The 54,753-nt window shown below is 69.1% G+C and carries 57 protein-coding genes and 3 tRNA genes (1 of these 60 only partly in view); 32 read left to right on the plus strand and 28 right to left on the minus strand.

The window, feature by feature from the left end; translation table 11 throughout:
• The first annotated feature begins 120 nt into the window (after positions 1-120).
• The gene (locus tag MR1_RS06115) at positions 121-561 is read left to right on the plus strand and encodes an SRPBCC family protein (protein WP_067244009.1); all 441 of its coding nucleotides are present in this window, start codon (positions 121-123) and stop codon (positions 559-561) included.
• 97 nt (positions 562-658) lie between these two features.
• Here MR1_RS06115 and MR1_RS06120 read toward each other — a convergent pair whose 3' ends face one another.
• The 3 genes from MR1_RS06120 to MR1_RS06130 are packed head-to-tail and all read right to left on the minus strand — an operon-like array spanning position 659 to position 3,653.
• On the minus strand, positions 659-1,546 hold the full coding sequence (locus tag MR1_RS06120; protein ID WP_067244012.1) for a BadF/BadG/BcrA/BcrD ATPase family protein: 888 nt from the start codon (positions 1,544-1,546) through the stop codon (positions 659-661).
• The gene (locus tag MR1_RS06125) at positions 1,543-2,526 is read right to left on the minus strand and encodes a Gfo/Idh/MocA family protein (protein WP_067244015.1); all 984 of its coding nucleotides are present in this window, start codon (positions 2,524-2,526) and stop codon (positions 1,543-1,545) included. Before MR1_RS06125 ends, MR1_RS06120 begins: the two co-directional genes overlap by 4 nt.
• On the minus strand, positions 2,523-3,653 hold the full coding sequence (locus MR1_RS06130; RefSeq protein WP_067244017.1) for a Gfo/Idh/MocA family protein: 1,131 nt from the start codon (positions 3,651-3,653) through the stop codon (positions 2,523-2,525). The genes MR1_RS06125 and MR1_RS06130 overlap by 4 nt, the downstream gene beginning before the upstream one ends.
• Before the next feature lie 177 nt (positions 3,654-3,830).
• Between MR1_RS06130 and MR1_RS06135 the strand changes: the two genes are divergently transcribed.
• From MR1_RS06135 to MR1_RS06175, 9 genes are all read left to right on the plus strand, one after another.
• The gene (locus MR1_RS06135; RefSeq protein WP_067244020.1) at positions 3,831-5,042 is read left to right on the plus strand and encodes an ROK family transcriptional regulator; all 1,212 of its coding nucleotides are present in this window, start codon (positions 3,831-3,833) and stop codon (positions 5,040-5,042) included.
• 84 nt (positions 5,043-5,126) lie between these two features.
• Positions 5,127-6,464: an extracellular solute-binding protein gene (locus MR1_RS06140; protein ID WP_084344407.1), complete on the plus strand. Its 1,338-nt coding sequence runs from the start codon at positions 5,127-5,129 to the stop codon at positions 6,462-6,464.
• A 4-nt stretch (positions 6,465-6,468) separates the two neighbouring features.
• On the plus strand, positions 6,469-7,461 hold the full coding sequence (locus MR1_RS06145; protein ID WP_067244022.1) for a carbohydrate ABC transporter permease: 993 nt from the start codon (positions 6,469-6,471) through the stop codon (positions 7,459-7,461).
• Positions 7,461-8,285, plus strand: a complete 825-nt coding sequence (locus MR1_RS06150; protein ID WP_067244024.1) for a carbohydrate ABC transporter permease — start codon at positions 7,461-7,463, stop codon at positions 8,283-8,285. Before MR1_RS06145 ends, MR1_RS06150 begins: the two co-directional genes overlap by 1 nt.
• A gap of 32 nt (positions 8,286-8,317) precedes the next feature.
• Positions 8,318-9,604, plus strand: coding sequence for a Gfo/Idh/MocA family protein (locus tag MR1_RS06155; protein WP_067244027.1), 1,287 nt, complete (start codon positions 8,318-8,320; stop codon positions 9,602-9,604).
• The gene (locus tag MR1_RS06160) at positions 9,601-10,596 is read left to right on the plus strand and encodes an SIS domain-containing protein (protein WP_169797655.1); all 996 of its coding nucleotides are present in this window, start codon (positions 9,601-9,603) and stop codon (positions 10,594-10,596) included. The genes MR1_RS06155 and MR1_RS06160 overlap by 4 nt, the downstream gene beginning before the upstream one ends.
• Positions 10,597-10,682: 86 nt before the next feature.
• A complete protein-coding gene (locus MR1_RS06165; protein ID WP_067244031.1) occupies positions 10,683-11,876 on the plus strand; it encodes a sensor histidine kinase in 1,194 nt (397 codons plus the stop codon).
• A gap of 10 nt (positions 11,877-11,886) precedes the next feature.
• Complete coding sequence (locus MR1_RS06170; RefSeq protein WP_067244032.1) at positions 11,887-12,549, plus strand: response regulator transcription factor; 663 nt, start codon at positions 11,887-11,889, stop codon at positions 12,547-12,549.
• Between the two features lie 126 nt (positions 12,550-12,675).
• Positions 12,676-12,993, plus strand: a complete 318-nt coding sequence (locus MR1_RS06175; RefSeq protein ID WP_217996190.1) for an SHOCT domain-containing protein — start codon at positions 12,676-12,678, stop codon at positions 12,991-12,993.
• A gap of 43 nt (positions 12,994-13,036) precedes the next feature.
• Here the strand turns inward: MR1_RS06175 and MR1_RS06180 are convergent, their stop codons facing one another.
• Positions 13,037-13,483, minus strand: a complete 447-nt coding sequence (locus tag MR1_RS06180) for a MarR family winged helix-turn-helix transcriptional regulator (protein ID WP_067244036.1) — start codon at positions 13,481-13,483, stop codon at positions 13,037-13,039.
• A 161-nt stretch (positions 13,484-13,644) separates the two neighbouring features.
• Here MR1_RS06180 and MR1_RS06185 point away from each other — a divergent pair, with 161 nt between their 5' ends.
• From MR1_RS06185 to MR1_RS06220, 8 genes are all read left to right on the plus strand, one after another.
• The gene (locus MR1_RS06185; RefSeq protein WP_067244038.1) at positions 13,645-14,835 is read left to right on the plus strand and encodes an MFS transporter; all 1,191 of its coding nucleotides are present in this window, start codon (positions 13,645-13,647) and stop codon (positions 14,833-14,835) included.
• A gap of 37 nt (positions 14,836-14,872) precedes the next feature.
• A complete protein-coding gene (locus MR1_RS06190) occupies positions 14,873-15,706 on the plus strand; it encodes an aldo/keto reductase (RefSeq protein ID WP_067244040.1) in 834 nt (277 codons plus the stop codon).
• 142 nt (positions 15,707-15,848) lie between these two features.
• A complete protein-coding gene (locus MR1_RS06195; RefSeq protein WP_067244043.1) occupies positions 15,849-16,832 on the plus strand; it encodes a diacylglycerol/lipid kinase family protein in 984 nt (327 codons plus the stop codon).
• Positions 16,833-16,993: 161 nt separating this feature from the next.
• Positions 16,994-18,415 (plus strand): serine hydrolase domain-containing protein, encoded by a 1,422-nt coding sequence (locus tag MR1_RS06200; RefSeq protein ID WP_067244046.1) that lies wholly within the window; start codon positions 16,994-16,996, stop codon positions 18,413-18,415.
• 277 nt (positions 18,416-18,692) lie between these two features.
• Positions 18,693-20,030: an ABC transporter substrate-binding protein gene (locus MR1_RS06205; RefSeq protein ID WP_255218107.1), complete on the plus strand. Its 1,338-nt coding sequence runs from the start codon at positions 18,693-18,695 to the stop codon at positions 20,028-20,030.
• Positions 20,027-20,944 (plus strand): carbohydrate ABC transporter permease, encoded by a 918-nt coding sequence (locus tag MR1_RS06210; protein WP_067244050.1) that lies wholly within the window; start codon positions 20,027-20,029, stop codon positions 20,942-20,944. The genes MR1_RS06205 and MR1_RS06210 overlap by 4 nt, the downstream gene beginning before the upstream one ends.
• Positions 20,941-21,837, plus strand: coding sequence for a carbohydrate ABC transporter permease (locus tag MR1_RS06215; protein WP_084344408.1), 897 nt, complete (start codon positions 20,941-20,943; stop codon positions 21,835-21,837). Before MR1_RS06210 ends, MR1_RS06215 begins: the two co-directional genes overlap by 4 nt.
• Positions 21,834-22,799 (plus strand): carbohydrate kinase family protein, encoded by a 966-nt coding sequence (locus MR1_RS06220; RefSeq protein ID WP_067244053.1) that lies wholly within the window; start codon positions 21,834-21,836, stop codon positions 22,797-22,799. The genes MR1_RS06215 and MR1_RS06220 overlap by 4 nt, the downstream gene beginning before the upstream one ends.
• A gap of 24 nt (positions 22,800-22,823) precedes the next feature.
• Here the strand turns inward: MR1_RS06220 and MR1_RS06225 are convergent, their stop codons facing one another.
• Positions 22,824-23,648 (minus strand): DeoR/GlpR family DNA-binding transcription regulator, encoded by an 825-nt coding sequence (locus MR1_RS06225; protein WP_067244056.1) that lies wholly within the window; start codon positions 23,646-23,648, stop codon positions 22,824-22,826.
• 123 nt (positions 23,649-23,771) lie between these two features.
• On the opposite strand from MR1_RS06225, the gene melA reads away from it, so the two are divergent.
• From melA to MR1_RS06245, 4 genes are all read left to right on the plus strand, one after another.
• Positions 23,772-25,094: an alpha-glucosidase/alpha-galactosidase gene (gene melA, locus MR1_RS06230; RefSeq protein WP_067244058.1), complete on the plus strand. Its 1,323-nt coding sequence runs from the start codon at positions 23,772-23,774 to the stop codon at positions 25,092-25,094.
• Between the two features lie 82 nt (positions 25,095-25,176).
• Positions 25,177-26,046: an endo alpha-1,4 polygalactosaminidase gene (locus tag MR1_RS06235; RefSeq protein WP_233460091.1), complete on the plus strand. Its 870-nt coding sequence runs from the start codon at positions 25,177-25,179 to the stop codon at positions 26,044-26,046.
• A 4-nt stretch (positions 26,047-26,050) separates the two neighbouring features.
• Positions 26,051-27,133 carry an amidohydrolase family protein gene (locus MR1_RS06240; RefSeq protein ID WP_067244060.1) on the plus strand — a complete coding sequence of 361 codons (1,083 nt, stop codon included), beginning with the start codon at positions 26,051-26,053 and terminating at the stop codon, positions 27,131-27,133.
• 26 nt (positions 27,134-27,159) lie between these two features.
• Entirely contained in the window at positions 27,160-27,861 is a 702-nt protein-coding gene (locus MR1_RS06245) for a FadR/GntR family transcriptional regulator (RefSeq protein ID WP_067244062.1), read from the plus strand.
• 21 nt (positions 27,862-27,882) lie between these two features.
• Here the strand turns inward: MR1_RS06245 and MR1_RS06250 are convergent, their stop codons facing one another.
• Positions 27,883-28,902 (minus strand): asparaginase domain-containing protein, encoded by a 1,020-nt coding sequence (locus MR1_RS06250; protein ID WP_067244065.1) that lies wholly within the window; start codon positions 28,900-28,902, stop codon positions 27,883-27,885.
• A gap of 186 nt (positions 28,903-29,088) precedes the next feature.
• Between MR1_RS06250 and MR1_RS06255 the strand changes: the two genes are divergently transcribed.
• Entirely contained in the window at positions 29,089-30,501 is a 1,413-nt protein-coding gene (locus tag MR1_RS06255) for a purine-cytosine permease family protein (RefSeq protein ID WP_169797656.1), read from the plus strand.
• 62 nt (positions 30,502-30,563) lie between these two features.
• Here the strand turns inward: MR1_RS06255 and MR1_RS06260 are convergent, their stop codons facing one another.
• The 18 genes from MR1_RS06260 to MR1_RS06340 form a co-directional block, all read right to left on the minus strand.
• The gene (locus MR1_RS06260; RefSeq protein ID WP_067244070.1) at positions 30,564-31,544 is read right to left on the minus strand and encodes a polysaccharide deacetylase family protein; all 981 of its coding nucleotides are present in this window, start codon (positions 31,542-31,544) and stop codon (positions 30,564-30,566) included.
• Between the two features lie 164 nt (positions 31,545-31,708).
• On the minus strand, positions 31,709-32,416 hold the full coding sequence (locus MR1_RS06265) for a GntR family transcriptional regulator (protein WP_067244072.1): 708 nt from the start codon (positions 32,414-32,416) through the stop codon (positions 31,709-31,711).
• Between the two features lie 41 nt (positions 32,417-32,457).
• Positions 32,458-33,315: a fumarylacetoacetate hydrolase family protein gene (locus tag MR1_RS06270; RefSeq protein ID WP_067244074.1), complete on the minus strand. Its 858-nt coding sequence runs from the start codon at positions 33,313-33,315 to the stop codon at positions 32,458-32,460.
• On the minus strand, positions 33,315-33,722 hold the full coding sequence (locus tag MR1_RS06275; RefSeq protein ID WP_067244076.1) for a RidA family protein: 408 nt from the start codon (positions 33,720-33,722) through the stop codon (positions 33,315-33,317). The genes MR1_RS06270 and MR1_RS06275 overlap by 1 nt, the downstream gene beginning before the upstream one ends.
• Positions 33,723-33,746: 24 nt before the next feature.
• Positions 33,747-34,292, minus strand: a complete 546-nt coding sequence (locus tag MR1_RS06280; protein WP_084344411.1) for a cupin domain-containing protein — start codon at positions 34,290-34,292, stop codon at positions 33,747-33,749.
• Positions 34,279-34,653, minus strand: a complete 375-nt coding sequence (locus MR1_RS06285) for a hypothetical protein (RefSeq protein WP_217996191.1) — start codon at positions 34,651-34,653, stop codon at positions 34,279-34,281. The genes MR1_RS06280 and MR1_RS06285 overlap by 14 nt, the downstream gene beginning before the upstream one ends.
• A 5-nt stretch (positions 34,654-34,658) precedes the next feature.
• Positions 34,659-36,266, minus strand: coding sequence for an FAD-dependent monooxygenase (locus MR1_RS06290; protein ID WP_067244078.1), 1,608 nt, complete (start codon positions 36,264-36,266; stop codon positions 34,659-34,661).
• Positions 36,259-36,987, minus strand: coding sequence for an SDR family NAD(P)-dependent oxidoreductase (locus MR1_RS06295; protein WP_067244080.1), 729 nt, complete (start codon positions 36,985-36,987; stop codon positions 36,259-36,261). The genes MR1_RS06290 and MR1_RS06295 overlap by 8 nt, the downstream gene beginning before the upstream one ends.
• Positions 36,984-38,069: an Ldh family oxidoreductase gene (locus tag MR1_RS06300; protein WP_067244083.1), complete on the minus strand. Its 1,086-nt coding sequence runs from the start codon at positions 38,067-38,069 to the stop codon at positions 36,984-36,986. The genes MR1_RS06295 and MR1_RS06300 overlap by 4 nt, the downstream gene beginning before the upstream one ends.
• Positions 38,039-38,875 carry an ABC transporter permease gene (locus MR1_RS06305; RefSeq protein ID WP_084344412.1) on the minus strand — a complete coding sequence of 279 codons (837 nt, stop codon included), beginning with the start codon at positions 38,873-38,875 and terminating at the stop codon, positions 38,039-38,041. Before MR1_RS06305 ends, MR1_RS06300 begins: the two co-directional genes overlap by 31 nt.
• Complete coding sequence (locus MR1_RS06310; RefSeq protein WP_067244085.1) at positions 38,872-39,642, minus strand: ABC transporter ATP-binding protein; 771 nt, start codon at positions 39,640-39,642, stop codon at positions 38,872-38,874. The genes MR1_RS06305 and MR1_RS06310 overlap by 4 nt, the downstream gene beginning before the upstream one ends.
• Positions 39,643-39,660: 18 nt before the next feature.
• Entirely contained in the window at positions 39,661-40,674 is a 1,014-nt protein-coding gene (locus MR1_RS06315; RefSeq protein WP_084344413.1) for an ABC transporter substrate-binding protein, read from the minus strand.
• Positions 40,675-40,723: 49 nt separating this feature from the next.
• A complete protein-coding gene (locus tag MR1_RS06320; RefSeq protein WP_067244088.1) occupies positions 40,724-41,719 on the minus strand; it encodes an amidohydrolase family protein in 996 nt (331 codons plus the stop codon).
• A gap of 237 nt (positions 41,720-41,956) precedes the next feature.
• Positions 41,957-42,772, minus strand: coding sequence for a hypothetical protein (locus MR1_RS06325; protein ID WP_067244090.1), 816 nt, complete (start codon positions 42,770-42,772; stop codon positions 41,957-41,959).
• 159 nt (positions 42,773-42,931) lie between these two features.
• Complete coding sequence (locus MR1_RS06330) at positions 42,932-43,282, minus strand: hypothetical protein (protein WP_067244093.1); 351 nt, start codon at positions 43,280-43,282, stop codon at positions 42,932-42,934.
• 351 nt (positions 43,283-43,633) lie between these two features.
• Positions 43,634-45,547 (minus strand): DUF3732 domain-containing protein, encoded by a 1,914-nt coding sequence (locus tag MR1_RS19305; protein WP_169797657.1) that lies wholly within the window; start codon positions 45,545-45,547, stop codon positions 43,634-43,636.
• Positions 45,548-45,602: 55 nt separating this feature from the next.
• A complete protein-coding gene (locus MR1_RS06335) occupies positions 45,603-46,124 on the minus strand; it encodes a three component ABC system middle component (protein ID WP_157517917.1) in 522 nt (173 codons plus the stop codon).
• On the minus strand, positions 46,121-47,311 hold the full coding sequence (locus MR1_RS06340) for an ABC-three component system protein (RefSeq protein WP_157517918.1): 1,191 nt from the start codon (positions 47,309-47,311) through the stop codon (positions 46,121-46,123). The genes MR1_RS06335 and MR1_RS06340 overlap by 4 nt, the downstream gene beginning before the upstream one ends.
• Positions 47,312-47,579: 268 nt before the next feature.
• On the opposite strand from MR1_RS06340, the gene MR1_RS06345 reads away from it, so the two are divergent.
• The 7 genes from MR1_RS06345 (at position 47,580) to MR1_RS06375 (ending at position 51,886) form a co-directional block, all read left to right on the plus strand.
• Entirely contained in the window at positions 47,580-48,491 is a 912-nt protein-coding gene (locus MR1_RS06345) for an FtsK/SpoIIIE domain-containing protein (RefSeq protein WP_067244100.1), read from the plus strand.
• 124 nt (positions 48,492-48,615) lie between these two features.
• Positions 48,616-49,020: a hypothetical protein gene (locus tag MR1_RS06350; RefSeq protein WP_067244102.1), complete on the plus strand. Its 405-nt coding sequence runs from the start codon at positions 48,616-48,618 to the stop codon at positions 49,018-49,020.
• Positions 49,007-50,119: a replication initiator gene (locus MR1_RS06355; RefSeq protein ID WP_067244104.1), complete on the plus strand. Its 1,113-nt coding sequence runs from the start codon at positions 49,007-49,009 to the stop codon at positions 50,117-50,119. The genes MR1_RS06350 and MR1_RS06355 overlap by 14 nt, the downstream gene beginning before the upstream one ends.
• A complete protein-coding gene (locus MR1_RS20695; protein WP_409366240.1) occupies positions 50,059-50,358 on the plus strand; it encodes a replication initiator in 300 nt (99 codons plus the stop codon). The genes MR1_RS06355 and MR1_RS20695 overlap by 61 nt, the downstream gene beginning before the upstream one ends.
• A complete protein-coding gene (locus tag MR1_RS19700) occupies positions 50,351-50,584 on the plus strand; it encodes a helix-turn-helix transcriptional regulator (protein WP_067244109.1) in 234 nt (77 codons plus the stop codon). Before MR1_RS20695 ends, MR1_RS19700 begins: the two co-directional genes overlap by 8 nt.
• Entirely contained in the window at positions 50,571-51,689 is a 1,119-nt protein-coding gene (locus MR1_RS06370) for a tyrosine-type recombinase/integrase (RefSeq protein WP_067244111.1), read from the plus strand. Before MR1_RS19700 ends, MR1_RS06370 begins: the two co-directional genes overlap by 14 nt.
• Positions 51,686-51,886, plus strand: a complete 201-nt coding sequence (locus tag MR1_RS06375; RefSeq protein ID WP_067244114.1) for a hypothetical protein — start codon at positions 51,686-51,688, stop codon at positions 51,884-51,886. The genes MR1_RS06370 and MR1_RS06375 overlap by 4 nt, the downstream gene beginning before the upstream one ends.
• Before the next feature lie 444 nt (positions 51,887-52,330).
• Here the strand turns inward: MR1_RS06375 and MR1_RS06380 are convergent, their stop codons facing one another.
• The gene (locus MR1_RS06380; protein ID WP_067244116.1) at positions 52,331-52,969 is read right to left on the minus strand and encodes a type IV toxin-antitoxin system AbiEi family antitoxin domain-containing protein; all 639 of its coding nucleotides are present in this window, start codon (positions 52,967-52,969) and stop codon (positions 52,331-52,333) included.
• Between the two features lie 90 nt (positions 52,970-53,059).
• Here MR1_RS06380 and MR1_RS06385 point away from each other — a divergent pair, with 90 nt between their 5' ends.
• On the plus strand, positions 53,060-53,596 hold the full coding sequence (locus MR1_RS06385) for a DUF3800 domain-containing protein (protein WP_067244118.1): 537 nt from the start codon (positions 53,060-53,062) through the stop codon (positions 53,594-53,596).
• A 300-nt stretch (positions 53,597-53,896) separates the two neighbouring features.
• Here the strand turns inward: MR1_RS06385 and MR1_RS06390 are convergent.
• From MR1_RS06390 to MR1_RS06400, 3 genes are all read right to left on the minus strand, one after another.
• Positions 53,897-53,969, minus strand: a tRNA-Phe gene (locus MR1_RS06390).
• A gap of 67 nt (positions 53,970-54,036) precedes the next feature.
• Positions 54,037-54,110: transfer RNA gene (locus MR1_RS06395), tRNA-Asp, on the minus strand.
• Positions 54,111-54,136: 26 nt separating this feature from the next.
• Positions 54,137-54,209: transfer RNA gene (locus MR1_RS06400), tRNA-Glu, on the minus strand.
• Positions 54,210-54,463: 254 nt separating this feature from the next.
• On the opposite strand from MR1_RS06400, the gene MR1_RS06405 reads away from it, so the two are divergent.
• Positions 54,464-54,753: the 5' end (the start) of a M23 family metallopeptidase gene (locus MR1_RS06405; RefSeq protein ID WP_067244120.1), read on the plus strand. The gene runs 1,153 nt beyond the window's last position; the window shows 290 of its 1,443 coding nt (coding positions 1-290); its start codon is at positions 54,464-54,466; its stop codon lies off the right edge, out of view.

Genomic DNA, 54,753 nt, shown 5'->3' on the forward strand with positions numbered 1-54,753 from the left:
GCTGGCCGGCGACGCCGCGCCGCGCCCGCGGCGCAGGGGCCGTCGTCGGCGGATCCTCTCCCGTCCTGCCTGACATCCGGGGCGCTTGCGGTCGGCCGGGCCGGGGGAGAGGGTGGAGGCATGTCCTCCTTCGTCGTCTCCCGGGTCGTCGCGATGGACCGTGACGCCGCGTTCGCGGACTGGATCGTCCCGGCACGGATGCGCACGTGGTGGTGGCCCCAGTGGCCGGACACCGTCTACCGCCTGGACGCACGCCCGGATCGCGCGTGGGAGATCCGATCCCCGTCCGCGGGTGCCGGGGTCTCCGGCCGCTACACCGAAGTGGTTCCGGGCGCTTCGCTCGGGTTCACCTGGGAATGGGACGGCGCCGAGCGTCCGGACCGCGTCCTGGTGCTCTTCAGCGACGACCGCGCCCATGCGGAGGACGACCCGGAGCACGTCGTCGAGCCGAGTCGCACGGAGGTGACCGTGGTCCACGTCGCCCCGGGTCGCCCGGTCGTCGACGACCACGTCCGCGGCTGGAACGACGTGCTCGACCGCCTGCCAGGACGCATCGCCTGAGGCGGGGCGGCGTCACGTGAGTCACCGGGCGGTCCTCGCCTGAGTCAGCCGCCGGCTCGCGCGGACCGCCACGACCGGCGGAACTTCTCCGGTCTGATCAGCGCATGCCGGCGCTGTCTGCGGCGAGCCGCACAGCCCCAAGCACCGGCGGACGATCCAGGAGCATCGTCCGGACCCCGAGCTGTTCTTCGGTGGCCCGACGCAGCCGACCGGCGTACTCCGGCTGGTTGCCGACCACGCCGCCGCCGAAGACGACGGTCGCCCCGGCGTCGCCGTCCAGCGCGTGCGCGACGAGACCGATCGTGTGAGCGATGCCGCGTTCCACGGCGCTCGCCGCCGCGGATTCGCCGCGGTTCTGGGCGGAGAAGACCTCGTCCGCCCACCGCGCCCAGGCCGAGGCCGGCTCGCGGTGCATGACGTCCACCAGTTCACGGAGGTTCGCCGCGCCGGAACGGGCGAGGAGCGCCGAGCGGAGCGGATCGGACGCGCGGTCGTCGGCGTCCTCGGCGTCGGTCAGCGCGGTGACGGCGTTGCGCACGATCCCCCACGCCGATCCGTCATCTCCGACGAGCCACCCCCAACCACCGAGATAGCGCGCCCCCGAACGACTGCGACGGACGACGATCGAACCGGTTCCGAGGACGACGTTGATCGCGTCGGGGTGCCCGACGGCGCGGCCGAACAGCTCCGCGTCGTTGACGACCGTGACCGCCGCCGGGACCAGCGCACGGATCCGAGCGGCGAGGTCTTCGCACTCGGCGTCGGAGTCGCAGCCGTGCGCGCCGACGCCGATCGCATCCGGCATCGGCAGCTGAGGATGGTCCGCGATCGCCGCGATCATCCGCGCGCGATCATCGAATCCGGCACCGCTCCAGTCCCACCCCTCGATCGCACGGTCCTCGAGCACCTCTCCGGCCATCTGCTCGCGACGAAGGTGCACCTTCGTCCCCCCGGCATCGACTCCGAGCACGGTCCGCGCGGTCACACACGGACCGCGTTCTCGTAGAACCGGAGGGCGAGCTCGAGGGTCTCGCGGGCGGCGTGTACATCGGCCGGCGCGGGGACGCCGTCGACGACGGCGGCCAGCAGGACGTCCAGCGTGTCGAAGCCATCGTCCGGCATCGTCTCCGTGTCCCAGGTCCGGTCGCCGCGGGAGACCGAGATCGTCCCGGTGCGGCTGTCGACATGGACCGAACCGCGGGTCCCGACGAGATGCATCGTCGTCTGCGAATCGCCGGAGGAGGCGATCCACGTGTCCTCGACGGTCACCACGGCCCCGGACTCCAGCGTGTAGACGGCATGGCCGTAGTCCTCGACGTCGAGGTCGGGGTGACGCAGGTTCCCGATCGTGCCGGAGACCGCGCGCACCGGGCTGTCGAACAACCACCGCATCCGATCGATCTGGTACACGGCGTGGTCGATCCAGCCGCCGCCCGGTGCGCGATCCGGATCGGTCCACCAGCTCGGGCCGACCTGCCCCGGCCACGGCGCGGGGACGGCGCTGTGCATCGAGAACGTGCCGGCGCGCAGGTCGCCCACCGGTCCGTCGCCGAGCAGCGAACGCAGGCGGAGGGCGAGGGCGGACGTCCGGCGCGCCTCGCTCGGCACGAAGACCACGCCGGCCTCCTCGACGGCGGCCACGACCGTGTCGGCGGTCGTGAGGTCCATCGCGAGCGGCTTCACCGCGACGATGTGCTTGCCCGCTCCGGCCGCGGCGATGCACAGCGCTGGGCTGCGGTCGACGCTGCTGAAGCAGGCGACCGCGTCGACGTCGGGTCGGATCGCCGCAGCCGCCGGATCCGTCGAGGCCTCGACAGCGAGCTCGGCGGCGATCTCCGACGACCGCACCTGGTCCGGATCGGCGATGACGACGAGCTCCGCTTCCGGATGGGCCTGCACCGCTCGGGCGAAGGGGAGGGCGGCGTACCAGTGGTCGAGGCCGAGGACGGCGATGCGCACGGTCATGCCCGGGCCTCCGTTCCGAAGGTGGTCGTCAGGTCGACGACACGGCCCTCGCGCGCGGAGACCTCGACCGCGATCATGATCTCGAGGGCGTGCCGGGCGTGCTCCGCGCTCAGGACGGGGTGCGCGCCGTCGCGCACGCAGTCCGCGAGATGGCCGATCATGAGCGCGCGACCGTAGGTGTCCCGGCGGGTGCTCCGCGCGAGCGGCTCGTCCCCGCGGATCCAGTCGTCGACGCCGGGGGACAGGTCGGTGCGATAGACCTCGAGGTCGTCGTGCCCGGGCTGGAGGATGTTCACCACGCCGCGCCGGCCGAAGATCTCGATCTTGGGCCCGGTGGAGACGTGGACGTTGTAGGTGCCGTCGATCACGGCGAACGTCGACCCGCCGAAGTCGAGCATGAAGAGGTTGTTGTCGGCGATCTCGACCTCGATCTCCAGTCCGGCGAACGGACCGTCGCCGCGCACCGTCCGCGTCGGATCGGTGATGCCGGAGAAGGCTGAGACGCGCAGGGCGGGCCCCAGGATCCCGGTGATCTCGTGGATTCCGTACACGCCCATGTCCAGGAGCGGACCGGAACCCTTCCGGTAGAACCAGCTGGGGTCGCTCTCCCAGCCGCGCGGGCCGCCTCCGGGGCCGGCGTGGCTGGAGTGCACGCGCGCGAAAGCCACCCGTCCGATCTCACCGGCTCGGACCATCTCCGCCGCGCGCTCATAGGGCTCGTAGAGCATGTCGGGCGGGGCGCACACGATGAGCAGTCCTTTCTCCTCCGCGATCCGGATCAGCTCGTCCGCCTCTGCGACGGTCGACGCGATCGGCTTCTCGGTCGCCAGGTGCAGGCCCGCGTTCAGAATGGCGCGGGAGGTCTCGAAATGGAACGGGATCGGCGTGAGGTTGGCGACGGCGTCGATGCCGCCGGCCGCGATCATCTCGTCGAGACCGCCGAAGGCGTGGGGGATCCCGAAGCGCGCGGCGACCTCCTCGGCACGGGCGCGGTCGACGTCGGCCACGGCCTCGACTGCGACCTGCCCGGCGTACTGGTGCATGTTGGGCAGCACGCCGTAGGACGCGACCGCGATGCCGCCGGTGCCAAGGACGCCGAGGCGCAGCGGACGGGGGGATTCGGACATGTCGACCTCACCTTCGATGGTTACAGTCAGGAATCCTGCCAGATGCCTGGAGGGAGATCAATGCGCCGATTTCGTTCAATTCTCTGGGCAGTTGGCGCCATCTGGAAGTGAGGGTTGCAAACTGTCAAGAAACGTTGCAATACTGCTTGCGAGCCGATCCCGAGAGTCGAGGCAGACATGGCAGTCAAGCGCACACCGTCCTGGCTGGGCGATGAGAACGCCGCGCACGCGCTGGCCAGCATGATCGACGGCGGTCCGCTCAGCCGGAACGGGATCGCTGCCCGAATCAACCTGTCCAAGCAGACCGCGGCGCAGATCGTGGCCCGTCTGGAGGAGCGCGGACTCATCATCGCGGCTGGTGAGGAGGCTGCGAGCCGGGGTCCTGCCGCGACCGTCTACGGGGTTCGGAAGGACGTCGTCTTCGGCGTCGGCGTGAACGTGGACCAGCACGGCGTGCAGTCGAGCGTGGTGGACGTGACGGGGCGCGCTCACGTCGTGGCCCGTCAATCGGCCGAGGGCATCGGAACGGACCGCAGTGCGGCGAAGGACGTGGCGCACGCCGTGCTGAGCGCCTGCCGAAGCGCAGGCGTCGACCTGGCTCGCGTCGGCCACGTCTGCATCGGGGTCCCCAGCAGCGTGGACACCCGCACCGATGAGCTCAGCTCCGTGGAGGGCCTGCCCGGTTGGTCCCGGCAGCACGTGCGCCGACAGATCGAGGAGGCGCTGGGATGCAGCGTGCGCATCGACAACGACGTGAACCTGGCGGCGGTGGCGGAACGCAGCTCCGGGGCGTATGACGACGGCGACATCACTGCCCTGATCTGGATCGGCCACGGCATCGGACTGGCGTTGGACATCGCCGGAAAGGTCGTTCACGGCAGCTCCGGGGGCGCGGGGGAGATCGGGCATCTACCGGTCTCCCGCACCGTCGTACCCGGTGTGACCGAGAATCTCGACATCGAGGACACCGTCGGCGCCGGAGCGCTGGAGGCACTGGCGCGGAGCGTGGGAGAGGACCGCGTGACCTTCGAGGGGATCCTTGCCGGGGAGGATCTTCCCCCGCGCGTGTCCGAGGCGCTCGCCCCGAGGCTCGCGCACGCGGTCATCCCCGTCCTCGGCGTGATCGACCCCGACCACGTGGTGTTCGGGGGGCCGGTCGGACGCGCGGGAGGAGCGGCCCTCGCTGAGCTCACCCGGGTCGCGATCCGCGATCACACCCGGTGGGATCCGCCGATCGAGGTCGCCCGGGTGGGTGCGGACCCGGTCCTGAGCGGAGCCCTGGAACTGCTGCGTCGGGACCTGCGCGAAGACGTGCTCGCGCGGGCGCGCAGATCCGAAGCCGAAGACGAGGAGGTGCGGATCGAGCGGAGTCTCCGCGCGATCCGCTGATCCTCCGGAGTCGTATCCGGAAAGACCGCGCCGGTGCTTGGGGCACCGGCGCGGCAACAGCAATGCACTCGCGAAAGGAATGCAATGAAGCAGTTCACACGATACATCGCCGCGTTCGCCGCGGCGTCGGCGACCGTGGCCGTGCTGGCCGGTTGCGCCGGTGGCGGATCCGCCGCCGTCGCCGACAAGGCTCCGTCCGCGGACGAGCTGACGGGGGAGATCTCGCTCTGGCACCATTACTCGGCGCGCGAGGCGGAGGTCATCCAGTCGCTCGTGGATGACTTCCAGGCGGAGCATCCTGGCGTGAAGGTCACCGTCAGCGACCAGCAGGAGGACACGAAGATCGCCCAGGTGGCCGCCACCAGTTCCAAGGTCGACGTGATGATCACGAACGTCAACAACACCCTCGGAACGCTGTGCAAGTCGATGGTCGACCTGCAGCCGTACATGGATCGCGACGGCGTCTCCGCCGACGACTTCCAGGACGTGTTCGCGGGACTCACCGAGTATGAGGGCACGCGCTGCAGCCTCCCGACCACCTCGGATGTCTTCGGGCTGTACTACAACACCGAGATGCTCGCCGCCGCCGGATTCAGCGAACCTCCTCGGACCCTCCAGGAGCTCGAGGAGATGGCGCTCGCGCTCACGGAGTACAACGCCGACGGGTCGATCAAGACCCTGGGATTCAATCCCCTCATCGGGTTCGGCCAGCTCCGCCCGACCACGCTCGGCCAGGCGGCGGGCGGCGCATGGATGGAGGACGGCAAGTCCGCGCTGCACACGGACCCGGCCTGGACCGACCTCATCAACTGGCAGAAGGCGTTCGTCGACGAGATCGGCTACGACAAGCTGAAGACCTTCAGCGCGGCCACCGGCGACCAGTTCTCCGCCGACAACCCGTTCCAGACGGGGAAGATCGCGATGGCCGTCGACGGCGAATGGCGCGTCGCGTTCATCGAGGATCAGGCGAAGGACCTGCCGTATGCCACGGCCCCGATGCCGGTGCTTGACGGCAGCGGTCAGGAGTACGGCGGCGGCTACGCATCGGGCGCGAACATCGGCATCAGCAGCAAGTCGAAGAACCAGGAGGCGGCCTGGGCGCTGGTCAAGTACCTCTCCAGCGACACGGACGCCGCGGTGAAGTATGCCAACGGGTTCAAGAACATCCCGACGTTGAAGGCCGCCGCCGACTCCGCCGACCTCGAGGTGCCCGAGACCTACCGCACCTTCGTCGAGGCGTCCGCGCACCCCGCGACGGCGAGCTCGCCGGTGACCGCGATCGGCGCGACCCTGACGCAGGGGGTCGACAGCTTCTGGACCGGATATCAGTCCGGCGCGGCGTCCGAGAAGGGGCTCGCAGAGGGCCTGAGCCAGGTCGATCGCGACATCGACAACGCTCTGAGCCTGCGCGGGGCGAAGTAGCGCGATGACGGCGACACTCGTTTCCTCCCCGGCGGCCCGGCCCTCGGGTCGGGCCGCCGGGGAGGCCTCTCGCAGCCGGCGCCGCCCGCGCTGGGCGATGTGGACGATGCTCGGGCTCGGGCTGATCGGCTTGCTGGTCTTCTTCGTGTACCCGCTGGCCGCGAACGTCTTCTACTCCTTCACCAGCTACGACCTCGTCAGCGAGCCGATCTGGATCGGCCTGCGCAACTACGAGTACATGTTCAGCCAGGACAGCCGGGTGGGCACCGCGGCGCTCAACACTCTGTGGTTCGTCGTGTTCCTCGTCCCGGTGCGGATCCTCTGCGCACTCGGCATCGCGCTGCTGCTGACCCGCCGCAAGCGCGCGAGCGGCGTGTGGCGCACGCTGTTCTACGTCCCGGCGCTCGTGCCGCCGGTGGCGAGTGTCGTCGCCTTCGTCTTCCTCTTTAATCCGGGGTCGGGACCGGTCAACACGATCTTGCGCGCCCTGGGGATCCAGGGACCGCTCTGGTTCAACGACCCGGCCTTGTCCAAGCCCTCGCTGCTGCTGCTGGGCATCTGGATGATGGGCGACATCATGGTGATCCTGCTCGCCGCCCTGCTGGACGTGCCACGCGATCAGTACGAGGCCGCGTCGCTCGACGGGGCGAACGGCTGGCAGCGGTTCCGCTTCGTGACGCTGCCGAACATCTCGCCGGTTCTGCTCTTCGCCCTCGTGACAGGCATCATCGGCTCGCTGCAGTACTTCACCGAGGCGGCGGTCGCGTCGAGCGTCGCCAACGGCTCCACGGGGATCGGGTCCGGTACGGAGGCCCTGATCGGCTACCCGAACGACTCTCTGCTGACCTTTACGCAGTGGATGTACCTGCAGGGCTTCTCCAGTTTCCAGCTGGGTTACTCCGCGGCTCTGGCCGTGATCCTGTTCATCGTCGCCGCCGCCGTCATGGCGCTGCTGCTGCGTCGCCTCGGCGCATTCGCGGGGAAGGGGCCGCGCTGATGGCCCGTCGGATCCTGTTCTGGATCGCCGAGCACGCCCTGCTCGTCGCGCTCGCCGTGATGTTCCTGCTGCCGATCGGCTTCGTCCTGCTCACGTCGTTCATGGGCTCCCACCAGACCCTGACCGGCGCGGTGTGGCCGGACCCGTGGGCGTGGGAGAACTACGCGGGCGCGTTCACGGCCGCGCCGCTGCTCGTGTGGTTCGGGAACTCGCTGCTGTATGCGACCCTGGCGACGCTGTTCATGCTCGTCTCGTCGGTGCCCATGGCGTTCGTCCTGGCGAAGTACCGGTTCCGCGGCGACAACATCGTGTTCTTCCTCGTCATCGTGGCGATGCTGCTGCCGCCGCAGGTCACGCAGGTTCCGCTCTACGTGATGTGGTCCTCACTCGGACTGACCGGGACCCTGTGGCCGCTGATCCTCCCGCACCTGTTCGGCAGCGCCTTCTCGATCTTCCTGCTGCGGCAGTTCTTCCTGGCGATGCCCACGGAGTACGTCGACGCCGCCCGCATGGACGGCAACGGAGACTGGGGGATCCTGCTCCGCGTCATCGTGCCGATGGCCAAGCCCGGGATCGCCGCCGCATCGATCTTCACGTTCTTCGCCTGCTGGAACGACTACTACGGACCGCTGCTGTACGCCTCGGAGTACTCCGAGAACTGGACGGTGTCGTTCGGTCTAGCGAGCTTCCACGGGTCCCATTCCACGGACTGGGGCATCACCATGGCCGTCACGATGCTGGCGACGATCCCTGTCGTCATCGTCTTCTTCTTCGCTCAGCGGACGTTCGTCGAGGGCATCACCCTCACCGGCGTCAAGGGCTGATCCTCCGTCCCCTCCCTCTGAAAAGGAGCCTCATGACCGACACCTCCCGCACCCCGACCCTTGGCATCGGCATCGTCGGCGCCGGGTTCATCGCCCGCTTCCACGTCCGCTCGTGGCAGGCGGTTCGCGGGGCCGACATCGTCGCCGTCTCCTCGCGCACGAAGAGCAAGGCCGAGGACCTCGCGCGCTTCGCCGAGTCCCTCGGCGTCGGCGAGGGCGTTCGCGCCTACGACGACGTGGCCGCCCTCGTCCAGGATCCTCGCGTCGACGCCATCTGGGTGCTCACGCCGAACGAGACCCGGGTCGAGGTGGTCGAAGCCATCTGCGCCGAGGTCGTCAGCGGCCGGGGGAGTCTGAAGGGCATCGCCGTCGAGAAGCCGCTCGGACGCAACCTCCAGGAGGCGAAGGCGGTGCTGGCCGCGGTCGAGCGGGCCGGGATCCTGCACGGCTATCTGGAGAACCAGGTGTACGCGCCGCGGCTCACCCGGACCCGGGACCTCGTCTGGGCCCGCGGTGCGGGGCCGGCCGGGTCGCCCTACCTCGCCCGGTGCCTCGAGGAGCACTCCGGTCCGCACTCCCAGTGGTTCTGGGACAGCGAGCTGCAGGGCGGCGGCGTGCTGAACGACCTGATGTGCCACTCTGTCGAGGCCGGGCGTTTCCTGCTCACTCCGCCAGGGGTCGATCCCGATGAGTGGCTCGAGCCCGTGTCGGTCACCGCCACGATCGCGTCCCTGCGCTGGGGGCGCGACCACTACGCGCATCAGCTCGAGGAGCGCTTCCCCGGTGTGCAGGACTATCGGGACACCCCGTCGGAGGACTACGCGAACGCGACCTTCGTCTTTCGCAACGGAGACGGTGAACCGGTGATCGTCGAGGCGACGACCTCCTGGGGTTACGTCGGCGCAGGGATGCGGCTGTCCTTCGAGCTGCTCGGCCCCGAGTACTCGATGTCGGCGAACTCGCTGACCGGCGACGGTCAGGTGTTCCTGTCCCGGGACATCACGCAGGAGGCGGGCGAGGACATGATCGAGAAGCAGAACGCCGAGCAGGGTCTCATGCCGGTGATCGCCGATGAGCCGGCGTCGTACGGCTACGTCGCGGAGAACACGCATCTCGTGCGCGCGTTCGCGCGCGGCGAGCAGACGCTGGAGTCTCTGCGCAGCGGCGTCGCCGTCACGGAGCTGCTGATGGCCGCCTATTACGCGGCGGAAACGAGCACCGTCGTACGCTTCCCCGTGGAGCTCGACGATTACGTACCCGCCGTTGCCCGTCGGGAATGGCGTCCGCGTGCCGCGAAGCACGAGGGCGGGCCGCGATGATCGGTTTCGAGGAAGGACGCACGCGTCAGTTCGACGGACTCGATCTCGTGATCGCCCGCTCGGCCGCGGCCGAGGTGCCGTCGGTGGGTGCGGGATCCGCGGTGCTGCTCGCGGGAATCGGCGCGAGCCATGCAGCCCTCGCGACCCCGCTGCAGGTGCTGCGCTCGTCTGGGCTGATGGCGATGCGCAGCGACTGCTCCGACCTTGGGTGTGTGCCCGAGCGCGGTCCGGATGTGGTGGTGGCGGTGTCGCAGAGCGGGCGGAGCGTCGAGACCGCAGATCTCGCCACTCGGTTCGCGGCCGCGGGCGTTCCGGTCCTCGCGGTCACGAACGCCGAGGAGAGCCCGCTGACCCACATCGCTCCGCATCGGCTGACCCTCGGCGGTGGGGAGGACAGCCGAGTCTCCACCGTGGGGTTCGTGACGACGTTCGTGGCCCTGTCCCTGCTCGCGGAGAAGTGGGCGGGGGTCGTGCCGGAGATCTCCTGGCGCCGTATACCGGAGATCGCGGCGGCGGCGTCCGCGCAGGCGCGTCCGATCCTGCAGGCCTTCGCGGCGGGGCACCTGGCCGCAGGGTCCGCGGATGTCACGGCGTCTGCGGAGGACATGACCGCGGCCGAGGCGTTCGCGCTGCTGCTGCGTGAAGGCCCGCTGGTGTCGAGCACAGCGTTCGGTACGAGGGCGTACCTCCACGGACCGATGGACATCGCCGGCGGAGCGGTGTCGCATGTCCTGCTGGGCGACGCGCGGGAGGCTCAGCTCGCCGTTCAGTTGCGCGAGCGGACCGAGGCCACGCTGCTGTTGACCACGCGGACGTCTGCGGATGCGGAGGCCGGTCCCGTCGTCCGGGTCCCCGGCGGCCTCACGCCATGCCAGCGCGCGCTCGTGGAGGTGTGCGTCCTCCAGGAGCTGTTGTCCCTGACGGCGTCGGCGCGCGGAACGTCGGTCGACGCGCCCGTCTTCGTTCGGCAGGACACCAAGCTCATCGCCTGAGGCGGGGCGGCGTACTCCGCGGGGAGTACGGTCCCGGGCTCCCGCGGAGGGATCCGGTGCGAGGAGGGCGGGAATAGCATCGGAGGATGTCGGATCCGCAGCGTCACCGCGTCGACGCGGGGGAGCCGTGGGGACCGCCGTGGAACCGGTCGCCCCGGTTCCGCCTGATCGCGCCGGTGGCGCTGAGCCTGTTCGTGCAGCTGCCCGCCGCGATCTGGACGACGGTGCGCCTGGGCGTGACGGATCCCCTGTGGCCGTCCGTCCTGCACGTCGTGCTGGCGGTCGCCGGACCGCTGACGCTGCTCGCCGCGCGGCGGCTGCCCGGGCCGGTCGTGGCCGTCGTCGCCGGGCTCGCCCTCGCGGACGTCCTGACGACCCCGGTCCCCGGCCCGCCGTACCTCGCGCTCGGGTTCGCGGTGGTGGGGGCGGTCGCCCGCGGGGCCGTCGTCTGGGCGGCCGTGTCCGTGGGCGTCGGGTGGGCGTCCGCGATCCTCGCCGGGCTCGCCATCGGGCGCACCTGGTTCCCGGGCGTCATCGTCGCGGCGACCGTGGCGCTCGGGCTGTGCTTCGGGGTCGGTGCCTTCCTGCGCACGCGCGGCGAACGCCGGGCCGCGATGAGGGCCGAGGCCGTGCGGCGGCAGCAGAGCGCCGAGGAGCGGGAACGCGTCCGGATCGCGCGGGAGCTCCACGACGTCCTCGGCCATGCGCTGTCGCAGATGAACGTACAGGCGGGAGTGGGCCTGCACCTGTTCGACACCGATCCGGAGCAGGCGCGCAGCGCCCTGGCGAACGTCAAGGAGACGTCGAAGCTCGCGCTCGAAGAGGTGCGCGGCGTGCTGGGCGTCCTCCGCGACGGTGACGCTCCGCTGGTCCCGCAGGCCGAGCTCGCGGAGATCGCGCGTCTCGTCACCGGGCTGAAGGCCCCGGAGGTCGACATCGTGCTGGACGACCGGTTGGCCGGCCGAGCGCCGAGCCGGGCGACCCAGTTCGCGGGCTTCCGGATCGCGCAGGAGGCACTGACGAACGCCGTCCGGCACGCCGACGCGTCCCGCATCCGGGTGACACTGGAGCGGCGCGAGGACCCGGATCCGGTCCTGGTCGTGACCGTCGCGGACGACGGGCGCGGATTCGGCGGGGCCGAGCCGCGGGTCGCCGGGCACGGGGGCGTGCTCGGGATGCGGGAGCGGGCGGCGCTGCTGGGCGGGCGCATCGCGTTCGCCGATGCACCCGGCGGCGGGGCCGTCGTGACGGCGACGCTGCCGTGGGGGAGGGCGACGTGAGGAGGGGATCGTGATCCGGGTGGCGCTCGCCGACGATCAGCTGCTGGTCCGCGCGGGGTTCCGGGCGCTGCTCGACGCGGAGGACGGCATCGAGGTCGTCGCGGAGGCGGCCGGCGGGCGCGAGCTGTTGGCCGCGATCCGCGACGTCCCTGTCGACGTGGTGCTCATGGACATCCGGATGCCGGAGGGGGACGGACTCTGGGCCACCGAGGAGATCGCCGCGGACCCGCGTCTGTCCGGGGTCCACGTCGTGATCGTGACGACCTTCGAGCTCGACGAATACGTGGCGCGAGCCGTCCGTGCCGGGGCGGCGGGGTTCCTGGTGAAGGACACCGAGCCGGCCGACCTCGTGCGCGCGGTGCGCGCGGTCGCCGACGGCGATGCCCTGCTGTCCCCCGGCGTCACCCGGAAGCTGCTCGACCGCCTCGCCGTCGGGCTCCGCGAGGCGCCGGACACCGCCGCGCTGGCGGGGATCACCGAGCGGGAGCGGGAGGTGCTGCGGCTGGTCGGGATGGGACTGACGAACGACGAGATCGCGGCGCGGCTCTTTCTCAGCCCCCTGACCGCGAAGACGCACGTCTCCCGGATCATGTCGAAGCTGCATGCGCGGGACCGGGTCCACCTCGTGGTGACCGCCTACGAGACGGGCCTGGTCGCTCCGGGCTGGCAGTAGGCGCCCCGTCGTACTCCCGGAGGAGCAGCGAGGATCGCTCCCCCGGCCGGATTCGGATCACGTCCTCGGTCGCGAGTCTGGACCCATCGGCCGAGACGCGGCCGATCGGATCGAAGGATGGGCATCATGCTCGCAACACCCGCGGTCGTCGCCGCACACGCCGGAACCTGGGGCGTCGCCCCGTTCTGGCCGTTCTTCCTCATCGGCCCGGTGATGTTCCTCATCATCGTCGGGCTCCTCATCGCACTGATCGTCCGTCGCCGGAGGTTCGGCGGGCCCTGGGGCCCCGGTCCCTGGGCGACGCCGGACGGCGGGCGTGCGCCCTGGGCCGCGCCGGGTCGCACGGCGGAGCAGATCCTCGCCGATCGCTTCGCGAAGGGCGAGGTCGACGAGACGGAGTACCGCGCGCGCCTGGAGGTGCTGCGCGCCCACAGGCCCGAATGAGGACGGGCGGCCGAGTCGGCCGGGCGGCTCCCGCCCGGCCGACTCAGACCGCGACGGGAGCGGCCTGGAGCGCGTGGACGACCGGGGCGAGCTCGGGCTGCTCGATCGCGTCGCCGAGGACGCGCTCGAGTGCCTCGTCGTGGATCGGGCGGGCCTGGTCGTAGAGCGCTCGTCCTGCCGGGGTGAGCTCCGTGTAGATCCCGCGGCGGTCGTCCGCGCAGAGGATGCGGGTGAGGAGGCCGCGATCCTCGAGCCGGGTGACGAGGCGGGTGGTCGCGCTCGGACTCAGCGCGGCGGCCCGGGCGAGCTGTTGCATGCGCATGTGCCAGCCGTCCTGGCGGCTGAGCGCGTCCAGCACCGTGTACTCGACGACCGAGAGGGAGACGGCGGACAGCGCGCGCTCCAGTTCGGCGTCGATGAGGTTGTGAAGGGCGGCGAGGGTGCGCCAGCCCCGGGCGCGGATCTCGACCGCGTCGTCTGCGATGCCCATGGCTCCTCCTGTGCTCCTCGGCGTGGCCGCCCGCGGGATCCGTCAAAAGTCGTTGCTTGCGCCGATTAATTGCGTGTGCAATCATTGCTTCTCGGACGCAATATCCCGCGTCTGCAACTACTTTAGCAGGGCCCCTCCGCAGGGTCCACAGGAGCGATCACATGCCACTCGGACTCGTCGCGCTCGCCATCGGAGCGTTCGGCATCGGACTCACGGAGTTCGTCATCATGGGGCTGCTGCCCGACGTCGCCCGCGACTTCGCGGTCAGCGAGGCGACGGCGGGCTGGCTCATCTCGGGATACGCGCTGAGCGTCGTGGTCGGTGCGCTGGGACTCACCGCCGCCACGACGCGGCTGCCGCGCAAGCCCGTCCTCCTGGGGCTCGTCGTACTGTTCATCGTCGGCAACGCGCTCACCGCCGTCGCCCCGGACTACGGTCTGGCGATGGCGGGGCGCATCATCGCGGCCCTCTGCCACGGGGCCTTCTTCGGGATCGGCGCGGTCGTCGCGGCCGAGCTCGTCGAGCCGGCCAGGAAGGGGCGCGCGATCGCCCTCATGTTCACCGGGCTGACCGCCGCCAACGTCCTGGGCGTGCCGTTCGGCACGTTCCTCGGCCAGCAGCTCGGGTGGCGCTCCACGTTCTGGGCGATCGCCGCCATCGGCGTCGTCGCGTTCCTCGGCATCGCGCTGCTCGTGCCGGCGCCGCGCGAGCCGGCCGCGCCCGTGAGCCTGCGCGGCGAGCTGAGGGCCTTCCGGTCGGCGCAGGTCTGGCTGTCGCTCGGGGTGACCGTCCTCGCCTACGGCGGCATGTTCGGCGCCTTCACGTACATCGCGTACACGCTGACCGAGGTCTCCGGATTCGCGAGCGCCGCCGTCCCGTGGCTGCTCGTGCTGTTCGGGCTCGGCCTGGTCGTGGGCAACGCCGTGGGCGGACGCCTCGCCGACCGGTCGATCGATGGCACGCTCCTGGCGTTCATCGCGCTCCTCGTGGTCGTCCTCGCGGCGTTCGGCGCCCTCGCCGGCTCGCAGCCGGCGACCATCGTGATCCTCGTGCTCATGGGCGGGTTCGGCTTCGGCACCGTCCCCGGTCTGCAGAGCCGGATCATGACCTACGCCGGCGGCGCGCCCACGCTCGCATCCGGGGCGAACATCGGCGCCTTCAACGTCGGGAACGCCCTCGGCGCCTGGGCCGGCGGCGTCGGCATCGCGGCCGGTCTCGGTTACACCTCCCCGATCTGGATCGGCGCGGCCATCACGGCGTCCTCGCTGGTCCTGATGACGATCGCCGCCGTCCTGGCGCGCCGCGTCGTCGCCCCCGCCGCCACCGGTCCGCTCCCCGCGGCCGCGCACTGATCCTCCCTTCCCCCCGAACTCTCACAAGGAGACCGTCATGACCACCCTCACCATCCCCACCGTCGCGCTGAACAACGGCGTCCGGATGCCGCAGCTCGGATTCGGCGTGTTCCAGGTGCCGGACGACGAGACCGCCGCCGCCGTCGAGACCGCGCTCGCCGCCGGGTACCGCAGCATCGACACGGCCGCGGTCTACGGCAACGAGGCCGGCGTGGGCCGCGCGCTCGCCGCGTCCGGGCTGCCCCGCGACGAGCTGTTCGTCACCTCCAAGGTGTGGATCAGCGACCACGGCTACGACGCGACGCTCCGCGCCTACGACGCGGCGCTCGACCGTCTCGGGCTGGACCGGCTCGACCTGTTCCTCATCCACTGGCCGGCCCCGGCGAGGGGGACCTACCCGGAGACGTGGCGGGCGCTGGAGCGGCTGTACGCGGACGGGCGGGTGCGCGCCATCGGCGTGTCGAACTTCGAGCCCGCGCACCTGGACCGGATCGCCGCGGAGGCGGGGATCGTGCCGGCCGTGAACCAGGTCGAACTGCACCCCGCGCTGCAGAACCGCGCCGTCGTCGCGGCGAACACGGCGCGCGGGATCGTGACGGAGGCGTGGAGCCCGCTGGCCCAGGGGGCGGTGCTCCGCGAGCGCGCGATCGTCGAGATCGCCGAACGCCACGGCAAGACGCCGGCGCAGGTGGTGCTGCGGTGGCACCTTCAGCAGGGGCGCGTGGTGATCCCGAAGTCGGTCACCCCCGCGCGCATCGCGGAGAACCTCGACGTGTTCGACGGGGACCTGTCGGCCGAGGAGCTCGCGGCGATCGACGCTCTCGAGCGCGACGGACGCACGGGCCCGCACCCGGATCGCTTCGAGGGCTGAGCGGGCGCACGGCCGCGTCGTCCGGTACATACCGCCGCGGTCGTCCGGTATATCTCGTGCTCCCGCGAGCGGTCCGAGCGGACGGCGGGGCAGAATGGGCGGGCGAGAGGTGAACCGTCCCGTTCCGAGGAAAGGCGCGCACATGACCACGAAGCACATCGGCATCGTCTGGAACCCGTCGAAGACCGATCGGGAGACGCTGGAATCGGCCCTCGAGACCGCACTCGGCGGTGCGGAGGGCGTCTCGGTCAGCTGGCACGAGACCGCGGAGGACGACCCCGGCCGCGCCGCGGCCCAGGCGGCCCTCGACGCCGGAGCCGACGTGGTGGCGGCGGCCGGCGGCGACGGCACGGTGCGCGCGGTGGCCGAGCAGCTGGCGGACGCGGAGACCGAGGCGGACCTCGCCGTGATCCCCCTCGGCACCGGGAACCTGCTCGCGCGCAACCTCGGCGTCCCCCTGAACGACCTGCCGGGCGCGTTCGGCCGTGCGCTGACGGGCGACGCACAGGCGATCGACGTCGGCTGGGCCGAGGTCGTCTTCGCCCCGGGCGAGGTGCCCGAGGAGGACCCCGAGCCGGAGGGCGAGTCGGGGCGCTACGCCTTCGCCGTCATGGCTGGATTCGGGATCGACGCGCACATGATCACGGAGACCGACGACGACCTCAAGGACAAGGCCGGCTGGCTCGCGTACGTGGAGTCGCTCGGCCGTGCGGTGGCCGCGAGCGAGGTCATCGACCTCCGCGTGGCGATGGACGACGCGGATCCGGTGGAGGAGAAGGCCCACACGTTCATCGTCGGCAACTGCGGGACCCTGCAGGGCGGCATCACCCTCCTGCCCGACGCGGACCCCTCCGACGGGCAGCTCGACCTCCTGGCGCTGAACGCCGACGGCATCGCCGGGTGGATGGACACGCTGCGCACCATGGTGTGGGACAACGGGCTCAAGCGCCTGCTGTCCGGGGGAGAGGAGCGTGCGGCCAGCAGCGACAGCATGGTGCACCGCCGGCTCACCTCGGCGGTCGTGGAGCTGGACGAGCCGCGCGTGTTCGAGATCGACGGCGACGACATCGGCGAGGTGACGCGCATCGCGATCACCGTGCAGCCCGCCGCGATCCGCGTCCGCTGACGCCGGGCGCGCTGCCGGGCGCGAAACCCCCTTCCCCCGCCGAGACCCCCTCCCCGATACGTATCTGGGAGGGGGTCTCGGCGCGCGGAGGGGGTTTCGGGCGTCGAGGAGGTTTCGGCGGGGAGAGGGGGTCTCGGTGTGACGGGCGGCAGAATGGGGGAATGCCGCTCGCGCCCTCCGACGTCCCCGCGCTCGTCCCGTACCTGGAGGGGTTCCTCGTCGACTGGATCGACCAGCAGCGTCGCTCGCACGGCGTCCCCGGCATCCAGGTGGCGCTCCGGCAAGGGGAGGAGCTGCTGTTCTCGCGCGCCGTCGGGCTCGCCGACGCGGAGACGGAGGAGCCGCTGACGACGGCGCACGCCTTCCGGATCGCCTCGCATTCGAAGACCTTCACGGCCACGGCCGTCCTGCGGCTGCTCCGGGACGGGCGGCTCCGCCTGGACGATCCGGTGGCGCAGCACGTCCCGGAGCTCGCCGAGGCGCCGATCGGCGCGACGACGCTGCGGAGCCTGCTCGGCCACCAGGCCGGCGCCGCCAGGGACGGGAGGGAGGCGGGGTTCTGGCAGCGCGAGCGGGAGTTCCCGGACCGCGACGAGCTCCTCGCCGAGCTGCGCAGGGATGGCGTCTTCCCGGCGAACGTGCACTTCCACTACTCGAACCTCGGCTATTCGCTGCTGGGGCTCGTCATCGAGGCGGTCGAGGAGCGTCCGTACGCGGAGGCGATGCGCACGCTGATCGCGGAGCTGGGCGACGCCATGGCCGAGCCGGTGCGGATCGGGCCGGACCTCGGGAACGGCGAGGAGGCGCCGATCGCATCCGGGCACGGGATCCCGATGACCGAGCGCGGGCTGCCGGGATCCGCCGTCGCGCCCGTGATCCCGCCCGCCTCCGCCCGGGCGGAGGCGGCGGCCACCGGGTTCTGGTCCAACGCGGAGACGATCTCCGCGTGGATGGCGGGACACGCGCTCGGCTCCGGGCGATTCCTCGGCGACGACGCGAAGCGGCTCATGCAGCGGGAGGAGTCGTGCATCGCGACCGGCGGGTCCACGCGGTGGTACGGGCTGGGCGTCATGATCCGGAAGATCGGGACGCGCCGTGTCATCGGCCACTCGGGCGGCTTTCCCGGCCACATCACGCAGACGTGGACGGATCCGAAGACCGGCCTCACCGTGAGCGTGCTCACGAACCGCATCGACGGGCCCGCGTCCGGCATCGCCGCGGGGATCATCGCGCTGCTCGACAAGGCCGCCGCCGAGGTCGAGGACGCGGCCGCGGAGGTCCCGTTCCCGGACGCCGCGGGGCGTTATCTGTCGCTCTGGGGCGACACGAACCTCGTCTGCCTTCCCGGCGTCGTGCTGCAGCTCGACGATGCCGCGGCGGATCCTGCGGGCCAGGCCGTCGTGCTCCGGGAGCGGGACGGCGTGCTCCGGGCCGAGGCCGAGGACGGGTTCGGCGGTGCGGGAGAGCCGGTCCTGCTGCACCGGGACGCCGCCGGCGTGGTCGAGGCGATCACGGTCACGGGGAACCGGCTGCGGCGGCCGCCGGCCTTCGGCGACGCCGTCGCGACGATGCTCGCTCGCTGACCTCGCCTCGCGACGGTTGAAACACTCAGAGAAGTGAGCGATTTACGCAGTACTGGTGACACCTTTGCGCTAATTGTGCAGTATGGGGATATTCGCGGAATCCGACGTCGGCAATGGGGGAACGTCGGCCGGACGAGCGATGTCCCATGACCGACCACTGAGACGTGCCGCGGCATCCTCAGCGTGCGCGGTGTCCCCCCGGGTGCACCGTGCTCCGAGGCCTGTGTGATCGCGGTCGTCTCTCCCCGACCCATCATTCTGCAAGGGGGCAGACAGCATGAACCCTGGAAAGCACCGGATGTCCTCCCGCGGACGGGTCCTCGGCCGCGTCGCCGCGGGAACGCTCGCCCTCGCGCTCGGCGTGACCCTCAGCGCGTGCTCGACGGGCCCGGCGCCCGCCACGAAGCTCGACCCCGACGCCGAGGTGACGATCACCTGGTGGACCGGACAGGCGGACCAGGCGCAGACGATCCTCAAGGGCCTGGCGGAGGAGTTCGAGAAGGAGCACCCGAACGTCACGATCGAGATGTCCTCCGGGGCGCCCTCGACGGAGGACCTCCTGCAGAAGCTGTCCTCGTCCTTCGCGGGCAACACCTACCCGGACATCTCCTACGCGTTCGGGTCCTGGGCGAGCGAGCTGGCCGGATCCGGCCGCACCCTGGACATCACCGACAGGGTCGAGGGCGACGCCGACCTGGACTGGGAGGGGTTCTCGGGGGCGGCGCGGGCGACGGCGCAGCCGGAGGGCGGGGCCACGATCGGGTTCCCGGCCGTGGTCGACAACATCTCGCTCATCTACAACAAGACCGTGTTCGACGCGGCGGGCGTGGACTATCCGACCGAGGACTGGACGTGGGAGGACTTCCGCGCCGCCGCGGCCGCGCTCACCAACCCCGACACCAAGACCTACGGCTACGGCTACTCGGTCTCCGGATCCGAGGAGACCACCTGGCAGTTCTGGCCGCACCTGTGGCAGCGGGGCGGGGAGATCCTCGACGGGGACAAGGCCACGTTCGACTCCGCCGAGGGTGTCGAGGCGCTCACGTTCCTCCAGTCGATGGCGGTCGACGACGCCTCGGTCTATCTCGATCAGACGGACACGAAGTTCGGCCAGTTCTTCGCGAGCGACCAGATCGGGATGATCACCTCCGGTCCGTGGATGCTCTACGACCTGCAGAAGGCCGGGACGAAGTACGGGGTCGTGCCGCTGCCGGGAACGGACGGTGACCACACGACGATCTCCGGCGCCGACATCTGGGTGCTCTTCGACCACAAGGATCCGAACCGCGAGCACTGGTCGTACGAGTTCATGAAGTGGCTGACGGCCCCCGAGCAGGATGTGCGCTGGAACGTCGTCTACGGGAACCTGCCGCTGCGCGAGAGCGAGGTGGACTCGCCCGAGTTCCAGAAGCAGGTGGCGGAGATGCCCGGAATCGAGATCATGGCCGCCAACAGCGCGAACGCGACGATCCCGCGTCCGACCGTTCCCGGCTATGTGAAGCTCTCCGAGGCCGTGGGGACCGCGATCTCCCAGGTCCTGCAGGGGCAGGCGGAGCCCAAGGCGGCCCTGAAGGAGGCCGCTGAGGAGGCGACCGCCGCGCTGGAGGACCAGTGAGTCGAGGGGCAGCGGCCACGCGTCCCGGCGCCCTGCGGCGCCGGGCGCGGGAGAGCCTGACGGGCTGGGGCTTCGTCGGCCCGGCGACGCTCATCGTCCTCGGCCTGTCGCTCTTCCCCGCGGTCTGGGCCTTCCTGCTCTCGCTCCAGAAATGGAACGGCTTCGCGACGCCGGAGTGGGTCGGCGCGCGCAACTACTCCGAGATGGTCACGGACGCCGACCTCGGCGCGGCCGTGCTCCACACGCTCGTGTACACGGCCATGTTCGTGCCGGCCTCGGTGCTCCTGGGACTGGGGCTGGCGGTGGCGCTGAACCGGCGCATCGTCCTGATCGGCGTGTACCGCACCCTGATCTTCCTGCCGTTCGTCGTGTCCGCCGCGGCGACCGGAATCCTGACGACGTATCTGTTCAACCCGCAGTTCGGGCTCGTCAACAATGCCCTGCGGATCCTGGGGCTTCCCCAGCAGGGCTGGCTGGAGGACCCCTCCCAGGCGATGCTCGTCATCGCGATCATGTCCGTGTGGGGGCAGGCCGCCCTGACGACGGTGATCTACCTCGCGGCGCTCCAGGACATCCCCGCGGAGCTGTCCGAGGCCGCTCGCGTCGACGGGGCGAACCGCTGGCAGACGTTCTGGCACGTGATCTTCCCCCAGCTCGCCCCGGTCACCGTGTTCGTCACGATCTGGCAGGCCATCCAAGCGATCCAGCTGTTCGACGTCGTCTACACGACGACGAGGGGCGGTCCCCTCGGCGCGACGGAGACGATCGTCTACTACCTGTGGAACGCCGCCTTCCGCGAGCTCGAGTTCGGATACGCCTCGGCGGTCGCCTACGGGCTGTTCGCCGTCACGCTCATCGTCACGATCGCCGTCGTCCTGTGGCAGCGGCGCACTGCGAAGGGGATCACCGTATGACGACCTTCCTCGACCGGCCCACGCCCGAGGCGCCGGAGGCGCCGGCGACGACCCGCACGATCACCGTGGCGAAGCGCCCCCGGCGGCGCCGGTCCTGGGTCCACCTCCTGCTCGTGCCCGTGGCGCTGCTGTTCTCGGTGCCGTTCCTGCAGATGTTCCTCACCTCGCTCACGCCCGAGTCGGAGATCAACCGTTTCCCTCCGAGCTTCATCCCCTCGGAGCTGACGCTCGACGGCTACGTGAAGCTCTTCGAGCAGTCCGACATCCTGCGGTGGCTGGGCAACTCCGTCATCGTCTCGGCGGTCGGCATCGTCGCGCACATCGTCCTGTGTTCCCTCGCCGGGTACGGGTTCGCGCGTCTGCGCTTCGCCGGCCGCAACGTGAGCTTCCTCATGATCATCGCGACGATCATGATCCCCACGCAGCTGCTGATGGTCCCGACCTACGTGATGTTCGCCACCGTGGGGATCATCGACACCCTCATGGCGGCGATCGTGCCGTGGCTGGCGAGCGTGTTCGGCATCTTCCTCATGCGCCAGTTCTTCCTGTCCCTGCCCGCCGAGCTGGAGGAGGCGGCGATGCTGGACGGCTGTTCCCGCTTCGGCACGTTCTGGCGGATCATCTTCCCGCTCGCCCGTCCCGCGCTGGCCACGCTCGCGATCTTCACCCTGCTCGGCTCCTGGAACGACCTGGTCTGGCCGCTGATCGCGATCAACGACCCGAACGCGTTCACCGTGCAGCTGGGGATCACGAACTTCCAGGGCGCGCGTCGGACGGACTGGTCCCTGCTGATGGCGTCGAACGTGATCGCGACCCTCCCGCTCATCGTGTTCTTCGTCTTCGCGCAGCGGCAGTTCATCGCGACGATGACGTTCTCGGGGGTGAAAGGATGAGCGCCGGGACGGGAGCGGTGCGCCCGCTGCTCGTGATCGGGGACGCCAACGCGGACCTCGTGCTCCGCGGGGACGTCGTCCCCCGGTTCGGCCAGGCCGAGCAGATCCTGGACGCCGCCGACCTCGTCCTCGGGGGCTCCGCGAGCATCGTGGCCTGCGGCGCCGCGCGCCTGGACGTGCCGACGTCGCTGCTCGCCCGGATCGGGGACGACGCGTTCGGGGCGTTCGTCCTGGACGCCCTGCGCGAGCGCGGCGTCGACACCGCGGACGTGCGCGTGCGCGCGGAAGCGGCGACCGGGCTCTCGGTGATCCTGTCGGCGCCCGAGGACCGGTCGATCCTCACCGCGCTCGGCACGATCCCCGATGTCTCCGCGGAGGACGCGATCGAGCGGATCCGCCGATGGCGCGGAACCGCGGGGATCCTCCACGTCGCCAGCTACTTCCTGCAGCCGGCGCTGGCCGCCGACCTCCCCGCCGTCCTCGCGGAGGCGCGGGAGCGGGGGTGGACGACGTCGCTCGACACGAACTGGGACCCCGCGGAACGCTGGCTCGGCCTCGCCGAGGCGCTGCCCCATCTCGACCTCCTCCTTCCGAACCGGAGCGAGCTGCGGGCGATCGCCGGCGCGCTGGGCGTCACGGACGCCCCGGACGAGGAGCTGGCCCGCGCCCTGTCCCGCCGCGGCCCGCGCGTGGTCGTCAAGGACGGTGCCCGCGGAGGCTGGTCGGTCCGCGGGGAGGACGCGGTCGAGCGCGGGCCCGGACGCCGCGTCGACGTCGTCGACACCACCGGTGCGGGGGACAGCTTCGACGCGGGCTACCTCGCCGCGCTCGCGCACGGGGTGGGGGCGGAGCGGGAACGGCTGCGCTGGGCCGCGGTCGCGGGCTCTCTCTCCACGACGCGATCCGGCGGCACGGCGGGGCAGGCGACGCGAGGCGAGCTCCTCGCCGCGCTGACCGGCTGATCGGCCCGCCGCCCGCCGGGCGTCTCAGCCCCGCGGGGTCTCGTCGTCCGCCGCGATCTGCACGTCGACCCCGGCCGCGGCGATCGCGGCGAGCTCGGCAGGATCGGCGCTGGAATCGGTGACGAGGATGTCGATCTCCGACAGATCGGCGACCTTCGCCAGGGTCGCCCGGCCGATCTTCGACCCGTCGGCCACGACGACGACGCGGTCGGCCTGGGTGACCATCGCGTGGTTCGTCCGCGCCTCGGTCTCGTTATGGGTCGTCGCCCCGCCGCGGACGCTGATGCCGTCGGTGCCGAGGAACGCGGTGCCGACGTTGATCGCGCCGAAGGTCTTCTCGGCGAGGACCCCGACCGCCTCCAGGGAGCTGGAGCGGATGAACCCTCCCGTCATGATGACGTTCAGCCGGCTCCGCGTCGCCAGCTCCACCGCCGTCGTGAGGGCGTTCGTCGCGACCGACAGGTCGTCCCGGGACGCCAGAGCGCGGGCGACGGCCGTGGCCGTCGTCCCGCCGCTGATCGCGACGGAGTACTGCCCCTCGGGGAGCAGCCGCGCCGCATGCTCCGCGATCCGGAGCTTCGCGTCGCGGAAGCGCGAGTCCCGGAGCTGGACGGGGACCTCCGTGGTCGGGTCCAGCGCCCGCGCGCCGCCGTGCGAGCGGATCAGCAGGCCCTGCTCGTCCATCTCGGCGAGGTCGCGCCGCATCGTCGCGGTCGAGACCCCGAGATCGTCGGCGATCTCGGTGAGCCGTGCGGTTCCCCGCTCGTTGACGTAGCTGAGGATGAGGGACATGCGCTCCGTGCGACGCCGTGACGTCGCCTGTGGAGTGGCCCCGGGTGTGATGGGCATCGGGTTCCCTTCGTTCTTGTCCGAAGCATCAGGGCGATATATTCGATCACTCATAGTGAGCGAAACAAGCAAACTGTGCGGCAATTATTGCGCGGAATCCGCGCAGTCGGCAATCATCAAGACATGGTCAACATCGTCTTCATCGGCGCAGGCAGCGTCGTCTTCACTCGTCAGCTCGTGGCCGACATCCTCCGCTACCCGGAGCTGTCCGACGCCCGCCTGGTGCTGCACGACATCGACGCGGACCGGCTCGCGGTCGCGGAGGCCACCGCGTCGCACGTGAACGAGCGGCTCGGTGCCCGAGCGGAGATCGTGGCCGCGCCGGACAGGCGGGACGCGCTCGACGGCGCCGACTTCGTCATCAACATGATCCAGGTCGGCGGCATCGAGGCCACGATCGCCGACCTCGAGATCCCCGCGCGGCACGGTCTGCGCCAGACCATCGGCGACACCACCGGGATCGGCGGCGTGTTCCGCGCCCTCCGGACCTTCCCGGTGCTGACCGCGCTCGCCGAGGACATGCGCGCCGTCTGCCCGGACGCGTGGCTGCTCAACTACACGAACCCGATGGCGATGAACGTCTGGTGGCTCTCCGTGGTGGCCCCGGACATCAAGGCGGTCGGGCTGTGCCACAGCGTCTTCTGGACCGCTCACGACCTCGCCGAGCTCATCGGGGTGCCCTTCGAGGAGACGCGCTTCCGCGCCGCGGGCGTCAACCACCAGGCGTGGCTGCTGGAGTGGACGCGCGACGGGCAGGATCTCTACCCGCTCCTGCGCGAGCGCATCGAGGGCGATGAGGAGCTCGCCCGTCGTGTCCGCGTCGAGATGTTCCGCCGACTGGGTCGGTACCCGACGGAGACGAGCGAGCACTCGTCGGAGTATCTGTCCTGGTTCCTGCGCTCCGACGAGCAGATCGAGCGGTTCCGGCTGAAGCCGCTGGAGTACGTCGACATCAGCCGCGAGAACGTCGCCGAGTTCGAGGCGACCCGGGACGCGCTGGCGGCCGGACGCGACCTGGATCTTCCCGAGGGGGCCAGCGAGTATGCGCCGCAGATCATCCACTCGCTCGTCACCGGCACGGAGCGCGAGGTGCACGTCAACGTGCCCAACCGCGGCCTCATCGACAATCTCCCGGCCGACGCGGTCGTGGAGGTGCCCGCGGCCGTCGGGGCGGGCGGACTGGTCCCGCGGCCGATGGGGTCCCTGCCCGCTCCGCTCGCCGCGGTCAACATGCCGTACATCTCGGTGGGGCGGCTGGCCGTCGAGGCCGCGCGGACCGGAGACCCGATCCTCGTGCGCCAGGCCGTCCTGATGGACCCGAACGCCCAGTCGACGCTCACGCCGGAGCAGATCTGGCAGGTGTGCGACGAACTGACCGAGGCCCATGGGGACCTGCTGCCCGAGGCGCTGCGCGCGAGCGCCGGCGCCGGGGTCGCAGCCCGCTGAGAGCGGTGCCCCCGGTCGCCGCAGGACCGGGGCGGAGGACAGCAGGAGCCGGGAAGCGACGACACGCATGAAGGAGAGATCGATGAGCATGGCGACGACCCTGACCGGGGTGCTGGCGACGGCGGCGGTGCTGACGGCGTGCGCGGGCACGACCCCGGCGGCCTCGTCGACGACGGGGGAGTCGGCCGGGACGGCCGCCGTGGCCCTCCCGCCGACGAGCGGCGTCTTCGACTATCAGCTCGGCGGCGCGTACGACGAGGTGGACGCCGGGACGGGGCCCGTGGCCATCGACGTCGTCGTGCGGGACGCCACTGCGACGCCGCTCGCCGGCGCCTACAGCGTCTGCTACGTGAACGGCTTCCAGACGCAGCCCGGGGAGGCGGAGTTCTGGCTCGGGCACGAGGACCTGCTCCTGCACGACGCCGCGGGGACGCTGGTGACCGACCCGGACTGGCCGGACGAGTACATCCTCGACCCGAGCACGGAGGATCAGCGCGACGGCATCCTGGCGATCCTCGGCCCGGTCATCGACGGCTGCGGCCAGAGCGGGTTCGACGCGGTCGAGATCGACAACCTCGATACATGGACGCGCTTCGCCGAGATCGACGAGGCCGGCGCGCACGCGCTCGCCTCCGCTTACGTGGATCGCGCGCACGGGGCCGGAATGGCGATCGCGCAGAAGAACGCGGCGGAGATCACGGCGTTCGCGCACGAGGAGCTCGGCTTCGACTTCGCGGTCACCGAGGAATGCGGCGTCTGGGACGAATGCGCGGCGTACACCGACGTGTACGGGGATCACGTCCTCCAGATCGAGTATCCCGGGGCGCTGGAGGAGGCGGGCATGACCTTCGCCGAGGTGTGCGCGCGAGAGGACAGGGCGCCGCTGACGATCCTCCGGGATCTCGACCTCGTCGCCGCGGGCGGGGCCGGCTACGTGTACGAGAGCTGCTGACGCCATGCCCGATCCCCTCATCGGCGGGCACGCCGCCGGCGAGACCGGCCCGGGTCTGCTCCTGTCGGAGTGGGCGCCGCGAGCGCAGGTCTCGCTCCCCGTCACGCACGTCCCCCGGGCCGCGGTGCCCGCCATCGACGTCCACAACCACCTCGGCCGGTGGCTGACCGGCGACTGGTGCGCGCCGGACGTGCCCGCGCTGCTCGACCTGATGGACGAGACGAACATCGCCGCGATGGTCAACCTGGACGGCCGATGGGACGAGGAGCTGGACGCCAACCTCGACCGGTACGACAGAGCGCACCCCGACCGCTTCCTCACCTTCTGTCACGTGGACTGGGAGCGGCTGGCGGAGCCCGGCGGAGTCCCGGCGCTGCAGCGTCAGCTCCGGGAGTCGGCGGACCGCGGCGCGCGCGGGGTGAAGGTGTGGAAGAACCTGGGCCTGTCCGTGCGCGGGCGGGACGGAACGCTGGTGCGCCCCGACGCGCCGGAGGTCGTCGACGTGCTCGGAGTCGCGGGGGAGCTCGGGCTCCCGGTGCTCATCCACGTCGCGGATCCGAAGGCGTTCTTCGATCCCCTCGACCGGTTCAACGAGCGGATCGACGAGCTGGGACAGCAACCGCAGTGGTCCTTCGCGGACCGGTCGCGCTTCCCGTCCTTCGACGAGCTGATCGACGCCCTGGAGCGGCTACTGCTCGCCACGCCGGGAACCCGCTACATCGGCGCGCACATGGGATGCGTCGCCGAGGACCTGGACCGGGTCGAGCGCCTCCTCGACGCGGCCCAGAACCTCGCGGTCGACATCGCCGGGCGCCTCGGTGAGCTGGGTCGTCAGCCGCGCCGCTTCCTGCGCCTCGTGGAGCGGTACCCGGATCGGGTCCTGTTCGGGACGGACGCCTTCCCGCTCGATCGGGAGGACCTGCTCACGCACTTCCGCTTCCTCGAGACCGACGACGAGGGCTTCGACTACGCCGCGGGGTCCCCCGTGCCGCCGCAGGGGCGGTGGACGATCTCGGCCGCGAACGTGCCGCGGCGCCTGCTCCCCGCCCTCTACTCCGGGAACGCGAAGAGGATCCTCGGCCTCTAGCGAGCCGGTGGTGACATAGTGGAGCGATGGTCACTCAACAGGGGTGGTTCGCGTCACATCGGGAACTGCCCCGCTCCAGCGCTGCCGAGTCGATTCTCGACGATCTCAGAGAAGGCATCCGCAGCAAGAGCCTCGAGGTCGGGGCCCGGCTCCCCTCGGAACAGGACCTCGCGCGCCACTACGGTGTGAGCAGACCGGTCGTCCGGGAGGCGCTGCGCTCGGCCCAGGCGCTCGGGCTCACCCAGACCCGGACCGGCAGCGGCACGTACGTGATCTCGGAGACGCCGCGGCCCTCGCAGCGGTTCGGCGAGTACTCGACCCGCGACCTCGTCGAGTCGCGCCCGGCGATCGAGGTGCCCGCGGCCCGGCTGGCCGCCCTCCGCCGCAGCGACGAGCAGGCGGCGGCTCTGCTCGACATCTGCACCCGGATGGAGGAGGAGCGGCAGGCGCGCGAGTGGGTCCGGCTCGACTCGCTCTTCCACGCCAGCATCGCCGCCGCCTCCGGCAACGCCGTGTTCTCCTCCGTCGTGGCCGACACGCGCGAGGCGCTGTCGCAGCAGTCCGAGATCATCAACCTCGTCGCCCACCGCCGCGAGCCCTCGAACCGCGAGCACCGCGGCATCGCCGAGGCGATCATCCGAGGCGATGCCGACGGTGCCGCCCGCGCCATGCAGGAGCACCTGGACTACGTGGAGGCCGTCGTCCGCCCGATGATCGACGAGGGCTGAGCGCCCCGCCGCCGTCCGGCATCAGTCGGTACTCTGCTCGCCCACGAGGTTGATCGCGAAGAGCGCCCGCCGCTCGTCGGCGTCCAGCCCGAGCGCGGTGAGGACCCCGAGCTTCGCGAGGGCGGCGTCGGCGGTCAGGTCGTATCCGTCCCACGCGCCCGCTCGGTGCAGCGCCGCGCCGACCGCGTATCGCCGGAGCTGCACGGTCCCGGTCTGGCACTGGGTGATCGCGACGACCGGCGTCCCGGCGCGCGTGGCGTCCTCGATCGTCTGCCGCAGCGCGGTGTCGCTCGTCGGCGCCGTTCCGGCGCCGTAGCACTCCAGGATCAGGCCGTCGGGGTAGAGGTCGGTCGCGGCGCGGACCAGGCGGGCATCCAGTCCGGGGAACACCCGGAGGAGCCCGACGGCCGGCAGCGGGCGCCCGCCGCGCTGCCGCGGATCCAGCGCCGCCAGTCGCGAGCGCAGCACGGCGGTTCCCGCGGCATCGGCGGCGAGCGGACGGAAGGCTGCGAAGGCCTCGTCCTCGTCGGCGGAGCGCTTCACGGCGCGGACGGCGGGGAGCAGGGATCCGCCGAACGCGATCCGCACCCCCGGCGCGCCGTCGTCGGCGTGCCGGTAGGCGAGGGCGAAGTTCGCGGGGGCGTCGGAGCCCGGCTCGTCGACCGGTCGCTGCGCGCCGGTGAAGACGATGGGGATCGGGACGTCGGCCAGCGCGAACGCGGCGACGGCGGCCGTGTAGGCGAGGGTGTCCGTGCCGTGCACGACGAGGACCCCGCGAGCGCGCGTCACATGGTCGCGGATCGTCGCCGCGATGGAGAGGGCGTGGGTGAGGTCGGCGTCCGCGCTGTCTATGATCCGCGGGATCGGCAGGTACCGCCACGGCCGGGCGGAGGGGTCCGCCGCGCGGACGAGGGCGGCGAGCGTGGACTCCCGGTCCGCGGCCGCCTCCAGCCCGTGCCCCTCGTCGCGCATCCCGAACGTTCCCCCGGTGTACACGACGAGCAGCTCGTCCTCGATGGTCGGCGTCCGGTTCGCGGCCACGGCCAAGGTCCTCCTCGAAATGATGTCAGGTTGTCAATCTGCTAGACAGGTTTGCTCAGAATCGCTAGCCTGGGCCACGAACGACCCGGATCGCAGATGCGTCGAGAGCACCCTACCTCCCTTCCCGCCTCGCGATCCCCGGTCGCTCGACGTGTCCAGTTCCCCCGATGGAGAGGAAACGCGCTCATGAGTGCCGCAACGGAACCCGGCGTGCAGACGAGGCCCGCGGTCGACGAGACCAACGAAGAGTTCATGCTCGAGCGGGTGCCGCAGAAGGCGCGCCGCTCCTGGTGGTCCCAGTTCGTCATCTGGGTCGGTTTCGGCTATGTGCCCACCGGCCTCATCGTCGGCGGCCAGCTCGCAGGCACCGCCGAGGGCGGAGGCATGCCGTTCGGCGACGCCGTGCTCACCATCGTGCTGGGTCAGGGCGTGCTGCTGCTGCTGACCTTCGCCCTGGGGTTCGCCGCGATGAAGACGGGGCTCAACCTGTCGCTCATCTCCCGCTTCTCGTACGGCCGGAAGGGGATGATCCTGCCCATGCTCGTCATGGGGCTGCTCACCCTCGGCTGGTTCGCCTCCATCGTCGGCATGGTCGGCGACATCTTCAACGCGGCGTTCGGCAGCTTCACCGGGATCACCATCTTCAACGGCCTCAGCCTGGAGTTCGTGATCTTCTCGCTGATCTGGGGCGCGATCTTCACCTGGTCGGCGTGGAAGGGGATCGTCGCCCTGGAGCGGATCTCCGCGCCCGCCGCGCCCTTCGTCCTCATCGTCGCGATCGTCGCGGCGGTCATGATGATCTCCGAGTTCGGCGGGTTCGGCAACGTCCTCGCCGAGGGCGCGAACCGCTCCGGGACCTCCATCGGGACCGGGATCACGGTGATCATCGGCGCCTGGATCGCCGGGGTCATCATGGGTGTCGACATCTTCCGGTTCGCCAAGACGGCAGCACACGTGTTCATCGGGGCCGGGGCGTGCTTCATCCTCACCAACCCCCTGCTGAACTTCATCGGCTACACCGGCAGCATCGCGACCGGAGACGCGAACTTCATCTCGTGGATGGTGACCAAGGGCGTCTTCTTCGCGATCCTCGGCGTCATCCTGTGGGTCGTCGCCCTCTGGACGACGAACATGTCCGAGCTGTACTGCAACGCCCTGTACGTCGGTCCCGCGGCCAACGCGATGGGCATCCGGATCGCCCGGCCGAAGATCGTCATCACCGTCGGGATCATCGGCAGCATCCTCGGCGCGTTCGGGTTCTACTCGTTCTTCTTCGCCGATTTCATCACGGTCCTCGGCGCCGCGTTCGTCCCGCTCGCGGGCCCGATCCTGGCGGACTTCTTCGTGGTCCGTCGCCGCGAGTACACGTCCGCGAACGTGGACGAGCTGCCGGCCGTGCGTCTTCCCGGGATCATCTCGTTCCTCATCGGAGCCGTGCTCGGCATCGTCTTCCAGTACTGGATGCCGCTTCCCGGGGACTTCCCCGCCGGGCTCGGCGCGCTCATCATCACGTTCGCGCTGCACCTCGTGCTCTCGAAGGTGATGGCGGGGCGGCCCGAGCAGCGGATCGTGGAGTCCGCGGACGCCGGGATGCGCTGACCCGGAACCGCATCGATCCCCCGTGCCGCGACGGCACGGGGGATCGACGCGTCCGGGCCGGCTCAGCCGTTGACGCGGTCCGCGGCGGTGGCGGGCCGGGGCACCTGGTCCATGAACTGCTCCGCGATGTCGATCCGGCGCAGGAACGTGACGCCCTCCTGTTCCTTCGCCCAGGCGATGAACTCCGCCAGGCCGTGCGCGCGGGCGGGGTTGCCCGTGATCCGCGGGTGCAGGCCGATCGACATCATGCGTCCGCAGTCGTCGCCGTCGTCGAGCAGCTGCAGCACGGTGCGCCGGGCGACGTCGACGAAGTCCGAGGGGGATCCGAATCCGGTCCCCATGATGTACCGGCAATCGTTGACGGCGAGGGAGTACGGCACGACGAGGTGCGACCTCTCCCCGACGAAGGTCCAATAGGGCAGGTCGTCGCCGTAGTAGTCGGAGTCGTAGAGGAACCGGCCGTCCTCGACGAGGAGCTCCCGGGTGTTCACCGACATCTCGCGGCAGTACCAGCCCTGCGGGGTCAGGCCCATGCGAGCGAAGGAGTCCATCGCGAGGCCGATGATCTCCTTCTCCTCCTCGCGGGAGTACTCGTAGTGATCGATCCAGCGGTAGCCGTGGCCGACGAGCTCGTCTCCGCGCGCCAGGATCTTCTCGGCCACCCGGGGGTTGCGCTCAAGGGCCACGGCGGCGCCGAAGACCGTGATCGGGATCTCGTGGCGGTCGAAGATGCGGAAGAGCCGCCAGATCCCCGCGCGGGAGCCGTACTCGTACATCGACTCCTTGGCGAGGTCGCGCTGGCCCTCGACGTCGAACGGCAGCTCGTACATCCCGTCGTTGCGGCCGTCGCCCATCGCGAACGTCAGCTCCGAGCCCTCTTCGTAGTTGATGACGATGTTGATCGCCACCTTCGCGCCGCCCTCCCAGCGGATCACCGGGGGCTTCTCGCCGTACCCGAGGATCTCGCGGTCGGGGCCGGGCACCCCGGGGATGTCGTCGTTGCGGTACCAGTGGTTCTTCGCGACCTGCTGCGGATCGGGCATGCAGGATCTCCTCCCTGTTCGGCCGGGCGGCGTCGTCCCTGCGTCCGAAACCGACGCGCGCCCGCGGCACATCTGTCAATCTGCTAGACAGCTTTCACTGTATCGACGCCTCCGTACCCGCACAAGCGCGCCGAACGTGCGAGGCGGCAGGGCACCGCGCGGGGCTACCGGCAGAGCAGCTCGTCCACCGGCGGCAGACGATCCAGCACCGAGATGCCGGCGATCTCCTGCGCGACCTCCTCGGCCGCACTGGTGAGGTGCGCGTGGAGGATCGCCACCGCCCTGTCGCCGTCGTGATCCGACATCGCCTCGACCATCTGCGCGTGCTGCTCGTCGTGCTCGCGGCGGATCGGCGAGCTGGCGAAGGAGATGTCGCGGTACCGGGCGGTGTTCCGCCAGCCGGGCACCAGCGCCCGCACCAGCCAGGAGTTCTGGCAGGTCTCGTAGAGGAGGAAGTGGAAACGCTCGTGCGCGCTGATCATGGCGTAGGCGTCCTCCTTCGCGACCGCGGCCCTGCGCTCCTCGTTCGCCGCGAGGGCGGCCGCCGCGTCCTCGGCGGTGAAGTTCGGGGCGCCCAGCCGGAGCGCGAGCGTCTCCAGGTACAGCCGGCTCCGATACGTCTCGACCAGGTCGTCGATGCTGAGCTCCCGCACCTGCGCGCCGCGATTGGGGAGCATCTCCACGATGCCGAGCGCGGCCAGCTCGCGGATCGCTTCGCGGACCGGCATCATCGAGACCCCGAGGTCGGTCGCCACCTCGTTGAGGCGGATGAAGGAGCCGGGCGGGTACGCGCCCTCGAGGATGCGCATGTAGAGCTCGGTCGCGACGAAGTCGACGCTCGATCGCGGCGGCGCCGTACGGTACCTGTCCATCCGGGCGCGAGCTCCTCCCGTTCCACGCAACATGATCGCCCCTAGCGTATGCGGTTCGTCAGCGCGCCCAGCCCCGTGGCCCGCGTGACGAGCGTGTCTCCGGGGCGGAGGAACACCTTCGGCTCGCGCGCGTTGCCGATGCCGCTGGGGGTGCCGGTGAGGATCACGTCGCCGGCGTCGAGCGTCATGCCGCGGCTGAGCTCCTCGATGAGCTGCGGGATGTCGAACGCCATCTGGCCGACCACCGCGTCCTGCATCACCTCGCCGTTCAGCTCGCACTCGATCCGCACCCGGTCGAGATCGTCGATCTCGTCCCGGGTCGTGATCCACGGACCGAGCGGCATGGTGCGGTCGATGCTCTTGCCCTTGAACCACTGCCCGCCGTGCGCGCGCTGCACGTCCCGCACCGAGACGTCGTTGGCCAGGGTGTACCCGAAGACGTGGTCCATGGCGTCCGCGCGGGGGATGTCCTTGCCCGCGGTGCCGATCACGATCGCGATCTCGGCCTCGTAGTCCCACTGGTCGCTCAGCGCGAAGTCGCACTCGATGTCCTCGGCGGGTGCGATCACCGTGCGCGGCGACTTCGTGAAGAACGTCGGATGCTCGGGACGCCCGTCGGGATCCTGCCCCTCGCGCTTGCCCCTCGACTCCTCGAAGTGGTCCCAGTAGTTCCAGCCGACGCAGAGGACGTTGCGTCGCCAGCGCTGGATCGGCGCGCCGAGCACGGCCTCGGCGAGGGGCACCTCGGCGACGGGGCGGGACGCCGGGTCCAGCCCGCCCGCGGTGATCACATCGTAGACGAGGCCGGCCGAGGCCGGGTGGACGTGCACGGTCTCCCCGGAGCCGGACAGCACGCCCACCCGCCAGCCGTCGTTGTGGCGGATCGCGCAGTACCGCATCAGCTCTCCCCGTCGTGGATCACGGCGATGGCGTTGATCTCGATCAGGTAGTCCTTGTTGACGAACTTCGACACCTCGACCATCGTCGACGCCGGGGCGACGCCGGTGAAGTACTGCTGGCGCACCTCGTGGATCGCCGCAAAGTCCTCCATGTTGCGCACGTAGACGTCGACTCGGGCGATGTCGTCCAGCGTGCCGCCGGCCGCCTCGACCGCCGCCTGCAGGTTCTGGCACACCTGGTGGGTCTGGGCGCTCACGTCGCCGACGCCGGTGACGCCGCCCTGGGCGTTGCGGGCCGTCATCCCCGAGATGAAGACCATCCGGCCGTCGAGGCGCGCCTGGGTCGCCTGGGCGAAGTGGCCGTTCGGCACGGCGAGAAGATCCGAGGTGATCTGGGTCTTGGGCATGGGTCTCTCCTTCGGTGGGGTGGGTCAGAGGGTGTCGGCAGCGCTCGTGTACCACTCGGGCTGCGTCGGGTAGTGGGGGCCGTCGTACACCTCGAGCAGGACGGTGTCCTCCTCGGCGTGGGTCGGACCGTGCAGGCACCCCTTCGGGTTCCAGTAGAAGGAGCCCTCCTCGAGGACGAGCCCCGTGGGCACGTAGCGATACCGACCGGACAGGCAGAACATGAACTGGTTCGAGGCGTGCGAGTGACGCAGCGGGATGCCGGAACCGGCTCGGAACCGCACCAGCGCGATGGACGCGCCGGTCTCCTCGTCGCGCCACAGCGGCTTGTGCGACAGCCCGTCGAGGGTCTTGTCGAGCCATTCGTGGTCCTTCGACTGCACGAGGATCTCGCGGAACCGGTACATCGCCTCGCTCTCGCCGTCGCCGGCGACGGCCTCCTCGCGGGAGCCGTCGGCGGCGATGCCTCCGTAGCGGGCGGGGTCGGAGAGGTTGCTCGCCCATTCCTCCGCGTCCACCCCGTCTGGGCGCGGCGGACGGGGGATCAGCTGTTCCTGCTCACGCGGCTCCATCACGCCACCCTCCCGGCAGGTTCTCGCCCTGGTCCTTGAACTCGATCAGCCGGCTCACGTAGCGGGTGCGGCCGACGTTGGTCAGCATGTGCACGGGGCTGGGCAGCATCTCTATGGTGCGCCCCACGAACTCGTGCACGTCGCGGGAGGTGCCGTCGAGGTACGTGATGCGGTTGTCCGCCGCCTCGATCGCGATGACGAGATACGGGTTGTGGTGCAGGTGCCAGGGCTGTGACTCGCCCGGCTCCAGGCTGATGTGCCACACCCGGGTGTGCTCGTTCTCCAGGATGACCTCCTGCCCGACGTCGCCGAGGATGACCTCGCCTCCGTCCGGCAGGGTGATGATGTCGCCTTTGGCCAAGATTCCTACTCCTTCTGCGAGGGTCGTACGATCGCGCGGTACGCGTCGATGGCAGCGCGGCTGCGCAGCGGGTCACGGGGGTCCCACGGCTCGATGGCCGCGACGTGGCCGTCGGGGCGGACGAGCACGAGCGTGTCGTCCGGCACGCCGAATCGGCGGGCCACGGCATCGCCCGGGTCGAAGAGCGCGTACGGGCGCAGCCCGGTGTTCTCGGGGGCGTCCCAGCGGCTCACGACGAAGTGGCTCAGCCCGGGGGTGTCGTCGTCGACCGGGATGAGCGGGCGGCGACGGGCGTCGGTGAAGTAGAGCGCGAGGAACGCGTCGCGACACAGCTCGTGCAGATGGTGCCGCGCGCTCTCGCCGAACAGGGGCAGGTCCGGCACGCGGGAGCCGAGCCGCACGGGCTGCGCGCGCTCGCCGGTCCGGATGATGCCGCCGCGCCCCGAGCCGTCGACGTCGAGGGTGACGCCCAGCAGGGTGCGGGTCATCGCCGCCGCCCACCCGTTCCCGGAGGAGATGACGTCGTCGGCGCCCTCGGCGCGGGCCATGCGCCTGCGGGCGGCCTCCGCGAGCTCTCCGGATCCGTCCCGTGCGATCGGCGCCTGCTCGGAGGCGTACCCCTCCAGCAGACCCGGATCCGCCCAGCCGCGCGTCACCCAGGCGAGTCGCCAGGGGAGGTTCGACGCGTCGAGCACGCCGGTGTTCAGGCCCAGCGCCCACATCGGGGTGATCAGGTGCGCCGCGTCGCCCATCAGGAAGACGCGCCCGTCCTGCCACTGCGAGGCGACCCGGTGGTGCACGCTGTAGATGTTGGTGCCGATCACGGTCGTGTCGACGTCGCCGATGAAGCGGTGCACCTTCTGCTGCAGCTCCTCGGCCGACGGCTCCTGCGCGCCCGGCTTGAGGGGGAAGAGGAACCGCCAGCAGTGCGGCTGCCGCACCAGGATCATCCACTCCGCGCTGTCGCCGAAGTACGACAGGTAGGGGTAGTCGCGCGGCGAGGCGATGTCGAGGTCGGCCTCGAGGTCGATGAGCATGTAGCGCTCCTCGAGGGTTTTCCCGTCCACGCGCGCGCCGAGCAGCTCCCGCACCAGCGAGCGGCCGCCGTCGCAGCCGAGCAGGAACGCGCCCTCGAACGTCTGCGGGCCGTCGGGCGTCTGCACGTGCACGGTGACGCCGTCGTCGGTCTGCGTGAACCCGGTGAGGCGGTGGTTCATCCGGAGCGCGCCCGGGGCGAGCGCCGCGAGCGCGTCGCGCAGCACCGGTTCGAGGTGGTGCTGCGGGATGTTCACCACGAAGGGGAATCGGGTCTCGTCGGCGAGGTACGAGGTCAGGATCGACTGCTGCGACACGTTGGACGAGCGATCCGTCTCGCCGATCTCGTCGATGCGCACCGAGGCGCGCAGCACCGGCTCGACGACGCCGTACCGGTCGAGCACCTCGAGGGTGCGGGTGAGGATCGTGCCGGCCTTCGTGTCGAGGGACAGCTCGGAGTCCTCCTCCAGCACGAGGAAGGGGACGCCGTGGTGCGCGAGCCCCAGCGCCGTGACGAGCCCGATGGGTCCGCCGCCGGAGATGATGACGGGCTTGTCCGCGGTGTTGCGCTCAGTCATCCTCGACTCCGAAGGCGCGATCCCGGGTGAGGACGGATCCGCTCATGCTCGCCGCGTCGCTGAGCAGGAACATCAGGGGGCCGACGACGTCCTCGGCGGACCCCACGCCGGTCGAGGTCTTCCAATGCTCCAGCTCGCCGCCGGCGGGATTCGCCTTCCGGAACTGGGGCGTGTCGATCACGCCGGGGAACACGACGTTCGCACGGATGCGGTACTCGGCCACCTCCGCCGCGAGCGACTTGATCCACGGGACGAGCGCGCCCTTGGTGGCGGCGTACGCGGAGGCGTTCGCGTGGCCGACGTTGGCGAGCCCGGACGAGAACGCGAGGATCGTGCCCCGGCGGGCCGCCATCATCGTGGGCAGGACCGCCTGTGTCGCCCAGACGACGCCGGTGAGGTTCACGTCGAGCGTGCGCTGCCATTCCGCCGGGTCCGTCTCGGCGACGGGAGTGCGCGGCTGCACCGCCGCGCCGGCCACCAGGCCGTCGATGCGGCCCTCCTGCGCGACGATCCGTCCGACCGCGGCGAAGACCTCCTCGCGGTCGGCGACGTCGACCCGGTGCCCCGTGACGCCGTCGGGCAGCTCCGGGTCCGCTCGTGTGCCGAACACGTGCGCGGACCCGCCCGCCCGGGCGTAGGCGGTGGCCACCGCCAGGCCGATGCCGCTCGTGCCGCCGGTGACGACCAGCACCTCGCCGGTGGCGTCGAACTGCGTTCTCATCTCGTGACCTCTTCTCGTCCGCGCAGCCCGAGCTGCTGTTCCCACTGTTCGATCTGCTCCACGACGCTGCCGGGGAGACGGATGCCCTCGCGCATCGAACGGCGGCGGTTCTGCGCGCTGCGCTCGCCGGGGATCCGCGCCGCCGTCTCCGAGGACGTCATCGGAGCCGCCTGCACCTGGGCGGCGAGCTCCGCGGCCCGATCGGCGAATCCCGGGTCGAGCGTGCTGGCGTCGAGGGCGAGGAAGAACGTGCTGGAGTTGTACGGCATCGTCGCGTCCGCGTACAGGCCCCGCACGCCCGCGCCGAAGCCGCCGCCGGACAGCACGCCGGTGAGGACGTCGACGATCAGTGCCAGGGCGAAACCCTTCGCGCCGCCGGCCGGGAGCAGGAACCCGGCGATCGCGGCGGCCGGGTCCGTGGTCGGCCGGCCCTCGGCATCCGTCGCCCAGGTGTCGGGGATCGGTCGTCCCTCCGACGCGGCCAGGCGGATCTTGCCCATGGCGGCCTCGGAGAGAGCCAGATCGACGACGATCGGATCCCGGTCCGTGCGCGGCACGGCGACGGCGATCGGGTTGTTCCCCACCACGGCCCGGGCGCCGCCGGGCGCGGGCATGAGCGGGCGGGTGTTGGCCGCGGCGACGCCGATCATCCCGGCGTCCGCGGCCATCGCGGCGTATCGATAGGCGCCGCCGAAGTGGAAGGCGTTGCGGCACGCGACCGCGGCGATGCCGTGTTCGCGCGCCCGTGCGATCGCGAGATCCATGGCGTCCTGCGCGCTCGCCTGGCCGAGACCGTTCCCGGCGTCGACCGTGAGCAGCGCGCCGAGGTCGGCCAGGATGCGATTGCGGGCGGCGGGGTCCACCGAACCGGAGCGGATCCGGTCGAGATACATCGGCAGCAGCAGGAGCCCGTGCGACGGCAGACCGCGTGCATCCGCCTCGACGAGGCCGTCGGCGACGAGGTGCGCCGAGCGTTCGTCGGCGCCCGCCGCGACCAGCATCCGCGTCGCCCGTGCGATGAGGTCCTCCGGGGCGAAGACGAGACCGGCGCTCACGACGCGGCCCGCTGACTCTCGGCCCACGGGATGAGCAGACGCTCGATGAAGACCAGGACGTAGAAGAGGACGATGCTCATCAGCGCGAGCAGCACGATCGCGACGAAGGCCAGCGCCGTGTTCGCGTTCGAGCCGGACTGCACGATCAGGTAGCCCAGGCCCTCGCTGGCGCCGACGAACTCGGCGATGACCGCGCCGATCACGGCGAGCGAGATCGCGGTCTTCAGGCCGACGAAGATCTGCTCCAGCGCGAACGGCGCGCGGAACTTCACGAACGTCTGCAGCGGCTTGGCGTTGAGCGACTTGGCCAGCTCGATGAACTCGCTCGGCGTGGAGCGCAGGCCGGCGGTGGTGGACAGGACGATCGGGAAGAAGCACAGCAGGACCACCATCACGACCTTCGGCGCCTGGCCGAAGCCCATCCACACGACCAGCAGCGGCGCGATGGCGACCTTCGGCGCCGCGTTGATCGCCAGCAGCAGCGGGTAGATCATCTGCTCGATGAGCTTGGACGAGGCGATGACCATGGCGATCGGCACGCCGATCACGATGGCGAGCAGGAAGCCCTGAACCGTCTCGACGAAGGTCACCCAGGTCTGCGTCAGCAGGAAGCCGGGGTTCGCCATGAACGCGTTCCACACGTCGGCGGGCGACGGCAGCAGGAACCTGTCGATCCGGAACCCGACGACGGACAGCCACCAGACGAGCACGACGAGCAGCAGGCCGGCGAGCGGCAGCAGGACGGCGCGCAGGGTGGTCGTGCGGCGCGCCCGGCGCAGGCCGGTGTCCACCGATCCGGTGATCGCCTTGTTCAGCAGGGTCGGGGTGGTCATGCCGGGACCTCCTCGTGCGTCTCGTGCAGGAGATCGTGCAGTCGTCCGCTCACCCGGGTGACCTCGTCGGCGTGCGCCGAACCGCCCAGGGAGCGGGGACGGGGGATCGGCACGGGGACGATCTCGCGGATCCGGCCGGGGCGCGGCCTCATCACGACCACGCGGTCGGCGAGGAGCACCGCCTCCTCGATGGAGTGCGTGACGAACACGATGGTCGTGTTCTGCTCCATGACGATGCGCTGCAGCTCGACCGACAGCTCCTCGCGCGTGAGGGCGTCCAGGGCCGAGAACGGCTCGTCCATCAGGAGGATCGACGGCTCCTGCACCAGCGACCGGCACAGCGACACGCGCTGCTGCATGCCGCCGGAGAGCTCGTGCGGCAGCTTCCCCGCGAAGGGGTCGAGGCCGGTGAGGGCGAGCAGCTCGTGGGCCCGGGCCTTCGCGCGCTTCCGGTCCAGGCCGAGCACCTCCGCGGGGAGCATGATGTTCTGCATCACGGTGCGCCAGGGCAGCAGGGCCGGCCGCTGGAACATCATCGCCACCTCCCGGCGCGGGGCGAGCACCGGGTCGCCCGCGATGCGGACCACGCCGCCGGTCGGCTTCTGCAGTCCGGCGATGATCCGCAGCAGGGTCGACTTGCCGCACCCGCTGCGCCCCACGAGCGTCACGAACTCGTTCTCGTCGATGGTCACGTTCACGTCCGACAGGGCGTGGATGCGGCCCCGCGGCGTCACGAACTCCTGGTCGACGGCTTCGATGTCGATCATCACGATCCTCCGACGGTCCTACTCGACCGGCGCGACGATGGCAGACGCGTCGGGCTCGGACGTGATCGCCCCGCCCTCGACCAGCAGCGCGAGGATCGCCTCGACCCGGGCCGGATCGAGCAGGCCGTTGCCGGCGGGGTCGCCGACGTAGGGCGTCATCGCCTCGACCTCGCCCGCGGCGACGTCCGGCTTCTGCGTCGGCTGGTACTTGGCGAGGATCTCGCCGGTCTCCTCGGGGTTCTCGATCGCGTACGCCAGGCCTCGGTGCAGGGCCTCGTTGAACCGCGTGATGCTCTCGGGATCGTCGGCGACCCGCTTCTCCGAGGCGAACAGCGCGTTGCCGTAGAGGTCTTCGAGGTAGTCGCTGAACGGCAGGAAGACACCGGCCTCACCGGTCGCGCCCCGGATCAGGCCGTCGGCGACGACGAACTGCCCGATCGCGTCGACCTGCTTGCTCGCCAGGAGCTGCGGCAGTGCGGAGGGCTGGGCGGGCACGAAGGTCACGGTGCTCGCGTCGATGCCGGCCGCCTCCGCGTATACGGGGAAGAGCACCTCGTTCACCGAGCCCGGCTGGTCGGCGATCTTCTTGCCCTCCAGGTCCTTCGGCTGACTGATGCCGTAGCCCTCCGCGGTGGCGATGGCCGCGAGCGACTTGTCCTGGATCGCGCTGACGATCCGGGCGGGGATCTGCTCGTTCGCGATGGTCAGAGCCGCCGCCTGGAAATCGCCCACGCCGAAGTCGGCTTTTCCTGAGGCGACGAGCTTGAGCACGTCGACGGTCCCGGATCCCGGCTGGATCTCGACGTCGAACCCGGCGTCCTCGAAGAAGCCCTTCTCCAGCGCCACGTACGCGTAGGCGTCGCGGCCGAAGGTGTTGAAGGAGGTGAGGTACGTGACCGGGGTCAGCCCCTCGGGGGCGTCGGTGCCGGCCGTGCCGTCGGCCGCGGCGGGGGCCTGGCTGGAGCATCCGGCGACCGTCAGGGCGAGAACGGCGAGTCCCGCCACGAGGGCGGAGCGGAAGGGCTTCCTCATGATTGCTGACCTTTCATCTTCGAACGGTGGAACGCGGGGCGGGACTCGATCAGCGGATGCCGAGCGAGAGGGGGTGATGGGCGGAGGTGAGGCGGCTCGGGTTGATCCGGGCGATCCGGTCCTGAAGCGCCGGGTCGAGGTGGGCGATCGGCTCCCGCGGGTCCTCGAGCCCCATCGGGAACGGCCAGTCGCTGCCCAGCAGCAGGCGATCGTCGCCGAAGACGTGGCGGGCGAGGTCGACGTTGGCGCCGTCGTGCGTGAGGCAGTCGGCGTAGAGACCGCGCAGCATCGTCGCGACCGGCGGCGATGACGCGTCCAGTCCGGGGCGGGCGGTGTCGAGGCCGCGCTGCCAGCGGGCGGCGACGGAGGGCACGACCCCGCCGCAGTGCACCAGCACGATCCGCAGGTGGGGGTTGGCGGCGAGCACACCGCCGAGCACGAGCTCGGCGGTCGCGACGCCGGTCTCCACCGGGTTGCCGAGCAGGTTGTGCAGGTAGTGCGCGGCGAGCCGCTCGTCGGGGGACTCCGCGGGGTGCAGCAGGACCGGTCGCCCGTCGGCGGCCAGCAGATGCCAGGCCTCGGCGAGCTCGGGGGAGTCGAGCGCCACGGAGCGGCCGCCGGCCGCGCCCACCCAGCCGACGAAGGCGTCGGTCGCGAGGTGCGTGCGGACGGTGCGGGCGGCGGCCGCGGGGTTCTCGAGCGGCAGGTAGGCCAGCGGCTTCAGGCGGTCGTCCGTGGCGCAGGCGGCGAGGATCCCGTCGTTGATCGCCTCGACCCACTCCTGGGTGCGCTCGGCGGGCAGGTCCTGGCGGAAGAAGGGCGGCGGGACGGAGACGAAGGCGGCGTCGAGCGCGTGCTCGTCGAGGTACCGCAGGAGGCGGTCGGGGGAGTACAGCGCGTCGGGCCCGATCGCCCGCCCGTCGAGGACGAGGCGCCCGTCGTCGTCCGTCACCACCCCGGATTCCCGCTGCGAAGCCGCGTCCAGGAGCGGTGCGAGGTGCGTGTGCACGTCGATCGCGGGGTGCGGAGCTCCAGCGCTTCCCATGGTGCCTCCTCGCACTCCGTGGATCGGTTGCCTCAGCGTAATGCGATATTTGATCAAATGTCAAACACTCGGGTTCGTGGTGGAGTTACGGGATCCCGGGGTCGGTCAACCCGGTGCGTCGAACCCTCCTTCATGACGAGCTCGACAGGACTCCGGAGTGGCGCCTCGGTGCCGGGCTATCTCGAACTGCGGCGCGGGGCTGGCGCCCGCGTGGTCAGTCGCGGCGGTGGTGTGGCGTCACGCCGGTCGAGCAGGGTCGCTGTCAACCTCGTGCGACGCAGCCTCGAACTTGCGCGAAAGTCTCCGCAGGGCACGCTCTTCGGCCTTCTCGCGGATGTTGAGCTTCCTGAGTATCGTCCGTAGGACCGGGATGCGGGGGGAAATCTCGAAGAACCGGAGAAGGAGTGTGGAGGAGAGATACGTACCCCTGAACCCGGTGCCAAGCGATACGGCACGGAGCCCGTCGGGGGTGGGACGCGCATGGTCGACAGCCAACGCGAGACGCGGTTCGTTCCTCACGAGATGAATCGGTTCGGTTCCTTGACGTTTCCACCAGTGGCCGGCTGAGTCCCGAAACAGAATCGATGGCTCGAGGAGGAAGTTGCCGACGGGCGCTTCGTTCCTTCCCAGCAGGCAAACGCGGACAGATGACTCCGGAGGCAGTGCCTGCAGCGATATGCCCGGTGCTTCCGGCCAGGGCTGGCTGGTGTAGTCGACCGTGATGTGGAGCGGACCGATGACCTCTTTGCTGCGGTTGTGGACTTCCACGACGACCATGATCGCCTTTTGCTTGACCGGTCTCCCCGGACCCCAACCTGTTCCCTCGGTGGCAATGAGAGCATCGGGCTCGTCCGGAAACTCAGGAGTCGACCCGGCCGGCACGGTGCTGATCGCCGCGACTTGCGAGTAGACCAGTCTTGCTTGCTCTTCTCGCTTCTGGCGACTGTTGAGCATGTACGTGCGCCCGGCGATTCCAAGCGCGATGAGCGTACCCACTGCCGTGAGCGTGGCCCGCCATTCTTCCCAGAGGTCGCTGCCGAACCACTCGAACATGGACACGACCTTAGCGGCGTCGTGGCGGCGATCTCGAAGCGTCGAGACGCAGGATCTCATCCTCCCGGCTTGTATGCCTGCGAGATCACGAAGGCGTCGTCGCTGTGGGAAGAAACGCCGCTATCCGGCGTCATTTCCGTCACCCCGCCCCGCGCCGGCTCAGATCCCGTAATACAGGAGCATGGAGACCACGAAGTAGACGATCGACAGGGCCCAGGCGAGCGGAGCGCTGGCGAGGGCGAGGATCAGCCCGATGATCCCGTGCCGCCGTCCACGGCGTCGGACGATCGCGACGACCGCCACGACGATCGTCGCGATGCCGAGCGCGACTCCGACCAGCTGGCTCGCGCCGAGCCAGGGGATGAACGTGATCATGTCCAGGAAGGCGAGCAGCCCGCACACGAGCGTCGCGATGCCCAGCCCGAGCGCGACGCGCCCCAGGGCGGGCGACCCCTGCGCGGGGGCGTCCCCTGTGGGGCCAGGAGCACTCGGCATCGGCGGCAGGGACATGCGCCCAGCCTAGGGACTGCTCGACCGTCGCCAATGAGTGAGCCAAATCGAGGAGGAGATGTGTCGGGCGGGCGTTTCGTCTCGCTTCGCTCGCTCAACGACCGGGGGCCGGACAAGACGAAACCCCCGCGATGTAGAAGCTACGCGAGGGTTCCTGGGGCGATTGTAACGATCACCCTTGTGGCTCCGACCGGCATCGATCCGGTGACCTTTCGATTTTCAGTTGGATGCGGCGGGGCAGTGGGTACTCGTTAGTCGCCGTCCTCCGCGTGATTCCGCGGAAGTCGTCATGGTTGGTGACGGCTGGTTGAGGCTGATTTCAGCGGGGCTACCGGCACAGAACCGGCACGGCTAGTCGCTAATCCACTCCTTTGGAATCAGTGCTTCTCCTCGCCAATTGTGTTCGACGGCTTCCTCAAACCAATCCTCAGCAAGGTGGGCGTGATCACTAACGATGATCTGGAAATGAGGTGCGAGTGACTTCGCAAATTGATCGAGAAGCTCGAACATTCGAGTCACTGCAACATGATCATCTTGTTCCGGTATTCCCGATTCGCTAAGGCGCTCAAGACTCTCGGTGGATCGCGACTCATAGAAGGCCTGAGTGGGCTGATCCAGCATAAGGATTCTGGGCACAGGTCGCGATGACTGCACGAACAGTTTGTGTAGGGCCAGGTGGGTCGCCAGGTGATACCCGAGCCAGTTCGCCCCCGAGCCCAGGCCCGAAAGCGGCACAGGCCCTGCAGCTGTGTCCGTCACGACCGTCAGTTTTGCAATGTCTAGCCGGACGCCATGCTCGGAGTTCTCTAGCTTTAGTGACTGCGCAAAGCGAGTCATTTCCCTGCCCAGTGTGATCAGTGCCGATGTGAGGCGCTCGCGGGCAACGTCGTCGTCAAGCTCTCGCTCCAACGACTCGACACGTCGTCGCGCTGACTCCACTGCCGTCGTCATCTGCGAAAGATCAGTCTCGTTGCGTCTAGCAAGTCGACCGATCGTCGCATCGATACGTCCGCGCACAAACTGGGAGCGACTGCGATCAAGGATCGTGCCTTCCTCGTTCGATGTGGAGTCGTAGGCATCGACAGCTGCCTCCACGCTGACGAGCCGCTCGCGTGCGCTGTGGATCTGTTCAGTGATGACCGTGAGCGCCTTTTGTCTGCCTGGTTGAGCTAGAGCTAGTGCTTCGAGCTCTTGGGACAGGCGGGCGAGGCGCGCAGTCATCTGCGCAGCAGTCGGGTCCTCATCCTGAAGCCGCTGTGAACAAACGGGGCAGACTCCGGAGTCTGCCGTTTCCGGAGCAGGAAGGAGTTCGATGCTGCGCAGCCGCTGCGCCTGCTTGGCAATCGCAGCATCGTAGCCGTTTTCGGTACTCGACACTTCGAGAAGAGCATCTCGTTGATCGAGTAGGTATCCGAGCTCTGTTGTCAACTGATGCTTCTCGAGCCGTAGCTCAGCAACTCGATCCTGTGAACGGATATCGATCGAGAGGTCGTCGTCGCTTGGATCGACAGGGCTTGCGAGCACTCGTCCCAAGATTTCCAAAGCGATCTCGGTGGTCGGTGCTCGGTCAACGTCGGTGAGACCGGATGCGTACGCCTCCGCCACGAGGGCTTGAATCTGAGTATCGTGGTCGGCCGCTTCCGCGACTGCAGCGTCAAGCGCGATCTCCGCCCGTCGAAGATCACGCTTCGCGCGCCGAAGCTGGTCGTGTCGTTCCGCATGGTCGCCGCTAACCGCGCCGAGAAAGAACGGTAGCGAATCGCGGATGGAAGCTGCCATGCCATCTTCGCCTTGACGATGGAACAAGAGGGACTTATTGGCGATTTCGCTCTGAGCTTGGAACAAGAAGATTGCAGCCTGCCCAAGGCCGACTCGATACGGGCTTCGCGTGGACCCCTCAGGGGGACTCAACCGCGAGTCCCCGAGTCCTATCCGCGCGCCGAGTTGCTCGCGAAGAGTCGAGGAGTCAGTGTTCTCGGTCAACTCTTCGTATTGGGGGAGCGCGAGGTCCTTGCCTCCGAGCTGAAGCATCGCTCGGCTCGTGGATGACTTGCCCGGCTTGAACATTGGTCGTCCAGTAAACGCCCTGGATCCGTCGTCAAACTGCCAAAGGCATCCGTACCAGGCAACTGAATGAAACACCTTGGTTTGCGGGATCGGTGCCTCGTCACGACCTAGACAGAAGTCGACGATATCGAGGAGGGCGCTTTTTCCTGTCCGTGAAGCGCCTGTGACGATGTTCAACCGGCCGGTGCGGAAGTCCACAGGGCGGACTCGCCCATCTAGGTTGTACACCGCGACACTGATTAGCTGCACAGCATCATGGTGCCACACCGAACAGCGCATAGAGGGTCGCAGGCGGTCCGGTACGGGCGAACCATCGTCCGAGGAAGGACGCTTTGCCGATGATGAGCGCGAGCTCCCTGTCCCGGTCTCGGTTTAGCTTCCAACTGGGTGTTCCGAGCAACCCCTCGCCGTCGATGATCCTGAGCGAGCCCGTGCGAAGCCCGAATCGCATCCCTTCACGCGTGTATGGAACCATGCTCCGCGCGCGGCTCGGGAACGAGGCTTGGAGTGCCGCATTCTCAGCGACCCACTTCGTAGTGTGGGAGTTGATGCGCGTAGGTAGGGCTTCGCGCGTATCACGGTGCAGGACCATGGGGACGGACAGGAATGCTAGTTCCCACGGCATCGCATCGCCAGACTGCTCTTCATACATGTTCGCGGTGGCAACGAGTGTTGTAGCGATCAAGGCGGGATTCAGCATGCTGCCCGTGACCCACGAGCGATTGTCCCAGTTGGGCAACGCCATTGCCGTTATCGCGTTCTGCGAATCCTTCAATCGGTCGCCTCCAGCGTTCCAACAGTGAGGGCTTCGATCAGCGACTCGAAGTCGGGATGCCAGCCACACGAACCACCATCTGCGATCTCGTGCCTGATGCCGCGAGCGTAAAACGCTTCTGTGTAGCGTGGGCGGACCTGGACGGCGACAGAGTCGCGAAGGCGGCGATACAGCAGCTTGCCGGCCTTGGCCCGATCATCTGCTGGGGCATCCTTCGGAAGGTCATCAATCATGTCGTCGAAGGCGATCTCCCACTCATCAATGAGTCGCTCTTTGAACCGGTCAAATTCGGTCATTTCGATCAGATTGCGATCAAGCCATTCAGTGGTTTGAGTCACCGCCCGATGGAAATCTGTCACAGCAGTGCGGAGCATCACGGGAGTTGCGTTAATGAACTCGAGTTGGCGCACGAAGTTTCTATGCTCGTACTGTGCTAGTGCTTCCTCTGGCGTGACCGGGACGTCTATCGTCAAAAGATTGTCGGGCAAAAAACGGTCCCGAATGTCATCGAGTTTCGCCTTCACCTCGCGGACGCTGATTGACCCGCGGGCCTTGCGTAGGAGATCGATAGCAACGGTGAGCCACCAAGCATCGAGCTCTGCCCTAAAGTCGGCTTCGCGATCACGAGGTGCGATCATCCACAACTCTCGATCGATAGCCGCATCGAGCCCTTCGATGCGGACGTCCGCGTCGAGCACCGTCGTTCGCTGCACGATACCAAGCCGCTCCGGCTCTGGCAGTGCCTGCCACGCCAGCCGCGCATCTCTTGTCGTTTGGTCAGTGGAGGTCTCCGCCGCGGAATCAATCCGGATCAGCGCCATCGCAGTGTCGCGGGACTCCGTCCGTAAGAACCAGGCCGCCGAGTCAAGCGGGGCCGTTGCGGTGGTGACGATCGATAGCTCGGGGCCGTCGATTTGGCGGAGTCTCACATCATCAATCCAGACTTTCAGAGTCCGCCAAAGGTCTGCGCTCTTGTCGGACAGGGATCCTTGGCCGACCGCGTGATGCTTCAACTGGAGCGCTGACAGTGGGTCGCCTACGGAGTCCTCCCACGCGACATCGTCCAGCTTCTCGAGGGTCAGGCTCATGTCGGGACGGGTGCGTGCTCCGCGAAGGAGTTCTAACAACGCCCATCGGACCTGATAGAGGTAGCCAACTGCGCTGGCCGATGCGTCGTGCGAAACCACCTGGCTTCCTTCCGGATTGGCTTGACATCATCGTCGTGGGTTCCGACATCGTCGCACAAGTCGGATTCCGGTCGGTGCGTCGCCGAGGAGCGCCCGGACCGCAGCGGAGCGAGGACCGGACGCACCGCAGGTGGCGCAGCCGGCCGCTAGGCCGGCCTTGAACGGGTAAAGAAAATCCTCACAGCTCGGCTCACTTCGTTGACCGCCGAACCCGGGTGGCAGTCGCCTTGACGTCGGCGGGCTTGATCTCGCGGGCTTCGAACCGCCGGTGCCACTCGTTGAACACCTCGAGCAGCTCTGCGTCGCGGCGCTTGAGCGCTGTGGCCATGAACGACGAAAGATCAACGCCGTCCGTGTCACGGTCGCCGGCGAGCAGATCGGCCGCCTGACCCTGCGGGTCGAGTACGTCGATGCGCTTGCCCAGTCGTTCGAGCTTCCGCTGGGTGGCACCTGGGACAGCGCGTCAGTGCTGATCGGGATGTCTGACGGCGGCTTTGAGTGGCGCCTGCCGCTCGGACCTCACACTCTCGTCGCGGGCTCCTCCGGAAGCGGCAAGGCGTCGCTGGTCTGGGGACTGCTCCTCGGCCTCGTGCAGCCGATTCATGCCGGGCTCATCGAGGTCTGGGGAATCGATCGCAAGGGCGGCATGGAGCTGGCGATGGGGCGGGATCTGCTCACTCGATTCGCCGACGATGCCCCGCGCTCCGTGGCGCTGCTCGAGTCGGCTGTCGAGCAGATGCAGCAGCGCGCGCGGGAGCTGGCTGGGATCACGCGTCAGCACAGGCCGACAGTTGAGAGTCCCACGGTGATCGTGCTGATCGACGAGCTCGCCGCCCTCACGGCGTACGAGACCGATCGGGACCTGCTGCGCCGCGCGAACGCCGCGATCGCAACTCTGGCTTCGCAGGGGCGCGCTGTCGGCTTCATCGTTTTCGCGTGCCTTCAGGACCCGCGCAAGGAGACACTTCCGGCGCGCGGGCTCTTCACCCAGACCGTAGGGCTCCGCTTGCGCGACCGGATGGAAACCGCCATGGTGCTCGGCGACGGTGCCGTGGCGGCAGGAGCACTGTGCCACGAGATCTCCCCGTCCACGCCTGGTGTCGCTTACGTGCTGGCGGAGAACGGCTCCCCACCGCAACGGGTACGCGCGGCATACGGCCTCCGACGACCAGATCCGTGATGCCGCACTCATCTACTTCGCGCCTCATCCGTCCCGTCGAAGTGCCCGAACCGGAACCCGCGCCCAAGGCACGGCCCGCCCGCGCTCGACGACCTAAGCCGACAACCGAACCCGAGGGGGAATCATGAAGAAGGCAACGTTCATCTCTATCTCTGTACTGGCAGGCACGCTGCTACTCGCCGGGGGTGCTGCGCTCGGGTACTCGACGGGTGCGACGCAGGCGCAGTCCGCTGCGGCCACCTCGCCGAATCCAATGCCTTGTAACCTTCGACTCGTCTGGGATCGCGCCGCTCAGGACTACCTCGCCGTGTACGAGGACTCGGCGATGATCTCGTACACGCCGAAGTACGGGCGGATCGCCAACCCGTCCTGTACGGACGCCGAGATCCTCGCGTGGCAGGACTACCGCCGGGCGGACCGTCTCGACGCAGCCGTTTGCCGGCCTGTCCTGCGAGACGAAGCTACCGGTCTGGTCTCTCCGATCGGCTGTGCCGTGCCGACGATGGTGGTGTCTGATGAGCCTCGCTGAGTCAGTCGCCACCAGGTTGAGGAGTCCCGAGTTCGACGAATGGATGCGCGGTGCCGCGCGGACCGGATTCTGTTCGAACCCGGTCCGGCTATCCGGCTCATCCGCGACCCTCGACGCGGGCACTGGCGAGGTGCTCCGCGAGTTCGCGACGGCAACGCAGCCCGATGGGCTCACGTACACGCGTTGCGGAAACCGGCGTGCGCGTCGATGCGAGTCCTGCAGCCACGAGTACAAGGGGGACACCTGGCACATGATCATGGCCGGTGCCGCGGGCGGGATGAAGGGCGTGCCGGAAGCCATCGCCGGCCACCCGATGGCATTCGTCACCTTGACCGCCCCTTCGTTCGGTGCCGTGCATTCAGCGTCGCGCTCGCGCCGCAACGGTGCTTGTGCTCACGGTCGGCCTCGAGGCTGCCAGTGCGATCACCGCGACGACGACTCGATGCTCGGCGACCCGCTCTGTGAGGACTGCTACGACTACGCGGGTCACGTGGTCTGGCAGTTCTTCGCTCCCGAGCTCTGGCGGAGATTCACGATTCAGCTGCGACGAAGTCTCTCCCGTGAGTTGGGGCTCACTCAGACCGCGGCGGCCGAAGTCGTCCGCGTCCAGTTCGCGAAGGTTGCCGAATTCCAGCGCCGAGGCGCCGTGCACTTCCACGCGATCATCCGCCTGGACGGTGTGAGCGAGTTCGAGGAGTTCCCGCGACCTCCGGCCGATATATCTGAGGCACACCTGGCGGCCGCGGTACGAGCTGCAGCGCGCCGAGTCTCGTTCGAGGCTCCGCTGGTTCCGGGCGAGACCACAACGAGGATTCTGTGCTGGGGTGCGCAGCTCGACGTCCAGCCGATCGTCCGTCGCGACGGTCTCGATGGTGCGCTGTCCGATCGGGCGGTCGCGGCGTACATCGCCAAGTACGCGACGAAAGCGACAGAGGATCTCGACGGCGAAGGTGGGGCGCGACGGCACATCCGGCTGCTCAAGGACACGGCGGCTGCGATCGCCTCGACAGGCGTCGAAGAGTTCGTGTTGCTGGGCAAGTGGGCTCACATGCTGGCTTCCGAGGGCATTTCTCATCGAAATCCCGCCGCTACTCCGTGACGCTCGGTTCACTGCGCGGGGCACGTGGACGTTGGCGGCTCGAGCGGATCGCTGAGCACGCACGCGCGGACGGACATGAGGTCGACGAGGTGCTCGTGATCGGGTCTTGGAGCTTCGCCGGTATGGGATGGCGCTCTGACGGAGATCGAGCGCTTGCTGTCGAGGCCGCGCGGGTAGCTCGTGAATGGCGAGATGCGCGACGAGTGCATCTCAAGAAAGAAGGAGAGGGACATGCGTGACGTCGTTGAACTGCTGGAGGATCGTGCTGACGTCGAGGAGATCGACGAGTACCTGACGCGGCGCGAGGTTGCAGCACGGTGCCGTGTGCCGCTGTCGACTTTCGACTCGCTCCGGAGACAGGCGCGAGTGCCGTTCCCGGATGCGCACATGGGCAAGCACATGCTCTGGAAGGCGTCGACGATCGAAGCCTTCCTCGAGTCAGGGGGCACCCGTGGCCGGCCGTAGCGAACGCGTCGATCCGAAGAGCAGGCGAGCGCTCCCCGAGGGCATCCGCTATCGAGCCGATCGCAACAAGTATCAGGTCCGCGTGTGGGCGACGGGACTCAACGGGGAAGACTGGGAGCGCAGCTTCCTGGTGGACACTCTCGCGGAGGCGAAGAAGCTCAGGAGCGAAGCGCGCAAGCAGGTGCGCCCCGACGGCGCGATGTCGCTCAACGCATGGCACGCGCGCTACTGGTCGACGATCGAGTCCGGCGTCCGGCCGGCGACCGCACGCGGGTATGACGTGGCCTGGCGCAAGCGTGTGAAGCCTTGGTTCGGGCACCGCAAGCTCGAAGCGATCACCGTCGGTGACATCGAACAGGCGATCGCCGAGTGGGACGGCACGGCCTCGACTCGAAACGATGCGCTGTCGATGCTCAGCCGGCTGCTCGATGGTGCGGCCAGAGCGGGCATTCTCGAGGCGAACCCCGCACGTCTCGCTCGTCGGCCGAAGGATGAAGGCGTTCGAAGCTTCCGCTCTCGTGCGCTCACCGCCGATGAAGTGACGGCGATGCTCGCAGCCGTTGAGGTCGGACCGTATCGCGCCGACCTCGCAGCGCTGGTCTACACCGGGATGCGTGCCGGCGAGGCGAGTGCGCTCCGAGTCGGCGACGTTGACCTGCCCGGACGCGTGATCCACGTTCGGCGCAGCTTCTCTCCCGGTCGTGCAGGCGAACTGATCGAACAGTCGCCGAAGAGTCACAAGGAACGGACCGTGCCGCTGCCGAGCGCGCTCATGCCGTTCGTACGCCAGGGGATCGAAGACAAGCGTCGGAGCGATCTGGTCTTCACAGGGCCGAGGGGCGGACGACTGAGCGCGTCAAACGTGCGCCGTTTCGTCGACTGGGACGCCATTCGTGCCCGGCTTGATCGACCCGACCTGCGGATCCACGATCTCCGACACACGCTGGCGACGCTGCTCTTCGACGCCGGTGCAGCCGCGAACGACGTGCAGGCGATCCTAGGGTACTCGTCGATGCAGGTGACGGAGAGGTACAGCCGTGCGCGGTCGGATGCCGCGATCCGCGCGAACAGTGCGCTGGACCGACTTATAGGAGCAACCGAATGAGTGCGTCCGTTGTTCACCTGGCCATCGACGAGGAACTCCTTTTGGTTCTGATTGCAGCGCTCGACAGCCACCGCGACGTCTTGCTCGGGAACATCCACACCGCCGTCTCGGACGAAGAGCGTCGCTACTTCGAGAGTGCTGTCGACCAGGTCGAAGATGCGATGGAGCTGCTGAACGAGGCGACGGAGGAGGCCTGAAATGGACGGAATCGAAGAGATCACGGCGAGCATCCTTGGACCGCGCACTTCGATGAGCGAGGCCACGGAGCAGGAGATCCGAAGCCTAGGCGCAATCCTTGCGTTGCATCGGTACTTGCTCGCCCGCGGGTGGGAGTTTGAGAGCGCGTACGACCTGGTGATCTGGATTTGGCCTCCGAGCCGAATTGAGGACAACGGCGACGTCGTCCCATCGACCGACGTTTGGGTGTCGATCGATCAGGCTGTCGATGGCCCGGAACGCATCGATGTCGCGATGAGCCTGGTCGGTGAACCTGATACCGATGAGGATGAGTGGGCCGTACGGTTCCCGATCATGGAGCAGTTCGATGCCTTCCCGCTCGACAGTGCGGAGGCCTATCGACTCGGTGACCTACTCTACCCAAGCCATGGTCGCGCCTCGAGTGAGCATCGGCGGGGTGGCTGTCATCGAAGACGAGCGATCCACGTCTCGTCGAGGCCAGCAGCGAGCATCATCCGTTCGCCAAGATCGGCGCCGGTCACTTCACCGTTCCGCCGAGCGAGCGGGTCGAGCAGCTGCGCTAGCCTCCGTGGGGCGAGGAGCGTTCCGTTCTGCACGGCGTGCCACAGAGCGTCAGCGACCAGCGACGGATCCTCGCGAGCCTCGACCAGGTCCGCGATCGTTCGCTCGACTGTCATGGTCGGCAGCCCGTCGATGTACGTCACATCGGGTGCGTCGAGCTTGCGCACCCGTAGCCGAATGCTGGGGAGGCGAGTTGTGCGTCGGTGTGGTGCCACTAGCTCGGTCACGCCGGGGAACCAGTCTCCAATGCGATGCACGGCGGCGGCGGACTTGCCTGCCACGGTCAGACCGGTCCCGCCCACTGCGAGCCAATCGATCCGGATCCGGTCGATCTCTGGGGCGCATTCTGGCACACCGGCCATTCGGTAGACGCCCTGCGCGACTCGGGTGATCGCGCTCGATGCATTCAAAGCGGAGAGCGTGTTGCGTGCTGCGCCGACTGCCATCGCTTGCGACGTCGTGAACATGCCCCATTGCTCAGCTGCTATGGAACCGAGACGCGCGATCGTCGATCCAGCCATACAGCATTTGTACATGAAAACTGGTGCAAACGATGACAACAATTGGCTTGTCGCCAGGGCCGCGTCGGAGGAGAACTCTAGGTTTGAAGCATGCCCTTCCGCCCTGCTGACCGCGTCTACGTCGACGAGTCGAAGGCGCGTGGCTACTACGTCGTTGCAACTGCAGCCGTCGTTGGCGACGTACAAGCTTCCGAGCGTGCGCTGCGGACGCTGCTCAAGCCGGGGCAGCGGCGCATTCACTTCAAGAGCGAGAGTGACAGCCGCCGGCGCCTGATCCTCTCCCGCATGTGCACTCTTGACGTTCGGGTGTCCGTCTGGATCGTAAAGCAGCGGTCAGACAAGGAGGCTCGTCCGATGTCATTTAGCGCGCTAATCGAGGAAGCTGCTCGCGACGGCATCGACCAACTGATCATCGAACGCGACGAGTCAGTTGAGCAGGCCGACCGCCGGCTGATCGCTGAGATTCTGCGGCGCGAGGGATCCGCCGGCTTCCGCTATCAGCACGCAGCACCGCACGAGCATCCGCTGCTCTGGGTGAGTGACGCTGTGGCCTGGTGCTACTCGAGTGGAGGGGACTGGGTCCGCCGCGCAGAGGCGATCGTAGAGGCGCGCGTAACCCGGCTGTAGAAACACGTGAGCCTGGCTCGTCATACCGTCCGGAAGACTGCCAGGCTCCGAGGGCTATTGCCCGCCGTGCTCCCAGTGTAGCCCGAATAGGCGGCTAATTGGGCCGCCATCGGCTGGCTGATCAGCGTGGTTCGACGTGAGGGAGACGAGGGCGCTACCGGCACAAAACCGGCACAAGCCCCGTGGGAGGCGCGTTTCGTCTCGCTTCGCTCGCTCAACGACCGGACCCGGGCAAGACGAAACCCCCGCGATGTAGAAGCTACGCGAGGGTTCCTGGGGTGATTGTAACGATCACCCTTGTGGCTCCGACCGGCATCGATCCGGTGACCTTTCGATTTTCAGTCGAACGCTCTACCAACTGAGCTACAGAGCCGCGCGACCGGCGAACCTGTCGCGTCCTAGACGAAGAGCCTCCTCGAAAGAAGGCTCATCGCTCGGAGCGACCCTGACGGGACTTGAACCCGCGACCTCCGCCGTGACAGGGCGGCACGCTAACCAACTGCGCTACAGGGCCAGAACTATGAAATTGTATCGGATGAGTGACCCCAACGGGATTCGAACCCGTGCTACCGCCGTGAAAGGGCGGCGTCCTAGGCCGCTAAACGATGGGGCCGCAGGCGATCCCGAGGGCTCACTTGCCGACGCTCAAGCATAAACGACTCGTCCGCCAAAACGCGAATCGAGGGCGCGTCGGCCCGGATCCCGGGCGTGTCCAGGGGAGGATGGCCAGCGACGGCGTGGGTCCACCGGGCTCCGGATCGGCACGCACGCCGCGCCGGACATCCTCACTCCGCTCCCTCCACACCTGTTGCGAATGTGATGGATGTTGTTACTGTGACTTCTGTGAAAACGGCGAAAGGAGGCCGTGTGAGCGACCCGAAGAACGTCGTCAGCGACCCGAACGTCGACGACGTCGCCTGCGGCTGTGCCCCCACGGCCGCCGAGAAGAGTGCCTTCTGGCCCTCTTCCCTGCGCGTCTCCCGGCGCAGCGCCCTGGGGATCGGTGCACTCGGCATCGCCACCATCGGAGCCATCGGCGCCGGGTTCGGCAGCGCGTCCGCGGCTTGGGCCCAGGACTACCCCTCGTGGGACGACGTCCAGAACGCCATGAACAACGAGGCCGCGAAGGCCGCCGAGATCGAGCGGATCCAGGGCCT

This window comes from Microbacterium resistens NBRC 103078 (genome assembly GCF_001552355.1).
GTDB lineage: Bacteria > Actinomycetota > Actinomycetes > Actinomycetales > Microbacteriaceae > Microbacterium > Microbacterium resistens.

What these genes read in the sequence shown, in the direction of transcription:
- MR1_RS06115 (WP_067244009.1), top strand. Translation starts at nt 121, where the DNA reads ATGTCCTCCTTCGTCGTCTCCCGGGTCGTCGCGATGGACCGTGACGCC.
- MR1_RS06125 (WP_067244015.1), bottom strand. Translation starts at nt 2,526, where the DNA reads ATGACCGTGCGCATCGCCGTCCTCGGCCTCGACCACTGGTACGCCGCC.
- MR1_RS06130 (WP_067244017.1), bottom strand. Translation starts at nt 3,653, where the DNA reads ATGTCCGAATCCCCCCGTCCGCTGCGCCTCGGCGTCCTTGGCACCGGC.
- MR1_RS06135 (WP_067244020.1), top strand. Translation starts at nt 3,831, where the DNA reads ATGGCAGTCAAGCGCACACCGTCCTGGCTGGGCGATGAGAACGCCGCG.
- MR1_RS06140 (WP_084344407.1), top strand. Translation starts at nt 5,127, where the DNA reads ATGAAGCAGTTCACACGATACATCGCCGCGTTCGCCGCGGCGTCGGCG.
- MR1_RS06145 (WP_067244022.1), top strand. Translation starts at nt 6,469, where the DNA reads ATGACGGCGACACTCGTTTCCTCCCCGGCGGCCCGGCCCTCGGGTCGG.
- MR1_RS06150 (WP_067244024.1), top strand. Translation starts at nt 7,461, where the DNA reads ATGGCCCGTCGGATCCTGTTCTGGATCGCCGAGCACGCCCTGCTCGTC.
- MR1_RS06155 (WP_067244027.1), top strand. Translation starts at nt 8,318, where the DNA reads ATGACCGACACCTCCCGCACCCCGACCCTTGGCATCGGCATCGTCGGC.
- MR1_RS06160 (WP_169797655.1), top strand. Translation starts at nt 9,601, where the DNA reads ATGATCGGTTTCGAGGAAGGACGCACGCGTCAGTTCGACGGACTCGAT.
- MR1_RS06165 (WP_067244031.1), top strand. Translation starts at nt 10,683, where the DNA reads ATGTCGGATCCGCAGCGTCACCGCGTCGACGCGGGGGAGCCGTGGGGA.
- MR1_RS06175 (WP_217996190.1), top strand. Translation starts at nt 12,676, where the DNA reads ATGCTCGCAACACCCGCGGTCGTCGCCGCACACGCCGGAACCTGGGGC.
- MR1_RS06180 (WP_067244036.1), bottom strand. Translation starts at nt 13,483, where the DNA reads ATGGGCATCGCAGACGACGCGGTCGAGATCCGCGCCCGGGGCTGGCGC.
- MR1_RS06185 (WP_067244038.1), top strand. Translation starts at nt 13,645, where the DNA reads ATGCCACTCGGACTCGTCGCGCTCGCCATCGGAGCGTTCGGCATCGGA.
- MR1_RS06190 (WP_067244040.1), top strand. Translation starts at nt 14,873, where the DNA reads ATGACCACCCTCACCATCCCCACCGTCGCGCTGAACAACGGCGTCCGG.
- MR1_RS06195 (WP_067244043.1), top strand. Translation starts at nt 15,849, where the DNA reads ATGACCACGAAGCACATCGGCATCGTCTGGAACCCGTCGAAGACCGAT.
- MR1_RS06200 (WP_067244046.1), top strand. Translation starts at nt 16,994, where the DNA reads ATGCCGCTCGCGCCCTCCGACGTCCCCGCGCTCGTCCCGTACCTGGAG.
- MR1_RS06205 (WP_255218107.1), top strand. Translation starts at nt 18,693, where the DNA reads ATGAACCCTGGAAAGCACCGGATGTCCTCCCGCGGACGGGTCCTCGGC.
- MR1_RS06215 (WP_084344408.1), top strand. Translation starts at nt 20,941, where the DNA reads ATGACGACCTTCCTCGACCGGCCCACGCCCGAGGCGCCGGAGGCGCCG.
- MR1_RS06220 (WP_067244053.1), top strand. Translation starts at nt 21,834, where the DNA reads ATGAGCGCCGGGACGGGAGCGGTGCGCCCGCTGCTCGTGATCGGGGAC.
- MR1_RS06225 (WP_067244056.1), bottom strand. Translation starts at nt 23,648, where the DNA reads ATGCCCATCACACCCGGGGCCACTCCACAGGCGACGTCACGGCGTCGC.
- melA (WP_067244058.1), top strand. Translation starts at nt 23,772, where the DNA reads ATGGTCAACATCGTCTTCATCGGCGCAGGCAGCGTCGTCTTCACTCGT.
- MR1_RS06235 (WP_233460091.1), top strand. Translation starts at nt 25,177, where the DNA reads ATGAGCATGGCGACGACCCTGACCGGGGTGCTGGCGACGGCGGCGGTG.
- MR1_RS06240 (WP_067244060.1), top strand. Translation starts at nt 26,051, where the DNA reads ATGCCCGATCCCCTCATCGGCGGGCACGCCGCCGGCGAGACCGGCCCG.
- MR1_RS06245 (WP_067244062.1), top strand. Translation starts at nt 27,160, where the DNA reads ATGGTCACTCAACAGGGGTGGTTCGCGTCACATCGGGAACTGCCCCGC.
- MR1_RS06255 (WP_169797656.1), top strand. Translation starts at nt 29,089, where the DNA reads ATGAGTGCCGCAACGGAACCCGGCGTGCAGACGAGGCCCGCGGTCGAC.
- MR1_RS06260 (WP_067244070.1), bottom strand. Translation starts at nt 31,544, where the DNA reads ATGCCCGATCCGCAGCAGGTCGCGAAGAACCACTGGTACCGCAACGAC.
- MR1_RS06265 (WP_067244072.1), bottom strand. Translation starts at nt 32,416, where the DNA reads ATGGACAGGTACCGTACGGCGCCGCCGCGATCGAGCGTCGACTTCGTC.
- MR1_RS06270 (WP_067244074.1), bottom strand. Translation starts at nt 33,315, where the DNA reads ATGCGGTACTGCGCGATCCGCCACAACGACGGCTGGCGGGTGGGCGTG.
- MR1_RS06275 (WP_067244076.1), bottom strand. Translation starts at nt 33,722, where the DNA reads ATGCCCAAGACCCAGATCACCTCGGATCTTCTCGCCGTGCCGAACGGC.
- MR1_RS06280 (WP_084344411.1), bottom strand. Translation starts at nt 34,292, where the DNA reads ATGGAGCCGCGTGAGCAGGAACAGCTGATCCCCCGTCCGCCGCGCCCA.
- MR1_RS06290 (WP_067244078.1), bottom strand. Translation starts at nt 36,266, where the DNA reads ATGACTGAGCGCAACACCGCGGACAAGCCCGTCATCATCTCCGGCGGC.
- MR1_RS06295 (WP_067244080.1), bottom strand. Translation starts at nt 36,987, where the DNA reads ATGAGAACGCAGTTCGACGCCACCGGCGAGGTGCTGGTCGTCACCGGC.
- MR1_RS06305 (WP_084344412.1), bottom strand. Translation starts at nt 38,875, where the DNA reads ATGACCACCCCGACCCTGCTGAACAAGGCGATCACCGGATCGGTGGAC.
- MR1_RS06310 (WP_067244085.1), bottom strand. Translation starts at nt 39,642, where the DNA reads ATGATCGACATCGAAGCCGTCGACCAGGAGTTCGTGACGCCGCGGGGC.
- MR1_RS06315 (WP_084344413.1), bottom strand. Translation starts at nt 40,674, where the DNA reads ATGAGGAAGCCCTTCCGCTCCGCCCTCGTGGCGGGACTCGCCGTTCTC.
- MR1_RS06320 (WP_067244088.1), bottom strand. Translation starts at nt 41,719, where the DNA reads ATGGGAAGCGCTGGAGCTCCGCACCCCGCGATCGACGTGCACACGCAC.
- MR1_RS06325 (WP_067244090.1), bottom strand. Translation starts at nt 42,772, where the DNA reads ATGTTCGAGTGGTTCGGCAGCGACCTCTGGGAAGAATGGCGGGCCACG.
- MR1_RS06330 (WP_067244093.1), bottom strand. Translation starts at nt 43,282, where the DNA reads ATGTCCCTGCCGCCGATGCCGAGTGCTCCTGGCCCCACAGGGGACGCC.
- MR1_RS06350 (WP_067244102.1), top strand. Translation starts at nt 48,616, where the DNA reads ATGAAGAAGGCAACGTTCATCTCTATCTCTGTACTGGCAGGCACGCTG.
- MR1_RS06355 (WP_067244104.1), top strand. Translation starts at nt 49,007, where the DNA reads ATGAGCCTCGCTGAGTCAGTCGCCACCAGGTTGAGGAGTCCCGAGTTC.
- MR1_RS19700 (WP_067244109.1), top strand. Translation starts at nt 50,351, where the DNA reads ATGCGTGACGTCGTTGAACTGCTGGAGGATCGTGCTGACGTCGAGGAG.
- MR1_RS06375 (WP_067244114.1), top strand. Translation starts at nt 51,686, where the DNA reads ATGAGTGCGTCCGTTGTTCACCTGGCCATCGACGAGGAACTCCTTTTG.
- MR1_RS06380 (WP_067244116.1), bottom strand. Translation starts at nt 52,969, where the DNA reads ATGGCTGGATCGACGATCGCGCGTCTCGGTTCCATAGCAGCTGAGCAA.
- MR1_RS06385 (WP_067244118.1), top strand. Translation starts at nt 53,060, where the DNA reads ATGCCCTTCCGCCCTGCTGACCGCGTCTACGTCGACGAGTCGAAGGCG.